Raw genomic sequence first — 56,136 nt, forward strand, 5'->3', positions numbered from 1 at the left:
TTCGACTTGATCGAGTCCGAACGCGCGTCCGGCAAATTGATCGTCGTGCACCTGGTTCGACTGTTGTCGATCACCTTGCTGGTCAGTTTCTGCATTCCCGGGCGCTGGCGTACATGCCGGGCGCCATCGAAACCATCGCCATCGTCGCGTTCAGTGGCGGGGTCAACGTAGTGTTCATCCTGACGTATCACCTGGTGCGGATGATCGTGCTGCACTTTGCACCGGCGCTGATCGTGCAGGCGCGGCGCTGGCGGGCAGAGTGATTGCTGAACACAAACCGGCAACGCCTCCCACTGTGGAGGCGTTTGCTTTGTGCTGACGGGAGGAAGGGACTAAGCGGGAGAGATCGTGGCCAAGGCGCCAATCAAAATGGTTAACACCAGAAATCCACCGAGGAAAATTGCCATCTTGCCCATAGGGCCTCCTACATTATGAGTTTACGGTGCAGTGACTGCGCGGCTGCGGACCGTGCTGTCATTGTGAGCTGCAGGCGGGGTGCATTACAGGGGCAGATGGCGACGGAAAATACGGATCAGATCGTTTAATCGGCAGCTACCGATCAGCTCATTGTGGCGAGGGGGCTTGCCCCCTCGCCACAGATAGGTGGAGTTACTCTTTTGGCTCGACGTTATCCAGCGCCTGGTTCACGGCCAATTCCCCTAGCATCACCACTTGCGTGATCCCCAGCAGCGTCTTGCGGTGTGAGTTGTCGAGCAATGCCGCGAAGTTGCTGAGCATGGTGGTGGCCGAGCCCAGTGATTCGCTGGCGTTGGCCAGCAGGGATTCGGTGTCGTACTTGGGGTTGGCGAGGAACATGGGTTCGGGTTCATTAGTGCTCGCCATGATGTGGGCACCCGGGTTGAGGTAGTGGTCGAGGGCGCGTTCGGCGGCGTCGTGGAGTTTTTTCGAATCGAGGGATTCGTAGGGGGATGCCGGATCGGTTTCCGGTGGGTTTGGCGTAGGTTTGAACATAGATGAAACTCCTGGAATAACTAATGAGGAGCCATCACCCTTTGCTACCAAACGCAGGGTGGCGGCCATACACAGGTTGGTAGACCGGTCCAGGAACCCGGCGCCCCCGAAGGAGCCCTGCGCATGGCCACCATAAACAACAGAGATTCAAACGACCTCTACAAACGGTGGCGATATGCGCCTGGAATACCGGGCTACCAAACCCGATCACTGTTTTTCAGTGACCCGGAAACGATAAAACCCGTGCCCCAGACGCACAAGCCGGCGGATTCTGTCTTACGTGTAGGGGGTGGCGCAAGGCGTTGTAGCCTCGATGCGGTAACAGCAAGCTTCATTTAAACGTGTCTGGTTTTTCTGTTTAAACAAGCTGCGAGCGAGCCACATCCGATCGTCACTTCAACAACCACCGCGACATCAACCGCGTCGTCAACGGCATCAGCCAATACACCATATTGAACGACACCAACCCGGCAACCGTGACCTTGAATACCCAGACAGGCAGCCGTAGATCAGACAGCTCCAGCACCACCGCCAACCCCCAAGGCAAAAACACCGTCAACGGCAAAACGATCATCCACGACAGCACCCATTGCTTCCATCGCGCAACAGCCACCCGCCCCTGCACCGGCTCAAACCAGAATTTCGAATCATCGTCAGTGCGATGGTAGTCCTGCCGCAACCAAGGCAAAGACTCGCGCAACAACGCCTGCCGCACCTGGGATTCCAGCCAAGCCACAACATGCCCCTTGCTGACAAAGCGCAAAATGATCGCGTACCGCAGGTGCGAGCCAACTGGCTTGACCACATCTGTCGCCAGGTAACCCGGAAACTGCCGATGGGCGTCGATGGCCTTGTTCATCCATTGCTCATACAACGCCTGATGCTGCGGATTGACCTCATGCACAATCACGCTGACGCCAATCTCGGCGTCAATGCTCATGGCTGCTGCCGCCTGAGCAGGGCCCGCTGGTAGATGCGTTCGCGCGCCAGAATCATCGGGTCGTGGCTCGGTGCAATGCCGTCGAGCAAGCGTCCGGGGTTGAAGTCGAGGCGCTGCTGGGCGGACTGTTGTTCCTCGGCGGGGACTAGCGCACCAAGGGTCAGAATCCCCAGTTCAACTTCATCGTGGCTTCGCGACCAAGGAATCGAGCCGTCTTCGATGGCATCGCCGGGCGCCGCCAATTGCACCACCAGGCGCATCTTCACAACGCCCCGACCCGATCGTGCGCTGATTTCGTCCTGCAAATAATCCGCCGGCATCGCGGCGGCTTGCTGCTCGCTCAAGGCAGGTTCTGTCCGCAACGGTTCAATCCGGTAGCGACCGACATGCGCTTCGCCCTGTCGGTTAGTGAACACCAGCGCGTTGATGCCGAAGTACTCGGCGGTCGCGTAACTGCTCGGCGCGGGCTTGGGCGTCTGCAGAAAATGCTCGGCTCTTGGGTGGCTGGCCAGGAAGGCTTGCAGCGGAAGCGGGTCCGGTGGTGTGGCGACATTGGCGGCAATGCCTTGCAGAAAACTCAGGAAGTCTTCGGGGGTGGCCACCGGAAAGCCGTCGAACGAATGGGTCACGATATCCGTGAGCCCGCCATCCGGCAGAGTAAACCGAACGGCCAAGCCATGAGGACTGGCCGTCGGGTCACCGTCCTCGGTAGCGGGCACGCCGCTAAAGTTGGAGAACCTCAGTAACACCGGCACCGGTTGCCCCTGCAAATGGGACGCCCGACTCAGTACAGGCGCGGGCGGCGACGCAATAAAGGTTCCGCTGAGCAATACACCCTTGGCATGGGTCGCACGGAATCTCGGGTGATGGCCGAACGTCGCGGTCAGCGCATCAAGTAACGCGTCGTAAAGTCTGTCCTTGGACATGAGGGCACTTCTCGTGGGTGACACATCATTCTCATGGGCGGCAAAGGCAGAGGACGCGATGAGCGTCCCTGCCAGCAGCGCGCCGATCAATAATCGGGGGGGCCGCACTGGATTCAACCCTGGCGCAGGCCGGGATTGAGGGCGATGTGTTTGTACTCGACAAAATCATCCATGGCCGCCACGCCGTTCAGACGCCCCTGCCCCGACTGCTTGAAACCGCCCTCCTCAAACTCGTCATAGACCACGGCCCAGTCGTTGACCCACACCGTCCCCGCCTCCAGTTCGCGAGCCACCCGCAGCGCGCGGTCGACGTCGCGGGTCCAGACGCTGGCCGCCAGGCCGAACTCGCTGTTGTTGGCCAACTCAATGCCCTCGGCTTCGCTGTCGAACACCTGCAGCGTCAGCACCGGGCCGAAGGTCTCGTGCTGGACGATGGCCATCTCCGGGTCGCTGACCCGCAGCAAGGTCGGGCGATAGAACGCACCCTTGGCCAACGGCCCCTCGGTCACCGGACCACCGCGAACGATGACTTGGGCGCCGGCGGTGATCGCCTCCTTCACGATTTGATTGACCCGTTGCACATTGGGCTTGTCGATCAATGGCCCCATCTCGCTGGCCGCATCCGCCGCCGGCCCAACACGCACCGCTTGCAGTTTTGCGGCCAAACGCTCGGTCAACGCCGTGGCGATATCCCGTTGCACCAGCAGCCGCGAACCCGTCATGCAGAACTGACCAGCGAACACCGTCAGGGCTTTCACCAAAGTGGGCACGGCGGCATCAAGGTCGGCGTCGTTAAACACCAGCATGGGCGTCTTTCCACCCAGCTCCAGGCCAAAGCGCTTGAGGTGCTGGGCACCCGCGGCTGAAATCGCCCGACCGGTGCTGGTGCTGCCGGTGAAACTGATCACCGGAACCCGCGGTGACTCCACCAGATGGATCGAGCCGGCCGCGCCCTGCTCGCTGAACAGATTGATCACGCCACGCGGCAGCGAGGGTGCCTCGCTCATGATCCGCGCCACCAGGCAGTTGGTCTGGGCGGTTTGCCCGGGCATTTTGATGACCGTGGTGCAACCGGCCGCCAGTGCTGGTGCCAGCGAACGAATCATCAGCACCACCGGCGAGTTCCACGGCACGATGATACCCGCCACGCCGACGGCCTGACGGATCACCAAAGAGATCTTGCCGGGTTTTGGCTCGGCCGCTCGCCCGTATTCGGCACGGGCCAGCGCGGCGTAATAACGCAACTTGGAGGGCACCATGCCGACCTCAAACCCGGCTTCGGGCCTGATCTTGCCGTTTTCCAAAGCCAAGGTTGCGATCAGCTCATCGGCGTTGCGTTCGAAGGCATCCGCCAATTCCAGCAACACCTGTGCGCGCAACTGACGGTCGTCTTTCCAAGGGGCTTCGGCAAACGCCCGTTGCGCCGCCTCGATGCCTTCTTGCGCTTCGTTCAAGCCGCCTTCGGCGTACCGACCGATCAGCTCATAGGTCGCAGGGTCGATGGAGTCTTTGTAAACGCCGGAGTCCAGCCATTGGCCGTCGATCCAGTTCAATACCGGGGTGCTGTTCATAGAGGCAGGTTCCTGAGAATCAAGCGTAGAGACGGGCAATGTGCTCGGCAGTGGCAATCACGGTGATGTTGGTGGCGACCGAGGGCACGTCGGGGAAGATCGACGCGTCCACCACGCGCAAACCCTGCACACCGATGACCCGCGCTTGCAGGTCGACCACCGCCCGCGCATCCCCCGGTTTTCCCATCGGCGCCGTCGAGGTCGGGTGGTGATAGGTGTCGAGACTGGCTTTGACGCTGGCCAGCAGCGCCTCGTCCGAGTCGTTGCCTTGACCGGGGTTGAGCTCGGAATGGATCAACGCATTCAGCGGCCCCGTGCCGCCGATTTTGCGGGCCAGGCGGATGCCATCCAGCAGGCGCTGGCGGTCCTTGGGCTCGGCGAGAAAATTCAGGTCGATGGTCGGTGCCACGAACGGATCACGACTGGCCAGCGTCACCTTGCCCCGAGAGAGTGGCCGCGTCAGGGCAACTGCGAGCACGAAGCCGACGCCAGTCGGGCTTTGATCATGAGGAAACAAGTGGGTGGCGGTGATGTGCAGGTCCAGCTCGCCAGTCTCGGCGGAACGGCTGTGGGTCCAGAGCTTGGCGCCGATGGCGGGCGACTGGCTGCCGATGGCGTCTGGCTTGGCGGCGTAGGCGTTGTAATAGAACGGGTGATCCACCAGGTTTTGCCCGACCGGCAGCTCGGCGACTGGCGGAATCTGCAAGGCACGCAAGTCTTCGCCAGGCCCAACGCCGGAACGCAAGAGGATCGCGGCGCTGCCGTAGCTGCCGGCGGAAAGGATCACCTCAGCGGCCAACAATTTTTCACCGTTGGCCAGTTGCACGCCGATCGCACGCTTGCCGTCGAACAGCACTTTGTCCACCAGGCTGTCGGTTTGAATGTGCAAGTTGTCACGGGCGCGCACCTCTTCGGTGAGATACGCCATACCGGTGTTGACCCGCACGCCGTTGACGATGTTCATCGGGTACGGGCCTACGCCATGGGCATCAGCGCCGTCGAAGTCCTCGATTACGCGGTAGCCATTGGCGAAGGTCGCGTAGATGAACGCGCGCTGCATCGGCGTGACGTCGGCCTTGCCGAGTTGATGCACCGGCAGCGGTCCTTCATGGCCGTGCAACGCGCTCGCACCACCGCTGTGGGTTTCCAGTTTTTTGAACGACGGCAGCAGCTCTTCATAGCTCCAGCCCGGCAAATCCCAGCGCTTGAAGTCGGTGGCGCGGGCACGGATGGCCACCGCGCCGTTGATCGCCGAGCTCCCTCCCAACACCTTGCCGCGCAAGGCGCCGATGGGGTGATCGATGTAGCCCGGCCGGCTCTTGTAACCCCACTCGAATTCAGGATTGGCGTTAGCGCCGACGATGTCGCTGCTGGCAACGATCTCGGGGTAATTGTGCGGGCCGTAGCTGTGGCCTGCTTCGAGCAATAACACCTGACGCGTGGTGTTCTCGCTCAAACGACGGGCCAGCACCGCGCCGGCCGAACCACCACCGACAACGATCACATCAACCGGCGCGCGGTGGGTGGCGCGCTTGCCGGCGATACCGCTGGACTCCAACGCCTGTGCCAAACCACTGCCCGCCGCCAACGTCGCAGCGGCCACAACTCCTCCGGCCAAAACCGCACGGCGAGCAGGATTGTTAAGGGTACTCTTCATCCGTCTTCTTCCCTGTCAGACGCCAGATTGCGTCTGTTGGGAAAAAGCATATGGGAGGGCGCGCCGGCTCATAAGCCACTGAAAAACGATTCGACGTTCCGTTTTTCTCGAACGAAATCAACTCGGTGGCGACGCGTGATCCGCGAGCATTTGCTCCCACACCGGTGGGCTGCCGATTTGTTCGATGAGGAAGCTGGTCAGCGCATGCAGCTTGGGCGACGCTCGCTGGGAACGTCGGTACACCGCCGAGATATTGCCGCCACGCGGGGCATAAGGCGCCAACACTTCTTTGAGTTCACCGGCCACAATCGCCTGCGCCGCCAGGAAGGTCGGCAGAATTGCCAGGCCCATGCCGGCCTTGGCGCCTTCCATGAGTTGATGGCCATTATTGGTGCGCATCCGACAGCGCACGCGGAACGATTCCAGGGTGTTGTTCACCGGCAGCGTCCACATGCCGTGGGGTTCGCGGTTCACATAGAGCATGGCAAAATGCTGGGACAACTCTTGCGGGGTTTGCGGCGTGCCGTGAGCGGCCAGGTAGTCCGGGCTCGCGCAGATGATGTGGCGGTTGGGCGTGATGGTCTTGGCGACCAGCGAGGAGTCCGGCAACTCGCCGATGCGGATGGCCGCGTCATAGCGCTCTTCGTGCAGGTTGACGTGACGGTCATCAAACTCGATATCCAGCCGCAACTCCGGGTAACGCACGGCGAAGGACGACAGGATCGGCGTGAGATAGCGGATGCTGAAGGCCATCGGCGCAGCAAGCCGCAGCACGCCGCGCAAGCTCGATTGAAACACCTGCACCGCGTCTTCGGCGTCCTCGACGTCGGCCAGAATCCGCACACAGTAACGGTAAAACACATCGCCCGACTCCGTCAGCCGGGCCTGACGCCCGCGCTCCAGCAGGATGCTGCCCAGGCGTTTTTCCAGTTGCTGGATGCGCAGGCTGACCATTGATTTTGCGATACCCAAACGCCGAGCGGCTTCGGAAATACTGCCGGTGTCCACCACCATGACGAAAGAATGCATCTCGGACAGCTTGTTCAAGTTTTAGTCATCCAGAGAAAAATCGGGGGCATGCCCAAATACTAGCCAGTTAAGCCGTAACGCAAACTTTGTAGCAGCTGGCGCAGCCTGCGTTCGGCTGCGCAGCAGTCGTCAATCCTGAGCACGCGGTTTTTCTGATACACCGTGCCGTCTGATTTCACGACTGCTTCGCAGCCGGACGCAGGCTGCGCCAGCTGCTACGGATTGCGTTATGGCTTAAATGACTGACGGGATTGTTTGATGGCATCGGCCAACTTTTCCGCCGTCATGATGACGGTCGGGTTCAAGTTGATCAGCGGGATCTCGGGGAAAATAGAGGCATCAATAACGCGCAATCCTTGCATGCCGTACACGCGCCCCTCCTCGTCCACCACGGCACCCGGGTCATCCGGCAAGCCCATCGGCGCCGTAGAACACGGATGCTGCAAGGTTCCCACGCCTTTTGCCAGCGCCGCACGAATGTGACCGTCGCTGTCGTCAGTCGCTGGGCCTGGATAAAGCTCTTCCACGATCAGGCTCTTGAGCGGTTCGGTGGTGGCCAGTTTCCGGGCCAGGCGGAAGCACTCGATCATCCGGTTCATATCCTCTTCACTGGTCAGGTGATTAAGTTCGATGACCGGTGCCTCTTTCGGATCGCGACTGTTCAAACGCAGACGACCGTGGGACGTGCAATGCATCAATTCCAGGCCCAGCGAAAAAGCGACACCGGTTGGACTGATGGCGGGATCGAGCAGATGCGAAGGAGAAATCCCGATATCCAGTTCCTTATCCGAGCTGGCGTAGGACGAGTGGGTCCACAACTGTGCCCCCACCACCGGATGCTCTTGCCCTTTCAGCGCTTCTACCCCAGTGAAGTTCATCCAGAAAAACGCATGATCGAGCAGTCGAACACCGACCGGCGCGTCTTTTACCAAGGGAATATCCAACGCTTCAAGGTCTGCCCTGGGGCCGATACCCGAGCGTAAAAGAATCGCAGCAGAGCCATAGGCACCTGCACTCAGAATCACTTCGTTGCCGTGGACTTTTTCACCGCCCGCCAACAACACCGACTGAACCTTGCCGTCTTCAAACAACACCTTGTCTACCAGGCTTTGATCGAGGATCGACAGGTTCTGGCGAGCGCGCACTTCACGCGTGAGGTAGGCCATCCCGGTGTTGACGCGAACGCCGTTGATCACGTTCATCGGGTTAGGGCCTGCACCGTTATTGGCCTCGGGGTCGTTGAAGTCGTCGACCTTTTTTGCTCCGCACGCCCATCTGCCTCGACCATTGCGCGCTGCACAGGGGTGATGTAATCCAGCGACATCTGGTGAATCGGCAGCGGCCCGTTGCGGCCATGCCATTTATCTTCACCGTGGGCCGTGCGCTCCATTTTTTTGTAGTACGGCAGCACCTCTTCAAAGCTCCAGCCTTTCAGGCCTTTGGCGGTGAAGCGCGCAAAGTCAAAGGGCAACGCACGGCAGGCAACGGCACCATTGATGGCAGAGCTTCCGCCCAGCACTTTTCCCCGCGGGGTGTAGACCGCTTGCGGTTGCTCGACCGGCGTTGCGAAATAGCCCCACTCATAACGCTCATCCGCGTTGGCGGCGATGATGTTGCTGCTGTAGATCTCTGCCGGGTATTCATCGGGGTCAAAGGCTCGACCCGCTTCAACCAACAGCACATTCAGTTGCGGGGCTTCCGACAAACGCGCCGCCAATACGGCACCGGCAGAGCCGCCGCCCAGAATGACAAAGTCGAATACCTTGCTGTGCACAGTCATTTTCATATCCCTATTGATTGATGTGGCGACTTGAATTGATATCGCAGGTCATGTTCAGCGCGTGCTGTTGAGCGCTTCGGTAATGACCCTGGCCACGTCTGCAGGTCGGGACTGATGCGGCACATGGCTGGTCGGCAGCGCCGTCGTAGTGGCGTTGATTTTCCGGGCGAGTGCGCGCTGCAAGTCAGGTGCAATCATGCGATCGCGCTCACTGACGATGTACCACGAAGGTTTCTGCTTCCAGGCCGCCACGCTGATACGCTCGTCGAACGCTCGAGAGTTAATGGCGCCTTGCGTAGCGGCCATCACCCGCCCCTGGGCAGCGGGCACGTCCGGAGCGAAATCCTGCTCGATACCCTGCTGGGTGAGCGACAGATACCCCGCCTTGTCGGCCAAGAATTGGCCCATGCCCGGCGATGGCGGATAGTCCTTGCCGACCTCTGCCGTGGTCTGCCCAACGTCAGGGACGAAGGCGGCCACATAGACCAGCGCCGCGACCTTGTCGCTCGCACCGGCCTCGGTGATCACACTGCCGCCCCACGAATGCCCGACCAGCACGACCTTGCCCGGTGCCGTTTCAATGGCACGGCGGGTCGTGGCCACATCATCGGCCAGCGAATTCAAACCGTTCTGCACGGCCCGTACTTTCACGCCCTTGTCCTGCAGCAACCTGATCACCTTCGCCCAGTCAGAACCGTCGGCAAACGCACCGTGCACCAGCACCACGGACGGATCGTTGGCAGCGTTGGCATAACCCACCGAACCCAATATGGCCAAACCCAAAGACATCGCGAAAACTGTCCTGCGTAACATCTGAAGCTCCTTTAATGAACCAACCGAACGGCGGCAATCTAGGCGCTTCGCGGTCTTGTGAACCAGTCCCGAAAAACGGGTTTGTCTTTCCCATCCATTGGACGATCGTTCTTGTATAGTTGGCCTCTTTTGGCCGAATGGACGCCACCCGGTGCTCGACCTCAATGACCTTCAGTACTTCGTGATGGTGGTGGACCACGGCGGCTTCGCGCCGACTGCACGGGCGCTGGGCATCCCCAAATCCAATCTCAGCCGCCGCATTGCCCTGCTCGAAGAACGCCTGGGCGTGCGCTTGATCATCCGCAACACGCGCCATTTCACGGTGACGGAATTAGGGCAGACGTATTACGCCCATTGCCGCGCCATGCTCAAAGGGGCAGAAGCCGCTGAAGCCGCCGTCGCCCTGACCCGCTCAGAACCCGGCGGCTTGCTGCGCGTCACCTGCCCGACGGTGTTACTGGAAGAATGCGTCGGCAGCATCATCACCCGATTCATGGCCATGCACCCGCGTGTCGAAGTGCATCTGGAAGCCAGCGACCGCCAGGTCGATGTGGTCGCCGAGGGCGTTGACCTGGCACTGCGAGTACGCCCGCCTCCCCTCCAGGATTCGGACCTGGTCAACCGCGTCATGTCCCAACGGCCACAATGCCTGGTGGCCAGTCCCGCGCTGTTGAAACGCCTCGGTGAACCCCGGGAGCCGGAAGACCTGGCACGTTTCCCCAGCGTCCATCACGGCAGTCCGCAACGTGATTACAGTTGGACGCTGTTCCATCAAGATGGCGCGGAATTCACGATCCAGCACCGTCCGCAACTGATTACCAAGGGTCTGCCGATGCTGCGTTGCGCGGCGATAGACAGCGTTGGCATTGCGCAGATGCCGATGTCGCTGGTGCATGACTTTATTGAGCGCGGGCAACTGGTGGTGGTGTTGCCTGATTGGTCACCGCGGACCGAGATGATTTATGCGGTGTTTGCGAGCCGGCACGGGATGCTGCCGTCGATGCGGATGTTGATTGATTTTATGGTGGAGCAGTTCAGGTTGCTGGATGATCCGGCGCGGGGGATGCGCGGGGTTCCACTGACTTGATGTTTAGTTTCAGGGAAGTCGCCCGTGAACCCAACGGATCCGGATGCCGCACACCAAAAAGCCCTAACCCTTACCGATTTGACCAGCTACCCGCGAGTGTCCCCGAAAAAGTTGTCTCTACCGGCCCACTGAGAAACACCGATCCCACGCCATCCCATTGAACGGTTACGGTGCCACCGTCACATTCAACCTCAACCGAATCATCTAACAAACCACGACGAATTCCGTTAACAACGGCGCCGCACGAGCAGGAACCTGAACCAAGCGGTATACCGCCGCAGCGTTCCCAAATGCGCAACCGGATATGCTTTCGGTCAATGATCTGGACGAAATGCACGTTCGTCCTGAGGGGAAACAGAGGGTTGGTTTCAATGGTGGGTCCGATTGTCGCGATATCAATCGCCGCAAGATCATCGACAAAATAAGTGCAGTGCGGATTTCCCATACTGCACGCAGTTGGACCGCCATCAATGGGTAATACAGCGGTATCCATTTTCTGAGCCAGCGGAACATTCGACCAGCCAAAAAGCGGCTTCCCCATGTTGACCGAAATGGCGCCGGTGGAGGTTCGTTCGCAAGTGAGCAGCCCCCGGTTGGTTCGGAGTGCTATCGACATAGCATTCGATTCGCGCATCAGCATATCCGCGGCTCCCCGCGTTGCGCTGCCACACACGTCCAGCGTGGAGCCATCTGCGTTCCAAAACATCAAGCGCGCATCGGCATCATCGCAATCGAGCACCACTGCGAGTTGATTGAATCCAACGCCGCGGTTGCGATCACCCATTCGCCGAGCCATGGAGCCTGTCACTGGATTGGCGGAGTTTCGAGAGTCCACCACAACGAAGTCATCGCCATTGGCGTGCATCTTGTGAAATCTCAGTGGCATAAATTGATCCTGGCGAGGAGACATGGGTGAAGGCGATCTAGCCCCATCAGCATGACTTATGCAAGATAAGACGAGCATTGCCATCGAAATCAAGCCCCGAAAATCCGGGGCTTGATAGGGTCAAACAACATCAGGACTTACGCCCTCCACCTCCGCTCATCCCATCATCATTGCGCCCCGTTCCAGACGACTTGTCGCGGTCATCGGCGAAATTGCCGCCGCGTCCGCTTCCTTGCCCGCCACTGGACGATTGATCAGCCTTTTTGGGCTGTTGTCCGCCTGAAGCCTGGCCACCTTTTTGGCCGGGTTTGGACATGTTTTCCTTATCGTCGGCAAATTCCCCTCCGCGATTTGTACCTTGCCCGCCTCCGGACATGCGGTCGCGCTCGCGCGATGGTTGCCCGCCAGAAGCCTGACCACCTTTCTGGCCTGCTTCAGACGCCCGTTGTGGATCATTGGCGAAATTTCCGCCGGAGGCTCCTCCGCCTTTCTTGCCGGCTTCAGAAGCCTTGTCCCGGTCATCAGAAAAATTGCCTGGATTTTTATTTCCTGTATTGGCCATTTTGTTCACCTCTACATCGTTAGCACGAGCATGGGCTCGTCTAATTCGGAGGACGCACAAAACAGAAAGTTTGAACGAAAACGGGGGGCTGGCGACGAGTGGATTCGGGGATTTGGTTCCATCGAAAAGCCGCGCGGTCGACTGGCGGCGTGTCATTCATCGATGGCTGGCTTTTCATATCAGATGTTCGATGTTTACTAGACTTAATACGCGTACACGCCCTCCAGGCATCACACTCGGGAGGTCAATCGATGACTGAACACATCGTGCATTTTCATTGCCAGATCGACCAGGCAACGGCAGAACGCTTCAGGGATACCTGCCTTGAAGCCATCGATCAGGGTGCCACCTCACTTCTCCTGAACCTGTCCACTTGTGGCGGTAGTACCAATTTTGGCTTCACGCTCTACACGTTCCTGAAGTCATTGCCGGTACCGCTTTGCGCAATCAACGCCGGCAATATCGAATCGATGGGCATCATCATGTTTCTGGCGGCAGGCCGGCGCATCACATCACCTCATGCACGCTTTCTGATTCACCCGATGAACTGGTACTTCAGCCAAAAATCCGTCGACCATCAACGGCTGCGGGAATACCTGTCCAGTCTCGACAATGACCTCGCGCGCTACGTGCAAATCTTCATGCTTGAAACCGCTGATGCAGCGACCAAACTCGATATTTTTCATTGTTTGTCAGCGGAGGAAAAAGTCATCGCTGCACACGAGTCGCTGGCCTACGGCATTGCTCATGAGATGAAGCAGATGGTGTTTGCGGATGACGTGAAACACTGGAAGGTCAGTGGCGGATGATCAATCTTCGTCTTAGCGCCACAATTCGAATTCCGCACGCAAAAAAGCCCACTGACCGTCACCGGCCCAGTGGGCTTTTTACAACGAGACGCGTTTGAACAACGCCCCAACTACTCCAGCGGATCTACCTGATCCAACGTCCCCGATTTACCACTTATTTCGATTGGCCACCTGCGTCGCGATCATCAGCCTTTGATGAACGCCAGTAGATCCGGATTGATCACCTCGGCATGGGTAGTGCACATGCCATGGGGCAAGCCCGGGTAGGTTTTCAGTGTGCCCCGTTTGAGCAGCTTGATTGAAAGGTATGCCGAATCGGCGATCGGTACGATCTGGTCGTCTTCGCCGTGTAGCACCAGTGTCGGCAGGTCGATGTTCTTCAGGTCATCGGTAAAGTCGGTTTCCGAGAAGGCTCGAATGCAATCGTACTGCGCCTTGACCCCACCGCTCATGCCTTGGCACCACCATTTTTCGATGATGGGTTGTGAGACTTTCGCGCCCGGGCGATTGAAGCCATAGAACGGACCTGTCGGAAAATCTCGATAAAACTGGGCGCGATTGTCGGCCAGGGCTTTGCGTAAACCATCGAAGACTTCCAGAGGCAGGCCGCCCGGATTTTTTGCGGTGCGCATCATGATCGGCGGCACCGCACCGATCAGCACCGCTTTGGCGACGCGACCGCGACCATGACGCGCCACGTAGCGAGCCACCTCGCCGCCACCGGTGGAGTGACCGATATGCACGGCGTTCCTGATGTCGAGATGCGCCATCAGTTGAGCAACGTCGGCGGCGTAGGTATCCATGTCGTTGCCGACAGCGGTCTGAGACGAACGACCATGGCCGCGACGATCGTGAGCAATGACACGGAAGCCCTTGCTGAGGAAATACAGCATCTGTGCATCCCAGTCGTCACTGGACAGGGGCCAGCCGTGATGGAACACGATCGGCTGTCCGGTGCCCCAGTCCTTGTAGAAAATCCGCGTGCCGTCCTTGACCGTGATCGTCCCCGTGCCACTGGTATCGCCGTCGCTTTTGCTGCCCGCCGGCACGGCTGCCTGGGCCTGCTGCGCAGGTATTGTCACGGCTAGGGCTGCGGCCATGGCACCGGTTCTCATCAATTTTCTACGGGTGGTTCCGCTTGTCTCATCAGTCATTTTCGACACCCCTGTTTGTTCTAAAAGGTTGCGCCTGCGAGGCACAAGACAGTCCGACTGACGACGGCACCGCCCTCTCGGCAACTGAGAATCTATGAGCAAACACTGGCAGTGACCACTGAACATGGGTGTTTGAAATTAATGCTTTGGTATGAGCGGTACCTGACACAAAAAAGCCCGTTGACCGTTACCGGTTCAGTGGGCTTTTGACTGTGTGACGCGTTGAAACAACGGCCTCACCTGCTCCTGCGGATCGGGCCGGTTAGACTGAATGCCAATTCGCTGGCCATGACGTTGGCTGAAGCGAGGGTTTCGCAGCTGTGGGCCTATTTGCGCGCTCGCTGTTCATACCATTGAATGAACGCATCGGCGCTTACCGGTCGGCAGACGTGAAAACCCTGAGCCATATCGCAGTGGTAGTCTCCCAGCGCATTGAGCACGTCGGCTGTTTCTACGCCTTCGGCGATGACCGCCATGCCAAGGTTATGGCCCAGATCGACGACGCTTCTTACGATGAGTTCGTTCGCCTGATCGCTCTGCATGGCCAGTACAAAGGATTTGTCGATCTTAAGCTCGCTGATGGGCAAATCCTTTAACTGAGCCAGACTTGTATAGCCGACGCCGAAATCATCGATGGCGATATGAATACCCATGGAATGTAACTGCCTCAAGATGGTTCGAGCAGCATAGGAATCGAGCATGATCGCAGACTCGGTCACTTCGAGCATGAGCATGTCTGGGGTCAAATGATGGTGTTCAAGTAGATCGACGATCTGATACACCAACTTGTCGTCCAGCAGGTTGCGTGCAGAAATGTTCACGGCAACCGGTATGCATATCCCGATGTCAGCCCAGGCTCGCACCTGAGACATCGCGAGGTTCAGCACGTATCGCGTCAAGGAGCCGATGATTCCGGTCAGCTCGGCAAACGGAATGAACTCATCTGGGTTCACCAGTCCTCGTACCGGATGCTGCCAGCGCACCAGCGCTTCGACTCCGGTGACGGCTCCTGTACTCAGGCTTACTTTTGGCTGGTACTCCAGGAACAATTCGCCTCGCTCCAGACCTCGCCTTAGTTCGCCGAGCATTGCCAAGCGTTCTGGGGAGCGACGATCCGTTCCCGGGTCATAGGCGAGTATGCCCTTGCCCTGCTTCTTGGCTGCATACATGGCGATGTCGGCGCGCTGCATGAGCGTCGAAGGATCGTCACCGTGCAGCCCGGAAACCACTACCCCAAAACTGGCCTCGACATCCAGTTCGACCCCATCGATTTCAAATGATGCGGTAATCGCCGCATGCAGCCGCCGCGCCGCTATCAACGCCCCATCCAGGCCTTCGACGGCGGGGAGCAGAATCGCAAACTCATCACCCCCTAGCCGGGCAACTGTGTCGATTTCCCGTGCTTCACTTTGCAGGCGCTTGCCCATCTGATCAAGCAGGCGGTCCCCGTAGTGATGCCCCAGTGAATCGTTGACTTCCTTGAATCGATCAAGGTCAATCAGCAAAAGGCCTGTGGTCGTTCCCTGGCGACGGCCCAGGCGCAGTGCCTGCTCGAAACGGTCTGCCAGCAGCGTTCGATTGGCCAGCCCGGTAAGTTTGTCATGCAACGACGCGTGCAGGGCATCCTTGCGCTCACTGTCGAGTTCGATACGCGTGCCCCGTAGCACTTGGGCGAACAAGCCAGCCAGAAGCAGCCCGGCCATAAAAACGATTGGAGTGGTATTGGCGTTGAAAGACTCCCGTGTACGCAGCTTCTCCAGCGCCGCGATCGACCCCCGGTGGTGAGCGGCGGCTGCTTGCAGGACAACATTTTCAATCTTTTCGAATAGCGGGTCAGCCTCCTCTTCATCAATTTGGCGCGCCAACATGGAATCTCCAAGCTCCACGGCGTCGAACATCTTGTAGATGCTTTCCAGATAAGGAACCAGTGAGGTACGAACATCCTGGACAAGCAAATGATCAGCAGGTGATCCGGAGTGGTGAATACGCTCCAGCGCCGTGCTCAATTGCGCTGCAACGTCGTTGAAACTACGAAGTATTTTCGGACTGGGGTCCAACCGATACTTATGCTCCAAAGACTCGGCGGCTAACACGGCACTCGCCGCTGCTGTGTAGTGGTCAGACAGCATGCTTGCGGCGATCGCCTCCTGCCCCAAGCGTCCAGTGGCGACGGAAGACCATACCGCAAAACCGCTGACCGCCAGCAATACGACGACCAGGCCATGGCGCGCCCACCTGCTGGGAATTGATTTGCTCCAACGCATGAAATAAGGTGTGGCACTCACTTGCGCACCGACTTCCGGATGCTGCGGACTTGCTGGCGGTAAATTGCTCATACGCTACCTCATGTAGACGCGGCTGCTTCCATTCTTATTGGCAATATCCACCAAAACTTAAGTTTAGATGAAAAATTAAATTAACGTCGAAATGCTCGATCATTTTTGTACGGCGTTCATCACATTTAACAACAACCAACTGATAACACTCACAAATCTGAATAATTTATATTTAAATTAATTATTCAGTCTCCGCACCCTCTCATAGGCATGCCCTAAATTCCATTGGACCTAAGGCGTAGCTAACGGCGAGCAACGGAGAAATGCACCTGATGCGAGCTTAATATCGCACTGCAAAACTTAACATCTGCAAATCTTTTCCTTTGATCGTGAGTCACTGGACTTTTATAAATATTTTTATTGATTAAGCATTCTGTATTTTTTCGCAGCGAGTTAATACCGTGCAGTTCTCGTCGACGGCTTTTGCGCAGAGCACCTATATACGCGCCATGCACAACATAAATAAGCGTTACATCAACAATGCAATAAGTTTAACGACCGATATTTGCAATGACGGGCTTGGAGTTGATGTACGGCGATGAGTGAGTTCAACTTGTTCAGGCCTGCTTCGCCGCCCAACGGGAGCAAGCTCCCTTGCCACAAAACCACGTTAGTTGCGCGATTTCCGTGAATCAGCAGCGTTGAGATTCATGTCTAGCCCTGAAATAGGTTTGCACCTATTTCACCTTGACGCCCGATGCACCGACAACTCCGCCAAGGACATCATCTGTTGGATGGCCGGCGCCATGTTGACAGGCAGAAATCGTCCAAAGCGGTAAGCCAGACTGGCTCAATTGCGAACAAGGCGAAGTCTTTTGTCTGGTTCCATTATGGTTTGCCAGATTGGCTTTCAGCATCAAAGCAAACTCTCGCGGTGCGAAAGCCCTCGGCGTTTTCCAGAAGCCAAGTCCACAACGGCACCATACGCGCCAGAAAACTGCGACCTAACGGGGTCAGTTCATAATCGACCCGTGGCGGCACCTCGCCGTGGTCGAAACGCGCAATCAACCCATCACGCTCCAGTTGCCGCAGGCTACGGGTCAGCATGCGTTGGGTGACGCCCGGCAGGCGTCGGCCGATTTCGGCGTGACGCAATCTTCCTGCGACTCCCAACGTATGGACAATCCCTAGCGACCAGCGATTGCCCGCGTGTGTCAGCACTTCGCGCTTGAGCCCGTCGTCCTCTGCACTGAGCGCATCGCACACGGCTCGGGACTGGCGGATGATCTCTTCTTCACTCATTTCGTTATGCGGTATCACGCGTGTGCCTTCTTTTTAACGTTAACCAATGGTGCCAGGATAAAAAACACAGATGACTGATGATTCCTTGGGAGTTACACATGCACCCGCACAACCCTGCAAAACCCGACAACATCCTGGTTCTGGGCGCCGGCGAGCTCGGCATGGCCGTACTTCGCGAGCTAGCTGCTCGGTCGGCCGCCAGCATCACGGTGATGATGCGTCCCTCGACTCTCGACAGCGTGTCCGCAGATAAAAACCAAACTCTCCTGGAACTGCAAGCTCTGGGCATCGAGGTGCTGCCGGGCGATGCGGTCAATGACTCCGAGGATCAGCTCGCGGCGATGTTCAGCGGTTTCGACACCCTCGTCAGCTGCCTCGGCTTCGTCGCCGGTGCCGGGACGCAACTCAAACTGGCCCGCGCCGCGTTGCAGTCAGATGTGAAGCGTTTCGTGCCATGGCAGTTCGGCGTGGACTACGACGTAATCGGCCGGGGTAGCCCGCAAGACCTGTTTGACGAGCAACTGGACGTGCGCCAATTGCTGCGCAACCAGTCTCGCGTGCAATGGCTGATCATTTCTACCGGGATGTTCACCAGCTTCCTGTTCGAATCCTCGTTTGGCGTGGTCGACCTGAGCCAGAACACCATACGCGCCTTGGGCAGTTGGGACACCGCCGTGACAGTCACCACCTCGGAGGACATCGGGCGACTGACAGCCTCGATCTTGTTCGAGCCAACGCTGGTCAACCGGGTGATCTACACCGCTGGCGATACCCTCACCTACGGGCAATTAGCCGACACTGTAGACCGCTTGCTCGACAGAACGGTCGAACGCGTCGAATGGACGGTACCTGCGCTGAGAGCCGCTCTCGCCGCGGCCCCCAGCGATCCTACCCGTCAATACCGGGCGGTTTTCGCGCAGGGCAACGGCGTCGCCTGGGACAAGGCCCGCACCTACAACGCCGAACGGCAAATAGAAACCACCACCGTTGCACAATGGATCGAACAGCATCTGCTCTGACCGGACAGCGTTGCCAATGTCAGTTAGCAGCACCCTGACGCCGCTTGCGGAACTCGGCGCCCCCCCCCAAAGCCAATCTCAACGCATAAAAAAATTTGAACCGCTTTTGTACGCGCTCGCCTAATGACTAGCTTGTGATATTCACACAGGCATTGTGCTAATACCGGCATACTCCGAGAGGTGGTCAACGTGGCTAAAGACGAGAAGAAAAGCAAAGGTGAAGCTTCGAAAGCCAGCAAGGACTTGAAAGACAAAAAGTCTTCACCGGCAAAAAAATCAGCTGCGGCCTCGGCTCTTTCGAAATCTTCCGAAAAGAAAGACAAGAAAAAAGATGCCGAACCAAAGAAATCTGCAAAGAAAGCTGATAGCAAGCCAGAGAAGGCTAAGAAATCAGAGAAGGCAGAAAAGCCGGCGAAAAAGAAAAAGTGACATCTGCTATCTGCTAGGGCTTTACGCCCTAGCTTCCTCAAGCGGTGTTGCCTTCAATAGCTATCAATAGCCGTAACATTTCAGGCTTGATTAGCCACGTGCTGGCTGAAATCGCTAGCCGGCGGTGATCCGCGGGCGAGCCGAACGCAGACATGTGGGCCCAGATGAATTTACCCTTTGAGAATCTCTCCTCCACAAAAAAGCCCACTGACCGTCTCCGATCAGTGGGCTTTTTCTGATTACGCGTCTACTTACAAAGCCATATCACTGGCAGCATTAGCCTTCGGCGCTTTCGCTTTATCAGCATCAGCCGGAGCAGCAGCCGGAGCCGCTACCTGACCAATCGCCGGCGGCGGAGTCAGTTGCAGCACCTTGGCGGTGTAAGCCCACTCCTGCGCAACCTTTTCAGGACTGCCATTCAACTGAGTGCCATAGCTCGGCACGATCTGATGCAGCTTTTCCTGCCAGGCTGGCGAAGCGACCTTGTCCTTGAACACTTTCTGCAGCACGGTCAGCATGATCGGTGCTGCAGTCGATGCGCCCGGCGATGCGCCCAGCAGGCCAGCAATCGAACCGTCAGCGGAAGCAACGATCTCGGTGCCCAGTTTCAGCACGCCACCGGCAGCTTCATCACGCTTGATGATTTGCACGCGTTGGCCGGCTTGCCACAGGCGCCAGTCTTCGGCTTTGGCGTTCGGGAAGTATTCTTTCAGGGCGTTGAGGCGGTCTTCGTCAGACAGCATCAGTTGGCCGGCAAGGTACTCGACCAGCGGGTATTCCTTGATGCCGACCTTGGTCATTGGCCACACGTTGTGCGTGGTGGTGGTGGTCAGCAGGTCCAGGTACGAGCCTTCCTTCAGGAACTTGGTGCTGAAGGTCGCGAATGGGCCAAACAGGATGACGCGCTTGCCGTCCAGGACACGGGTGTCCAGGTGCGGAACCGACATTGGCGGTGCGCCAACGGAGGCTTTACCGTAGGCCTTGGCCAGGTGTTGCTCGGCGATGGTCGGGTTCTCGGTCACGAGGAACGAGCCGCCTACCGGGAAGCCTGCGTATTCCTTGGCTTCAGGAATGCCGGACTTCTGCAGCAGGTGCAGTGCACCGCCACCTGCGCCGATGAACACGAACTTGGCGTCGGTTTCGGACTTGCTGCCGTCTTTCAGGTTTTTGTAGCTGACGCGCCAAGTGCCGTCGTCGTTCTTGGTGATGTCTTGCACTTCGCTAGACAGTTTCAAGTCGAACTTCGGCGTGGTTTGCAGGTGCGCGACGAACTGGCGGGTGATCTCGCCGAAGTTGACGTCGGTGCCGATCGGGCTCCAGGTGGCCGCGATTTTCTGGTTCGGGTCGCGCCCTTCCATCATCAGCGGAACCCACTTCTTGATCACAGCCGGGTCTTCGGAGTACTGCATGCCGGCGAACAGCGGGCTCGCTTGCAGGGCTTCGTAGCGCTTCTTCAGGAACTTGATGTTGTCATCGCCCCACACAAAGCTCATGTGCGGCGTGGAGTTGATGAACGAACGCGGGTTTTTCAGCACGCCTTGCTGAACCTGCCAGGCCCAGAACTGACGGGAGATCTGGAACGCTTCGTTGATTTCAACGGCTTTCGGGATCTGTACGTTGCCCTTGTCGTCTTCCGGGGTGTAGTTCAGCTCGGCCAGGGCGGAGTGACCGGTACCGGCGTTGTTCCAGCCGTTGGAGCTTTCCAGGGCGACGCCGTCGAGGCGCTCGATCATTTCCATCGAGGTGCCAGGTTCCAGCTCGTTGAGCCAGACACCCAGGGTCGCGCTCATGATGCCGCCGCCGATCAGCAGTACATCGACTTTCTTTGCCTCTTCCGCGTGAACGGACGTGATCCCCATCGACAAAGCCAGCCCCAGCAGGGCCGTGTTCATTTTCTTAAACATCTGTAGCACCTATGATAAAACGCCATCCGCCCTTCCAATTCTCGCTCACGGCCCCTTGGTTCACGACCTTCAGGCAGGACGTCGTGGGTGCTCGTAAACAAGAATCGAAGGGTGGGCACACAAGGCCGACGTGTCTCCATCGACCTCAGTTTATATGTCCCTACTGAACTGACTTTTTATCATTATTGGCTTCAGCTACTTGAGCGACATTGATCCTGTTGGCACGTCTCAAGGACGTGCAAACTGAATAGGTCAAACCAAGTTGGCGCGCAGAATATCATGGCTGGACGACCGCGCGCTCCCAAAAGGACTTATGAGTCTAGTCCAGACGGGGCTCGTTCGCCGCGTCCCGGCCCAAACGATTCAGCACAAACACCTTGGCGTTGTGGGTCATTTGGTCCAGATGCCGGTCGCGTTGCTTTTCAGCATCGACCATTGCGCGCTTTCCGTGTTTTTGCAGCAAGTAGTTATGTATCTGCCGGACCTCTAAAGAACTGTAGATAAATGTGACATCCAACAGTCCCATCAGGCCTTCGCTACTGTGGTCGTGGGTGTTCATCAGCACCTGCGTGCCGCGCACGCCCAGCACCTGAAAACCCATCGATTCGAACCACGGCACCTTGGCGACGGTGCAGGTCAGTTCGGCGTGGGGGTAGCGGCTGACCATGTCTTGCAACATGGCCCGCGCGACGCCTCGGCGACGATGACCCGAATCGACGGCCATGTAGGCCACGCCGCACGCTTCGGGATCGTCCTTGACCGGCAGGTACAGCACAAAGCCGATGACCTTTTCAGGGGCTTCATCGTCGGTGGCGACGATCAACTCGACCGCGATGCCTTTGCCCCCGCCGAGAGCCTCCAGGTACAGGTGCACTTCGTAGCCGACCGTGTACTGATACACGTTGTACAGCGGGTTGCTCGGCGCGATGCCGACCATGCTGATGTCGGTCAGGTTGTCGACGACCATCTGCAGGATCTGGCTGTTGATGTGCTCCGGGCACGGGGCGTCGAAGTGGGTGAGTTGGGGCATTGAAATTCTGACTCCGGGATCGCTTTACTGGGTTTCGGCGGGGGTATTGTCACAGATTGATCGCCACGCCGCTTCTGCCAGCAATGCCCTGTAGGCCTTCGGACTGGCGACCACCCTCCCCGACAACCATGCGCGGCAGTAACTGTCAGCCTGGCCGATGATCAACGACGGCAGCAATTCAGCAGGAAACGCTCGCAGCTCATCGCGCCGGCCGGGTTCTGCCAGCCATTGTCCGAGCTTCTGGTTACGGGTTTTGTTGCGACTGGCCAGTTCTTCCTTGAACGGGCCTTTGGTGACGGCGAACCGTGCGTGGTACTGGAAACGCGCCCACTCGGGTTGGCTGTCCACCCAATCGACGTAGCTGTGGACCAGCGCGTGCACGCCCTCTTCCGTCGTCTGTGCCTCGGCGAGGTAGTTGTCGCGAAGCAGTGCCTGATCGTCCAGCGCGGTGAAAAACAGCGCGGCCACCAAGCCTTCCTTGTTGCCGAAATGATGGTAGATCGCACCGACGCTGGTATCGCATTCGGCGCGGATCATTTCGATGGTCGTGGCTTCGAGCCCTTGTTCGTTGAACAGAGCCAGGGCTTTTCTGAAGATGTCGCGCTTGAGTTCGGCTCTTCTGCCGGGGTAGCTGCGCTCGAGTAGATCTGCGGTTTCCATGCGGGATACAGGCCAGAAAATTCATGACAAGGCAGGCGGCTGCCGGTGAGAAAGCTGCGCTAGGTTGACAGATTTCATCGCGACAGAATACTGTTCCGTAACAGAACATTATTCTGTTACGGAAGATAATTCTGTAAAACCATCCCTCAGCGAGGCTTCAAAATGAGTCAGTTTCTCAGCATGTTTAACAGCGCTGGCCCGCAAGCGTTCAGCAAAATGGCCTGCCAGGTAGCACCCTACTTCAGCACCATCAACCCGCTGATCGCCGAGTTGCGCCCGGGCCATGCCACGGTGCAGGTGCCGTTCAGCAAGGAGATCACCAACCACTTGGGCTCGGTTCACGCAATTGCGATGTGCAACGCCGCCGAACTGGCTGCCGGGACGATGACTGACGTGTCCATTCCCGCTGGTGCGCGCTGGATTCCGAAAGGGATGACGGTTGAGTACTTGGCCAAGGCGAAAACAAACGTGACGGCGGTGGCCGATGGTGAGGCGGTGGATTGGCAGACTGAGGGCGACAAGATCGTGCCGGTGGATATTCATGATGCTGAGGGCAAGAAGGTGTTCACGGCGCGGATCACCATGAATGTGAAGCTCGCTTAAACACCCTCAAGAAAAGCCTGCCTGTTAGAAAAGGGGCTGTGAACACATGACCTGTGGTGAGGGGACTTGTCCCCGTTGGGTCGCGAAGCGGCCCCCTGCGTTCTTCAGCCTAACCGTGTCGTCAGGTTTGCGACTGCTTCGCAGCCGAACGGGGACAAGTCCCCTCGCCACAGGGTTTCACCAGGCTCAAGCTCTGTGTGTTAGCGAAGGCCCTCGGTGCTTTTTAGGTGCCGAAGGCTTTTACGTGAGTTGAGAAGTTACCAGTCGTAGCTCATTTCAATCGACGCCACCCACCCCTACTCCGAAACAGCCACCTGATTCCGCCCCCGCGCCTTGGCCCGATACAGCGCCTTATCCGCGTTATTCAGCAAACTTTGCAGATCGTTGTCGCCACTCTCCATCGCTGCAACCCCAAGACTCGCCGATATGCGATGAACAGGCCCGGTCATCAACCCACCGATCGACTGGATAAGATGTTCGGCGATATGCAGGGCCGTTTCAATGGAGGTGTTCGGAAGCAGGATCGCGAACTCCTCGCCGCCCAGCCTGCCGAAGACATCGGTATCGCGAAACGACCGGTTGATGATCACGCCCATTTGCCGCAACACCTGATCGCCGACCTGATGCCCATAGGTGTCATTGATGTGCTTGAAGTGATCCATATCCAGCATCACCGCGCACAGCGGTAGCCGGTTTTGTTTGCAGTCATGGAACAATTGCTGGGCATGCTGAAAAAAAGCGCGGCGGTTTTTCAGGCCGGTGAGTTCGTCGGTTTGGGCGGCATACGTGGCAATGCGATGGGCGCGTTCCATTTCGCGGGTTAGCTGGAAGGCGGTTTCCAGTGCTTCGGACAGTTTGCGCGTCGCGCTGGCCACGAATGAGGCGAACACAATAACGGCCAGCGCCATGCCGATTTGCATCGCTGACGGTTGGAACAGCAGCCAGAAGGTACACGGCAACAAGACCAGGCCAATGGACGCCAACGTCATGTATCGATAGGACGAATAACACGACACCGCACTGACCGACATGCCGACGGCAAAAAGCATGACCAACGCCTGGGCCAGCAGGTCGTTTGCCGGCATGACCGCTAAAGCGCCCACCCCCCAGATACTGGCGGACAACATCAACGTGAACCAGTATCTGCGCTCCCAGCGTTCTGGGGTGCGCTCACTCTCCGGGCAGCGAAACCAGGCAACGAACATCAGGATGCGCAGCAACGACGACGCCGTCAGCAGCCCGATCCACGTAAAAATGACGCGGTGGTCAAAACGCTCCCAACACAGTCCGCACAACATGATTGCAGCGAGAAAACTGCCGAAAATCGCAGGGAATGACTGGTGGAATAGCTGATGCAATCGATCACTGCGCACCTGCGCTGCGATGACAGTATCCTGGTCGTGCCGAAATCCTGGGCCACCCATTTGATCCGCCTGATCATGATGCTGCGACAAAAGAAGCGATTGTGGCACCCTGCCACTCAGGCAAACAATCCATTACGACACATGGGTACCTGCACATTCACATTAATGCGCCCCCTGATGGCCTCAGTGACCATCGTCAGAAAAGTAATAGCACACAAGTGCGCTTCTAACGTCTCGTAGTCATCAAGCCAAATGGCATCCATCGCCAACGTGCAACGCGTTCGTCCTGCTACGCTTTTGAAGCCTCCAATGGAATCGGGCGATAATCACAAATACGGGGGGAGCCCCTTGACTGTTGAGGTTGCGCAATGTGAGAGCCCAATTTATCAGCGCCATCGTTACCCTGACCATGATCGGTGTGACGACTTATGGATTTATAGAGTGGGACGCTGGCGAGCGCGCACGCCGGGATGCGGTGTGCAAGGCAGCGAAGGAACACAAGGAAACAGTGGAAATTCGCGCGCGGGCGATGGCTGCCGGATTATCTGTTGATGCTTATGCCGAGGCAGAGAAGGCGGAAGTCGGCAAATTGGTCAGTTCCCTGGATAACGCGAAGAATGATGCAGAGGTTGAAGCGGTCATAGACGCCCACGCCGCCGAGTTGCAGGCGCAGGACGCCGCCACCGATGCGGAATTGAAAAACCAGGGGAGCCAGCAATTCCTCGAACAGAAGTTCAAGGAACAGCGGATAAGCACGGACATCAAGCAGGAAATTGAACGCGCCGAGAAGGCGGTGGCGGACGCCTGTAGTTAGTTCAGGCTGCGGTTTGTTTCCCTTTTATGGCGATCCAGCCTAGCGTGTGCAACAGCTTCGATGAGCAGCTTTATCCCCGTGAGCTCGCTTGATTACTGCTGCGGCGCAACCATCCGGAAGCGGATATTGATGTCGTCGGAAACGACGGTGTCGCCCCATTCACCCTCGCCGACCTTGAAATCGCTACGCTTGAGCGTTAACCGGCCATCGAAGATCCCGATGGCGTTCTCCTCTTTGAGCAGGACTGGAACGGCCACCTCACGGGTGACGCCCCTGAGCGTGAGTTTGCCGGTGATCGAATAGCGGTTGTCACCCAGCGTTTTCACGCCGGTCGACTCAAACGTCGCATCCGGGTACTTCTGCGTGTCGAACCAGGCAGGCTTTTGCAGTTCGGTGTTGGCGTCTTCGCTGCCGGCATCGATGCTCTCGAGCTGGATGGTGAGCGCAGTGTGGCCCGCTTCGGGGTTGGCCGTGTCGAAATCAAGCGTGGCCTTGAACGTGCCAAACGTGCCGTACACCCGCGAGCTGAACTGTTTGTAGGTGAATGAGATCATGCTGGCGGTTTCATTCACTTGCGTGTATTCGGCCGCTTCGGCACAGGGAAAAAAGCCGAAGACAAGCGCAGCAGCCAGTACGGAAAACGACGGGAATCGAGAATTCATGGAGCGCTCCAGTCGTGGCCCACGCGGGCCAGCGATAGGTGGACTAAAGCAAAGAACCTTTGTTTATTCCACCTCGGACCTGGACTTCCGACCACCTGTCGGCCAACGCGACTCATCGCCCGATGCGGCCGCCCGCGCAGGTATTTAATGAATCAAGCACTCATCGCATCGGGAGACTGAACATGAAAATCGTCGTCATCGGTGGCACCGGGCTGATCGGCAGCAAGCTCTGCCAGAACCTGCAGGACCTGGGGCATGAAGCCCTGGCGGCATCGCCGAGCACCGGCGTCAATATCATCAGCGGCGAAGGGCTGACGGAGGCGTTGAAAGGCGCGGACGTGGTGGTCGACGTGTCGAACTCACCCTCCTTCGAGGACCACGCGGCGTTGCACTTCTTCGAAACCGCCGGGCATAACCTGATCGCGGCGGAGAAGATCGACGGCGTCAAACACCATGTCGCCCTGTCGGTGGTCGGCACCGAACGGATGCTCGACAGTGGTTATTTCCGGGCGAAGATGGCCCAGGAAAAACTCATCAAGAAGTCAGGCATTCCGTACACCATCTTGCGGGCCACGCAGTTCTTCGAGTTCATCCACGCCATTGCTCACTCCGGGCGTGAGGAAGGCGACACCATCCACTTGACGTCCGCCGCGCTGCAACCGGTGGCCTCGACCGATGTCGCGGCGGCACTCACGGACATCGCGCTGAAAGCGCCGGTCAATCAGACCGTCGAAGTGGCCGGCCCTGAAAATCGACCCCTCATCAAGTTCGCAAGTGATTACTTGAAGCATACAAAGGACCCGCGCCAGACCGTGTTGGACGACACGGTTCCTTACTTTGGTGCGTCGATCAATGACCAGTCGCTGACACCAGGCGCCAATCCGATCATCGGTGCGACGCGGTTTCAGGACTGGCTTGAGAGCCACTAGGCGACAACGCCAGATCAAATGGTAAGGCGTGGCCGTTGCGCTAGACCACCGCCTCCAGCGAGCCCACGCACAGAAAAATGATCAATGAGGTCAGGATCCATTCCCTGCTCATGGGCAGCCCGGACACTTTCATCAGCAGGCCAGCTCTACGCCTGGCATTGCGATTAAATGCCTGCCAACGATGCTGCCGAAATTTCCGTAGCCACCGATCACTATTACCCTGAGTGTCATTCAACGCTTTCCTTGACCAGATCGTGTAACCAACCGCCCGAAACCGGGAGCGGCAGAGCCTTGCTTAATTCGAATGGGCAGGCAAGCAGCTTGCGCAATTAACTGCGCCTCATTTTCGGTATTAGACGCTTGCGAAGTGACAAACAATAATGGGGCTTCCTTATAACCAAGCACCCATAAAATAGATAAACCCCGGCAAAAATCGACTAAACAACTGTCAGTTCTTACAGGTTCTTCCAAGTCTAACCTCGATTACCCTTAAACAGTACGTTGCGACAAATCACTCACAACTGTAGTCGAAAGGAACTCAAATTATGAGCGAACGGCTAAATTCAAATAATAAGTGGGCTCGCACCCAAACAGCTTTCCACTCTCAATGGGGAAATCAGAATCAAGTTGTGGAAGTTCGCGATTCAGATTCCAGCCCCCAAGACGGTGAGGGCGAGTGGCATAATTGTTACGCTCACACTAAGGTGGGTTGGTATTTCATAAATAATATTTTTGTCAGCTCATCTCAAATGTTCAGCTACCAGAAAGCCATCCCAGCGGGCAAACTATTAAATCCCAAACCTGCAAAAATAAAACTCATCCTCTGCGAAGGAGATGAAATACACCAATATTATGAAATCATGGTGGACATTAACAACACTAGCTTCGAAGAACTGAAAAACATGATACCTGAATTTGCAAAAGAACATTTCATCAAAAGCATTAACTATGAAGTTCTTGCAATGGGTGGAACTGACACAATCACTCGTGAGATTGTAGAAACAACCAACGCGCAAACCTACATAGAAAAAGAAGCACTGGGTAGAAAGCTATGGAGTGCATCTCATAAAGAACCATGCGAGTACTACCTGAGTGGAAAAAAATTCACAGAAAATGAAAAAGTAATCAACATCACAGATGGCCCATATGATTTATTGACTTGGTTTCATTACTGGAAAGACACGATAGTTGTGGACATGAGAAGAACAGGGAATGAGCAAATTGGAGGCATTACGTGGTGGGAATGGGTACTTGGCGCAGTCTGTAAATAACACACGCAAAATCGGGTGAACACGTAGCGCGTCCTCATTGAGAATCTGGATGCCGCCGCAGGCAATCGCGCCCATCGCGAACTCTTCATGGGAAGGAACGCCCAGCTTGCGCACCAGCATCAGGTCGAGGCGGATCTCCAGCGCAGCAGCCACTTCATAAGCCACCGGCACTCCGCCCTGGGGCAAGGCGAGGATGATGACGTCAGGGCGATGCGCGTATTTGCGCAACGGTTCCACCAGACGCCGACCGACAGCGGCCCGGTCCTGCAGGATGGTGGGCCATTGGAAAACCTCCCAGGCGATCACGCCTGTCGGTTCGCGGCTCGGGTCACTCAGGATTGTTGGTCGGACAGCGGCTTGCATCAAGTTCAGACCTGAGTTACCCGCGGCGTCAGCGCGAAACTCATACAGGGCTCTTCACAGAGGTATTGAATACCTGGAAGCATGCGGCCTTTTTACTTAAAACCAAGCGACCTCCTTGATGCAGGCTTTTATGATCACCTGCACTAAGAAGGTCGCGCTTTTCAGGCTCAGGACAAGCCCGCAAGTTTTACGCAGTGAACCGGCCTATCGTGCGCTCGCTACTGTCCCCGGAGAAATAACGATGGCGTCCTGTGTTTTCAGACGCTGAGTCAATGCCAGCATCGTTAGGAAGCCCAGTGCAATCAGGAGCGGATATGCCATCAACAGTTCTGAGAGAGAGTATTTCCAGGCCAACGGGCGACCGACACCCAGCATGGCCGCATACATCCAGGACACGGCCGACAGCGAGCCACAGAACAGCGCCATCATCCGTGCGCTGAACCCGAGATTGAGCAACGAGCCGGCCTTTTGCAGCGAGGGCAGTACCAGGCGATGCAACATGAGGCCGTTATAACTCAGCAACACGACAATAATTACTTTGGCGTGAAGCTTCGGATTCATAAAATAATTCATACCTTTTTCGAGGTAATCAATACCGATGATAGCGGCACCCGTCACCCACAACGCTATCAATGCAGCGATGACCGACTTCTGCAGACTTTCCATGTGAGCATTATCATGCTCCGTGAATGTTTTTCGTTTTAACAAGTCTCTGACCATCGCAACATCACTGGTCAATACCAAACCAATGGCCACACAACACGACACTAAATGAACGTAAATAACGCCCAATCGCAAAAATTCCATGCACTCTTTATTTTCGAGCAGGCTCATGATTGTATTTATCGCCACGGTACTTTCTCCACCTTATTCGATAGTACAGATCGATATTAAACAGGGTATTAAACTCTTCGAAACCCTGCGCGATCTTACTTTTATAAGATATGCCAACTCATCGACTTGGCACTGCTTAGCCCATTGGTTCGCCTGGCAAATCAATGACCGGCTTATTTGTTGCCTCCTGAATTTCGGGTAAAAAAATCCCCATTAGCATTCAATGCACATGAGGTTAATTTTCCACTTCTTTTCTGCGGCTGCAGGAGCAGGTCTTGGGTGACGTGCTGCAGGATCAGAGGCCAGGGATCCCGGAATGTTCATTTTTTGAGCAGCGCACCGACAAACGGCGGTTATTGTGAACGTCTCACGCGCCGGTACTAACGTATCAACTTCTCTGTCAGCCCCATGACAACTGGTCTAGTGAATTACAGGGATTTCCAATAGTGTTCATTGGATCCATTAGTTGTTAGGTTACTTACGAAAAGTGCAATAACGATCTGCTCGCATTTAGGACTTCTGCCACTGAAACAGTCATACTTTTACCATTCCACTCGCCGAGAAAAGTGAAGACCTGATTACTGGCGGAACTTGCGTCGCAGGTCCGGACATCAATCAGGGACAGATCGTTGGGGTCGCTCCCCTACACCAACCTCTCGATCTTCTGATGCTGCCAGACCATTTTGTAATACGCCGTCTGCAACACCAGCATCCCCAGATACGCTACCGGAAACGCCATCCACACGCCCTCCAACCCGAACCGCGCGTCCAGCACATACGCCACCGGCAACTGCACGCCGACCACGCAAAAAATCGAAATCGCCATCGGCACCAGCACCGAACCGCTGGCGCGCATGATGCCGCCGACAATCGCCTGGAAGCCGAACACCAGCAGACTCCAGAGCATGATGTGCAACAGATGCTCAGCCTTCGCCCGGGTGGAATCCTCCGTGAGAAACAACCCCAGCAACCAGTGCGACAGCAGATAACCCAACACCACCAGGCCACCGGTCAGGCACACGTTGATCAACAGCCCGGTGCGCAGAATCGGCCCCATTCGCTCAAGGCGCCCTGCCCCGATCGCCTGAGCACCAAGGATCGACGCCGTGATCGCAATCGACAACGCCGGAAACTGCACGTAATTGACGATCTGCGTCACCGCGCCATACGCCGCCGTCGCCTGCGAACCGTGCTGATTCACCAGCGCCAGGATCACCAGCTCCGACACCGACAACACCACCATCTGCAACCCGGTCGGCAAGCCGATGCGCAACACCTTGCCGAGAATCACCAGGTCCAGGCGCATCGCCGCAAACATCTCCCGATCCGGCGCCAACGGATGCCCCTTGCGAATCAACCGCCACGCCAGCCACCCCATCGCCGACAAATTCCCCGCCAACCCGGCATACGCCGCACTCTGAATCCCCATCATCGGCAACCCGAACCAACCGCGAATCAACGCCGGCGTCAGCGCCAGCCCGATACACGTCGACACCACCAGCGCGATCAGCGGCGACACCGTATCGCTCACCCCGCGCAGCAGTTGAGTGAAGAGCACGTAGACCAGCAGCGACGGCATGATCCACATCATCACGTGGGCGTAGGACACCGCGTCGTCGAGCACGTCGGGCGGTGTGCCGAGGCCTTGCAGGGCGGGCCTGGCGAAGACGCTGCCCACTATCGCCGCCACTAGGCCGATCATTGCGCCCAGCAGCAAAGTGGTGCCGGCGATGGTTTTCACCAGATGCGGTTCACGCGCGCCCCAGGCTTGGCCGATCAGCACACCCGCCCCCGCGCCGAGGCCGATGACCAGGGCGATGAAGAAGAAGACGATGGGGAACATGCCGGAGACGGCCGCCAGGGCTTGGACGCCCAGCATTTGGCCGATGTAGATGCTGTTGATCGTGCCCGACATGGATTGGAGGAAATTGGAGAGGACCATCGGAGCGAGGAAAAGGAGGTAGGTTTTCCAGAGGGGGTGTTGAGTGGTGGGGGTTTGCATTGAGGTTCCGTCTCGGGGCGGGGCTGGCGGTGTGCAAATTCTACGCTAGGGAGCCGACACCAACGCGCTCCGATTTCGAAGATTTAAAATCAATGAAGTTGCCGTTGCCTCTGTAGTTCCCGCTTCAACCAGATGCTTGCCGGTTCTACGCCTTGCGAACATCGCACCTCATACTTGGAACCCGTAAACATTGTCAGCCGATTTATTGATTGGCTATGTCAGCCAGGGTTGATACCAGCCGCTCGACAGAAGTCGCCATTCAATCCCGAGCAATCTTGTCATTTGCCAAGGCTTAGGGCAGGGTCGATACCACTGACATCTCTGCCAAAGGAGTCACCCATGTCCAAGCTATATCCCAGTATCGATCCCGAGGGGCTGGTCGAGTACTCAGTGGTCTACACCGACCGCTCGCTCAACCACATGTCGCAGTCGTTTCAAGGTGTGATGAAGAACATCTCCAAGACCCTGAAACAGGTCTACAACGCCCAGGCTGTTGCGGTGGTCCCGGGCAGCGGCACATTCGGCATGGAAGCGGTGGCGCGACAGTTTGCCACCGACCAGCAATGCCTGGTGATACGCAACGGCTGGTTCAGTTATCGCTGGAGCCAGATCCTTGAGATGGGCAACATCCCGGCGGCCACCACGGTGCTGAAAGCCCGACCGGTCGAGACGGGTCGTCAGGCTGCCTACGCCCCACCCCCTCTGGACGAAGTGCTGGCAGCCATTGAGGCGCAGAAACCGCAGATTGTCTTCGCCCCCCACGTTGAAACCTCATCGGGGATTCTCCTGCCCGACGAGTACCTGCGGGCCGTCGGCGACGCCGTGCATGCGGTGGGTGGCCTGTTCGTGCTGGACTGCATCGCCTCAGGCACGCTTTGGGTTGATATGCACAAATGCGCAGTCGACCTGCTGATCAGCGCACCGCAGAAAGGCTGGAGCGCCTCCCCTTGCTGCGCCCTGGTGATGCTCAGTTCTTTGGCCCTCGAGCGCATCGAGCAGACGCAAAGCAGCAGCTTCGCCTGCGACCTGAAAAAGTGGCTACAGATCATGCAGGCCTACGAACAGGGCGGACATGCCTACCATGCGACCATGCCCAGCGATTCCCTCGCGCGATTTAACGAAGTGATGAAAGAGACGCAAGCCTACGGTTTCGACAAGGTCCGCGACGAACAACAGGCTCTGGGCGACCGGGTGCGCGCAATGTTGACCGGCAAAGGCATCAAAAGCGTGGCCGCAGCCGGCTTTCAAGCCCCTGGCGTAGTGGTGAGCTACACCGATGATGCCGACATCAAGAGCGGCAAGAAATTTGCCAGCCACGGCCTGCAGATCGCCGCGGGAGTGCCGTTGCAATGCGACGAGCCGGCCGACTTCCAAACCTTCCGCATCGGTCTGTTCGGACTCGAAAAGCTGCACAATATCGAGCGCACGGTCAGCACCCTCCAGCAGGCACTGAACGAGGTGATGGTTAACTAAGCCCTCATCTTGCCCGCAACACATACCGAACTTGTGAGTTCACGGAAGGCATCCCCGGACGTCATGTCAGCACCATAAGGGAAGCCCGTGCATGCGTCTTGCTGACACGGGCGCCCTTCAGCGCAATCAGAAAAGGTTTCCAATAAAACCTTTCACGGGGCGGCTGTATGACCTGGATCGACCCTCACACCTGATCCACAGCCTCGACCACGCCCTTATCCTCACCCAGAAACCCGCCGCTTTGATGGTGCCAAAGCCGCGCATAAACACCGTTCTTCCCAAGCAATTCGGTGTGAGTGCCCTGTTCGATGATGCGCCCGTCATCCATGACGATAAGCCGGTCCATGGCCGCAATCGTGGACAGCCGATGGGCAATCGCGATCACGGTCTTGCCCTGCATCATTTCATCAAGGCTTTCCTGAATGGCGACTTCGACTTCCGAATCCAGCGCGCTGGTGGCCTCGTCAAGCAGCAGGATCGGGGCGTTCTTGAGCATTACCCGGGCAATCGCGACGCGTTGGCGCTGGCCGCCCGACAGCTTGATGCCGCGCTCGCCCACAAGGGTGTCGTAGCCAGTGTGACCTTGCCGGTCGCTCAGTTGGCTGATGAACCCATCAGCCTGGGCACTGGCCGCGGCGCTGCGAATTTGCGCGTCGGTCGCATCGGGACGGCCATAGGCGATGTTGTCGCGAATGGAACGGTGCAGCAGGGAGGTATCCTGCGTGACCATGCCAATGGAGCCGCGCAGGCTGTCTTGCGTCACGTGTGCGATGTTCTGGCCGTCAATGCAAATCTCCCCGCTGTCGACGTCATAGAAGCGCAGCAGCAAGTTGATCAGCGTGGATTTGCCGGCGCCAGAGCGGCCAACCAGGCCGATTTTTTCGCCTGGGCGGATGTTCAGGTTCAGGCCATCGAGCACCTGGCGTTCGCCATTATAGTTGAAGCTCACATTGCTGAAGGTTACCGCCCCGCCGGAGGTCACCAGCACGCCCGCGTCCGGCGCATCCTGCACCTTGGCGCCCTGGGTCAGCGTCGCCATGCCATCCTGCACAGTGCCGATGCTCTCGAACAACGAGGTCATTTGCCACATGATCCAGTGCGACATGCCATTGATACGCAACGCCATGGCAGTGATTGCCGCTACGGCACCTGCGCCGACCTGACCCTGATGCCATAGCCACAGGGCATAACCACCGGCTGCCATGATCAACGCCACCACCAAGGCCTGGTTGACGATCTCGAACTGGCTGACCAGCCGCATCTGGCGGAAGCCGGTTTGCTTGAAATCCTCCATCGCCGCACGCGCGAAGTGCGCTTCACGATTGGAGTGGGAGAATAGCTTCACCGTCGTGATGTTCGTGTAGGCGTCCGAGATACGCCCGGTCATCATCGACCGCGCATTGGCCTGTTCCTGCCCGACTTTTCCCAGACGGGGCACGAAGTACAGCATCGCCAGCCCGAACAACACGATCCAGGCCAGGAAAGGCAGCATCAGTTTCAGAGCGAAGCCGCCGGCCAGTGCAATGATCGCGATGAAATACACCCCGATCCCGGGTGCGATCTCGATAAGGGTGAATAGCACGTCGCGCACCGCTAGCGCCGTCTGCATCACCTTGGTCGTGACTCGGCCGGAAAACTCATCGGAAAAAAACGAAAGGCTTTGTCGCAGCATCAGGCGATGGAAGTCCCAGCGCAGCCGCAACGGCAAGTTAATCGCCAATATCTGGTGCTGCACCATGGTGCGCAACGCCACCAGCCCGACACTGGCCACCATGACGATGCCCATGCCCCACAACACGCGGCTTTCCTGTTCTGCCGCTTCACCGCCGGCCTGCCAGGTCGAGAGCAGGTCCACGACCTGCCCGAGGAAGGAAAACAGCCAGGCTTCGTAAATCGACACACCGGCACTGAGCAGCGCCAGTGCAAGGATGTAACCGCGGGCGCCCCGGGTGCAGGCCCACAGGAAGCGAGCCAGGCCCTCGGGCGGCGGCGGTACCTCGTCAGGAGGAAAAGGGTCGAGTCTTCGTTCAAACGCACGAAGCATGGTGGTCTCCAAAACGATCAAGTTGAGGGGGATTCTGCCATTGATCGGTTGCCTTGAGGGTTTTGCGACGTTGAGGTCGCTCGTGAACAGCACAAGGCCGCGACAACGCAATGCGTTGCAGCGGCTAAGCTTTTTCTAATGAACCTCGTCGTTCAAGGGAGACTCCATGAGCAGCGCCCCCCTGTCTGAACTGGATGCCGCGCTACCCGGTCTGGCGCGCAAGATCCGCGTACTGGATGCCCTGTCCTGGCCGGTTGGCGTCGAGGAAGTTTTCCTGGCGCATTGGCGCGCAGGGAAAGCAGCCTTGCCTGAAATCGAGCAGCACCCACGCGAGCACAGCGCCGACATCGCCGCCCTGGAAACCTTTATTGGCCGCTGCGATGAGGGGCATCCGGCCGGGAACTACCTCGCCATGACAGCGCGCAGTTATGCCACGGCCGGACGCATGCTCGGTGCGATTGGCACGCCCGCCTTCACTCAATATTCATCCGCGTTGTACCGGCGCCCGGATTTCTATTATCCGAACCAGAATCTCAGCATGCTGGACGCGGCCAATTTCTTTCTCACCACCACCGACGCCCTGCTGGGTGGTGCCCGGATTCCACCGACTCAGGCTGAAATCCCGGCCGAGGCATTCGCCGCCTGGATGCAGCCGGAACTGGACCGTTTCTTCGGCGAAGGCCGGGTCACGGTCGTACTCGATCCGACCCTGGCTGCCAAGGCAATCGCCGGGTCCAGCCGCATTCGTCTGCGTAGCGGCGCACTGTTCTCTGAACTGGACAAGAATCAGCTATTGCAGCATGAGGCCTTCGTGCATGTCGCTACCGCACAAAATGGCGCGCTCCAGCCCAACCTCAAAAGTCTGGGTTTGGGAGCGCCACGCACGACTCAAACTCAGGAAGGCATTGCCACCCTCGCAGAACTGTTCACTGGCAGTATGGACATCAGCCGATTGCGCCGCCTGGCCCTGCGCGTGCTGGCAGTTCAGCAAGCGTTGGATGGCGCCGATTTCATACAAGTATTCGAGGGTTTTCTTGCCGCCGGCCAGTCGCAAGAGGAGTCCTTCCGCTCAACCCAGCGGGTCTTCCGTGGCGCCAGCCTGCGGGGTGGTTCGGCGTTTACCAAGGATGCCGCCTACCTGACAGGTTTGCTGGGTGTCCACACCCTGCTGCGCATCGCGATCCGCGACAATCGACCCGAGCTGGTGGGTCATTTGTTTGCGGGACGCCTCAGCCTGGCGGACACCGTACGCCTGGCTCCTCTGTTCGATTCCGGCTGGCTGCAAGGGCCAACCCACCTACCGGCCTGGGCCTGCGATCTACGTCTGCTCGCCGCCAACCTGGCCTTCTCCGCTTTTATCGCCCAGATAAAACTGGATGTGCTCGATCTGGAGGTGCTCATGGCCTTTGCCGATGAACACGAAAACAATGCCAGCGCGATGTGATCACGGTACCGATACATTCGCCCTGTTTCAGGAGGGAAAAATCATGCGAAGGACTATCGCAACGGGAGCGCTCTTGCTGGCCTTGGGCGGGTGCGTAACATCACCTATGCGGGTTTCTGATGCCCGGCAAGTGCCGCCCGACAAGATGTACGCGATCAAAAGCCAGGGTACGGAAGACCCGGGACGCCTGACCATTCTCCGTGATGACGGGTTTGTCGGTGCGGGGTGTGACGCCATGTTTTACATTGAGGGTCAGCGCGCCGCCAAGATAGGTCCCGGTCAAAAGGCATCTTTCCTTTTGCCGGCCGGTGAAGTGAATCTCAGCACCGGGCTCGCCGAGTCTGGATTATGTGCGGGGGCCGCGATCAAAACGGTTGTGGCCAAGATCAAGTCAGGGAAAGAAGTGGTTTATCGAATCAACTGGGATACGCAAGGTTTCGACTTGGGGCCCTACGTTGAATATGGACGTTGAGCCCAGACGGTTACGGCCTGTTTCGCACGCCAGACCACCTCTCCTGTTCCGATGTTGTTTTATTTCAGTTCCGTTCGTATCTCGGTTCCGGGTACGAAAAGTTTACCGGGATCATCGACCTTCTTCAGGTCAACCAAGGCTCGGCAAATGCAATGTGAGAATTGCTTCTGCAACGTTTCGGGGTCTTGCCATGCCATTTGCGAGGCTTGCAAATGTTGTGCTTCGGACGACTTATAGCAGACACAATTGTCCAGTCGGGTGACGCCATTGTCATTGGTGCTCTGACACGCAGTGGTCAGCAAAGAGATCGCGACGAGCATTGCGCAACGTTTCATTGGCTCCCCTCCGAGGCTGTTGTGAAGGGCTGACGTTCAAGATCGGGTTGGCAGTTGTAACGACGTGGTGACCGCTGAAGGCGGTTAGACGCCATGGCCGCAAAGCCTAATCTGCTCAATAAGCCCGACAGTAGAAGGAAGCTTAGCTCTCATTTTGCGTCGCTCCATTCACTGGCTGTTTTTCTCCGATCCCAGTTAATAAAAGGCCCGTATTCAACACCACCTTCCTACTTGGCTATTCCGCAGAGCGTGGCAGCTTTGGCATAGACAACTGTCCGGTTTGATCTAGCCTTGAATGAGATCACGCGGGAGAAAAACCCATGCCCCTCGCTCTCAGAAATCTATCCGCCCTTGCGTTGGGTGCCTTCTTTTGCACAGCCGCGTGGGGTCAAGAGGTAGCAGACACCCATCAGCCACCGGCCATACTCCCGGTGGAGTCTGAGACGGGACCAAAACTCATTGCCTATCCGCCGCTCCCCGCGCCGCTGGCCCGCGGCGTTGTCATCATCCAGTATCGAACTGAGCACGCCCGGATCATGCCGGTATTTGGCAAAACGGCTGTTGAGGTATCACCACGGCTCGGTCACCTTCACGTGACCGTCGACGACTGGAAAGGTACTTGGGCGCACACCAGTGAAGACCCGATTATTTTGGTCGGACTGACTCCTGGCGCTCACAAGGTGCTTCTTGAGGTGGCTGATCCTAGTCATAAGATTTTGACGAGTACGGTGGTGAGTTTTGAGGTTCCGGAGAAGAAGCCGTGAAGCAAAGGGGCTGACTTATTTCGGTCACGCCATCATCTTAGGTAAATCTGAGAATCATCTGGCCGGCCTCCTCACCTTACGATTTAAGGGCTATATGGATTCGAGGTGGCACATATCGCTTGTTTAATGGCCATGCTAATCCTCGCCTCAATTCCTACCATAATCTCGGAATTGGCTCCTTGCCCGCCTAACACGATGAAGCTTATAGTCCGCCCCGTCGCCCAAAATGGCGATTCAGGTTTGGCGACCTGACCATAGAGAATGCGAAGGCTATCCGCTTGATTGCAGGGGTCAACGCACCCGCAAAGCCGCTATTATGGCGGCTGTGCGCGGGAGACCTTCGGGTCTGCCGGTTTTCTCTGTGCCGGTTCGCCAACCTGCGCACAGCTGTCACCCAATCGTTTGGCGACGACTGAGTGCCGGCCTTGAGCCAATCAAACAGAGATCTTCAAATGAATAGATACATGCCCCTCACCGGAATCGACCTGATTCCGGCCTCACTGCTCATCGATACCGAAGCACCACTCGACGTCCTGCAAGCCATGGCTGACTACCGCATCCGCACTGTCACGCAGGTGCTGGAAAACATCGCCTTCCGCGCCGAGCTCGGTTGCGACACGGTAGTGTTGACGGACTTTTCCAAACTGCTGGCCATTCCATTGCGCGATGGCTGTGATTTGATGGATGTGATCGGCCGACGCTTGCGGGCGCACGCGGCGGAGTAAATGAAAACGGGCGTCGAAAGCGCCCGTTTTTAGTCCGACGACAAAAAAGCTCACTTTGCTCTACGGTATCACTATTATTTGCTTCCGGACGTCTCGAAACAAACAGCTTAGTCAACCAACTCTGGATCAAAAATCTCATGCTGATCAACGATAATATCGAGTGATCTATATAGCATTTTATGGACTTTAAAATGCTCCGCTCGTTTAATTTCCCCTCTTGTTACTGACGCCTGATCTACGTACGACCAAATATATGTATCTAAGGAACTAGCCTTCAAACCAACAGCTCCAACTCTGTATAGACATGAAAGCATTGCAATCAACAAGTCAGATTCTTTAACGCTGCTGTTTGATTCATAGTATTTTTTAACTGTTGCCACGCAAGGGTCACGAGAATCTCCTGCACTCAAACAAATCATAACCTCTTCTAAAACAGTGTCTTTAACCATGGATTTAGAGAACGTAGCTTTTATATTACGTAAAACCTCAACAGTTTCATCGAAGCTTGGAAAAACATTACCCCACTCTTCCTTTAGCGACTTTAGCCGTTTTTCGGAATACTGTGCCTCAGCAGCAAGCAAAGCTCTCCAAGATATTCTTTCACGCTCATAAGCTATCGAGAAACACTCATTAACAAACTGAAGTACATCTCTAGGCCTCCTAAGCGTGCGCTCAATTATGAAATCTATTGCAGTTTGCCCTCCCCCCTTTCTAGGTTTAGGAAAGAGATCATTAATACTCACTAGCTGCTTCGTATATTGACTCTTAAATACCTCGTTAATCCTTCGCTCAATCATATTCGTCAGATCTTCAGTTGACCACTTGAGACTCAACAAGTAAGACTCATACTTTTCTTGTTGAAATCCTGAATCACGAGTTTTATCAAACACTTGATCCAAAAGATCCTCTCTTAACGCAGCAATGATTTTTACCTGCCTTATTTTTCTAAAACTTTTTATCTCTTCAATTAGAGCCCTAATAAATCTAACTCTAGTTTCAGTTGCCGCCCACTCTTCATCTAGATGATCAATAAGAATAAAGAATTTTTTCTGAGGATCAGAAAATGAGTGCTCAGATAAAAGCTCTAACACCTCGTTTAATTTTCTTATCTGCAAACTACTTACAACCTGACTAGCCCTCTGCTTTACTTCAACTCGCTCCTGCTCAGAGAGTCTGCGCGCTCCGTCAGATGAAAGATTAATCCCGGCATACTTCAAACCAATTGAGCTCTTTGTATCAGTTTCGAGTTTTTTTGTAATTTCCTTTAAGTGCTCATCAGTATCGAGCCAGAAACTATTACCCCACTCATTAAAATACTCAACAGCTTTTTTCTTTGTAACGTCCCGACTAAACGAACTAAAAAGCCCATCAATAAATCCTTTGCTGTCGCTCTCTGATTTAATGTCGTATCGAAGCTTCAAAAATTCGACAGTTAGCACATGCCTCCACAACAGGCGATAGAAAAGATCAAGACTTACACCCAAAGCATCGAAAAACTGAACAATATCAGAGCTTTCCAAAAATCTAACCGATACATCATTAGGGTCTAGTTTCACATGCTTTTGCGTCGTCTTCGCTATTTTATAAAGAAGCGCACTCTTCCCAGAACCGGTTCGCCCCAGAATAATAGATGCGGGAGAATCAACATCCATGACCTGTTCCAAATACCCATTATCTATAAAGCACTTGTTTAGCAGATCTGCGTCTGCTTCCGCATCCAGAGCACCAACTTTGAGATTTCTTGTGATTTTTAAATTCTTCTCATCCATGATGCCCGGCCCTCGGAAATTAAACCAGAATAGAATCTTACACTTAAGAAATACTATATCCAGACGCCTTCAAATCCTTAATCACACTGTAAGCAATCTCCTCAATACTCTCATTGAATTTTTTATAAATAATTCCACTAACATCACTTGGCAGAGTGACATCACCTGTATACAAGCAACACACTCTAGAGCGCCCAAACTTTCCCACAAAATATCCAAACTCAAATATTACATTTGGACGAGCCCGCAACTCTTTTTTACGCTCTGAATCCGGCTTTCCTTCCTCACTCGCTAAATATGCTACTTCATCGGGTGTTAGCAAAATAAATACATAACCTACATCACTGTGTTTTTCAAACTTCTCGATAACTGTAAGCCCTTCATCTGCCTGCCTATGCAGCACCACTGGCTCCAAACCTACTTCAAGCAAGAAAACCTCTAGACTAGTTTTAGCAACCTCATCGCGACCATGTACCACGAAGACTTTTTTGGAGCGCTGCTGTTTTTCAGCGGTAGAATCAGCTGACTGTAACGATTCCAACACCTTATTTTCGTCAATTGGAATAAGTTCAACCCTTTCTATTATTGAGTCGATTCGATGTATTTTTCCATCAACCTTTTTATAAGCATCAGCAATTTTTTCACCCAGTGATGGCTCCCTCATTGCAATCGAACCTACGCCCCAAAAACTATACTCTTGCGCCAACTCATCCGTATTAAAAAGCTGCTTTAGCAACTCATTATTGAATGCATCCCACTTTTGATAATCTTTCAACAAAAGATCGTATGCCTCACGCGTATCGACCTTCCTTTGCTTGAGCTCCAGCCCTTTTTCAATTCGCTCCCCGAGCCTTCCTTTTGCTTCATCGCGCGAACTCATCAATTTTAAAGGAGGCGGACTGATTTGCTGATTCACTCGCTTCGTAGCCATAAATCCCCTTCACTAAGCCATGGATGAAGTCATTAACACTAGCAAACCACCAACCCTATACCTAGACACTTTGCAAAGCTCTAATTTATCTTTCAGTTTCAACAAGTTATGTTTAAGCGCCTATGAGCCGTTAAAAGTGACGCTCAGAGATAGATCGTAGTTCATATATCAACACTTGCAGCCTGCACTTTGCAAAATGACTGATTAAATCGGCCCAATTTTATCCGCGGAGCACAAACAAAACGGGCGCCTTGTCGGGCGCCCATTTTGTTTGTGCTCCGGAATGCTTTACTGGGACGTAGCCTCAGACAACACGACGAAACCCATCGCTCACTGCAAAGGACTGCCATGTGAACCCTTCCGTTATCCTGCAACCCTTATTCAACATCCTGATTTGGCTCCTACCGCTGATGCTGGTGTTGATGGTGCTGCAAACACGCCTGTTCAAAGGCTGGATCGGTGAACAGCTGGTACGGTTACTCGCGCACTTTCTATTGAGCCGTCAGGTTTATCGCCGTCTGCATGACGTCACGCTAATCACCCCGGATGGCTCCACGCAAATCGACCATGTGTTTGTGTCTCCCTTCGGCATTTTCGTGTTGGAGTCCAAGAACATGCGCGGCTGGATCTTCGGTGGTGAACAGCAGGCTCAGTGGACGCAACAGATCTACAAGAAGCGCTTCCAATTCCAAAACCCGGCCCATCAGAACTACAAGCACTTGAAGGCGCTGCAAGCCGTGCTGGGTATCGGCCCGGAATACGTTCATTCGGTGATCGTGTTTGTCGGCCCGAGCACCTTCAAGACCAGGATGCCGGCTAATGTCATTCGCGGCAGTGGCTGGGTCCGTTACATCAAGTCTTTCCAGCAAAAGGTGTTCAACGAGGCGCAGGTGACGGCCATGTTGCATGCCCTGCAAACAGGTCGCCTGGCTCCGACGCTCGCTACCCGGCGTGAGCATGTGCAACGTCTGAAGCAGCGCAACGATCCATCAGCCTCTCGCCAATGCCCGCGCTGCGGCAGTGCGCTGGTGGTGCGTACGTTCAAAAGCGGTTCCAGGACCGGTCAACAGTTTTGGGGATGCAGCACATTCCCCAAGTGCCGGACGATGCAGCCTATCGCGCCCAACAACTAAGCTTTACCAAGAGGCCACTTCGCGACTCTGAAAGCCAGGAGACGAACAATGAGCAAACAACCCCAACCCCGCAGCCGCTCCAACCCTCAACCCCGATCCCGCCCGGTCGTGCCAAACCTGCCAAGCAAAACCGGCAACAAATCCGGGGGCTTGCGCGGCAACTACCCGGCGAAGAAGCATTGAATTCTCGGATCCCATAGGCAATAAAACCGAAAATCATCCGACCGGCCTCCGGTATTTACCAACGAACCCGCCCAGCGCCCAGAGGTCAAAGCAGTTGATGGCATCGCCAATGATCAAAGGCCTCTCGCCTATTTCATTCAAGGACGAAGCCAGTCGTTCACACACTGTAGGGTGCGCCGGATAAATTTCAGTAGGCTCGAACTCTGCTCAGGGCAGGGGCTGACTGCTGCTCACATCTAATGCTCCCTGATCGGAGTACGAAAATGACTCAGTCAATGCGGTTCTTCCTATCCATAGTCCTCGCGACTGCCTCACTGGCATCGGCGAGTTTCCTGAACACTGCCGGTGCGGCAACCGCCGAGGACCTGAATACCGACTCTCGGCAAGCACTGCAAACGCTCTACAAGACTCATCCATTTGCCGAGACCATGTCGCACAACGCCAAAGCGATACTGGTTTTCCCGAAAATCATCAAGGCCGGCCTTGTGTTTGGCGGCAGCTATGGCGAAGGCGTTTTGTTCAAAGGCAAGACAGTTGAGGGTTACTACAACTCCGTCACCGGGTCATGGGGGCTGCAGGCAGGAGCCCAGTCGTATGGCTATGTGGTTTTCCTCATGACCGATAAAGCCGTGAACTATGTTCGCGAAACCAAGGGGTGGGAACTCGGCGTAGGGCCCACCGTCGTTGTAGTGGATGAAGGGATCTCGAAGAACCTGTCCAGTTCGACGCTGAAGGACGATGCCTACGCGTTCATATTTGACCAGCAAGGGTTAATGGCCGGAGTCAGCATCGAGGGCACGAAGATTTCCCTGATCAAGCGCTGAAATCCGTCTATCAAGGCGCCTTGCGTTGTCTGCAAGACGCCCCGACAGCGCGTTATCACCGTCCTCGCCAAGAGGTGGCCTGATGAGTCTTCTAACCAGATGCAAGGGTGTATGTATTCCTCTGGTGCTGTGCGTGGCGGTGTTCCTGACAGTGGTGATTTCCTGCAGTACATTGCCGAGGATAGTGCCCGACATGGCTCGCGCGCCCTCTGCGCCAGTGCAACTGGACGGGGTCCACGGACCTCTTTCAGCCGAGCGCAGCAAAGCCATTCTCGACCGACTCAAGTCCACAGGCGCAGAAACCAACATCTTCGATGTGCACCTCGCTATCGAAGAATCCGTTGTCGGTAGTCCGCTAACGGAAGGAAACAAGGTCGACTTGCTGCAGGACGGCCCCACCACCTACCAGTCGATGATCAAAGCCGTGGAAGGTGCGCGCGACCACATCAACATGGAGACCTACATCCTCGACGATGATGAAGTCGGCCAGCGCTTCGCCGCCGCACTGATCGCTCAGCAACACAAAGGTGTGCAGGTCAATCTGATCCGTGACAGCGTCGGAACCCTTGGAACACCCTCAGCGTTTTTCGCTCGATTGACCGACGCGGGCATCAAGGTGCTGGAGTACAACCCGGTCAATCCGGCGACGGCCAAAGCGGGCTGGGACGTGAACCAGCGCGACCACCGAAAGCTGCTGATCGTGGACGGTCGTGTTGCCTTTCTTGGCGGGATCAACATCAGCAGCGTCTATTCGGGGGGCTCGTTCAGCACTCACTCGAAGACTCGCCCCTCTGGTGATTTGCCCTGGCGCGATACCGACTTGCGCGTCGAGGGGCCGGTGGTTGCGGATCTGCAGAAGCTGTTCATCGAAACATGGACGACCCAGAAAGGTGAACCGCTCGCCGCGCGCGACTACTTTCCGCCATCAGAGCGCAAAGGCACCGAGGTGGTGCGCGCCATCGGAAGCTCGCCAGATGAGCCGTTCAGCCTGATCTACGCGACGCTGATTTCGGCGCTGCATAGCGCGCAGACCGAGATATGGCTGACGAACGCCTACTTTGTGCCCGATCCGCAGTTGTTGGCGGCACTCAAGGAGGCGGCGGCCCGTGGCGTCGACGTCAAGCTGGTGCTGCCCAGCAGCACTGATTCGGCGCTGGTGTTTCATGCCGGACGCGCTTACTACAGCGAGCTTCTGAAGGCCAACGTCAAGCTTTACGAACGCCGTGACGCGCTGCTCCACGTCAAGACGGCAGTCATCGATGGCGTGTGGTCGAGTGTCGGCTCCACCAACCTCGACTGGCGCAGCTTTCTGCACAACGATGAAGTCAACGTGGTTGTGCTGGGCACCGGGTTCGGAAAAAAGATGCAGGCGGCATTCATGGCTGATCTGGCGAAGTCGAACGAAATCAAGCTGGAAAAGTGGCAGCGCCGCTCGCTCGCGGTGAGAGCCAAAGAGCAGATGGCGCGACTCTGGGAATACTGGCTCTGAGTCGAGTCGCGCATCGCCGGGATGCGCGCTCCTGCTCCCTGATGGGTATTTCGTCAACTTACCGAGTCACTGCCGCACGGCGAGTCCCCGCAAACGCACTTGTACCGAGCCAGCGCCACAAGTTTTCCGCATCCTTCACCGCGCCATCCACCCGCAACTCCCGCGACTGAAGCACCTCCCGGGGTGTGCGGTCGCCCGTCCAGACCTCAGTCAACGCGCGCACGCTTGAATCCACGACCAGCGTCAGTTCGCGGCCCGGGTCGTCGCGGCATAGATCCGCCACGCCCTGCTCCACCACCAGCCACCACGCTTGCTCGCCGGGTCGCGCATCGCGGAATGTGAACTGGATGACCACCGGTCGGGACGGGAAGGTTTCGATGCGCACGAACCGGCGTACGTCCCACATCAGCAGGCCGGCGTCGAGTTGATCGTCACGCAGGCGACTGCCGATCCAGCGTGCGCCCCAATGCCCCAGCGCCATGATGATGGGGCGCAGTTCCTCGCCCGCCTCGGTCAGGCTGTATTCCCAGACTTTGCCGGTGGCCGTGCGGTGAATGACGCCGATGTCTTCCAGATGGCGCAGCCGTTGTGCCAGCAGGTTGGTGGACATCCGGGGGACGCCGCGGTGCAGTTCATTGAAGCGTTTGCTGCCGCACAGCAGCTCGCGCACCACCAAGGGTGTCCAGCGCTCGCACAGGGCTTCCGCACCGCGGGCGACCGTGCAGAACTGACCGTAGCCTTCTTCCATCGCCTGGACTCCGCAATTGCAACGCTTCACTTTTTGAACTAGCCCGGCCCCTTCGCCACGCGCACGCTCAAGCCTTCGAAAGCCAATTTTCAAAGGAGAACGCCATGACCACGGTAGCCATCATTCAGCGCCCGCCCGTGCTGCTCGATCGCAGCGCAACGATCGCCCGGGCCGTGCAATCGGTCGCCGAAGCTGCGGCGGCGGGAGCCTCGCTGATCGTTTTGCCCGAATCGTTCATTCCCGGTTATCCGTCGTGGATCTGGCGGCTGGCGGCGGGAAAGGACGGGGCTGTCATGGGCCAGTTGCACACGCGGCTGCTGGCCAATGCCGTCGACATCGCCAACGGTGATCTGGGCGAATTGTGCGAAGCCGCCAGGGTTCACGCCGTGACGATCGTGTGCGGCCTAAATGAATGCGATCGGCGCACGGGAGGCGGCACGCTCTATAACAGCGTAGTCGTTATCGGTCCGGACGGCGCCGTGCTCAACCGACACCGCAAGCTGATGCCGACCAATCCAGAGCGCATGGTGCATGGCTTCGGCGATGCGTCCGGGTTGCGCACGGTCGACACACCGGTCGGCCGCGTGGGCGCGCTGATCTGCTGGGAAAACTACATGCCGCTGGCGCGCTATTCGCTGTATGCCCAAGGGGTGGAAATCTACGTCGCGCCCACGTACGACACCGGCGAAGGCTGGATCAGCACGATGCGGCACATTGCACTCGAAGGGCGCTGCTGGGTGCTGGGCAGTGGCACTGTGCTGCGCGGCAGTGACATTCCCGAGGACTTCCCGGCGCGTGCGCAACTGTTTGCCGATCCGGAGGAATGGATCAACGACGGCGACTCGGTGGTGGTCAGTCCGCAAGGCCGGATCGTGGCCGGTCCACTGCACCGGGAGGCCGGCATTCTGTATGCGGACATCGACGTCGCACTCGTGGCGCCAGCACGGCGGGCGCTCGACGTCACCGGGCATTACGCGCGTCCGGACATTTTTGAGTTGAAAGTGCGGCGCACGCCGGCGACAGCGGCGCATTTCATCGACGAAGGAGTCATGCCATGAGCATTGAACGGTCTTACAAGGGCAGTTGTTTCTGCGGCGCGGTCGAGTTCACCGTCAGCGGCGAGCCGGCCGGAATGGGCTATTGCCATTGCGAGTCGTGCCGGCACTGGTCAGCAGGACCGGTCAACGCCTTCACGCTGTGGAAACCCGACGCGGTGCATGTGACACGGGGTGCCGACAACATCGGCACCTTCAACAAGACACCTCGCAGTTACCGCAAGTGGTGCAAGACGTGCGGTGGACACCTTTTCACTGAACACCCTGAAATAGGGCTGATCGATGTGTATGCCGCGGTCATTCCGGACCTCGAGTATTCGCCGGGTGTTCACGTGCACTATCAGGAGACGGTGCTGCGGATCAAGGATGGATTGCCGAAGTTGAAGGATGTCCCCGGCGAGTTAGGCGGATCGGGTATCAGCGTGGAGGAATAGCACAGCGAGGCCGAACGCTGAATTCAAGCGTTAATCAAACGCACCGTTCAGCACTTCATAGATGAGCCCGGTGGCCAGCGCGACCAGGATCAAATCAGTCCCCGCTTGCTGCCATTCATACCCATCGTAATGAGGCAGCCTGCCGATCAACCGGCCATCCAGTTTTTTGGCAATACCGGGGGGAAGCGGCTTGCCACGAGCGAGGTTCTTTTGAATGCCGGGTGGCAACGCAGGCCCGGGACTCCAGTAGTCCCGGTAGCCGCCCACAATTCCCAGAATGTTGCTGCGATTGATGCTCGGGCCATGATCCCAATCGCCGCCTCCTGAGTTTTTACCTTTGCCCGCCTGACCGCTCTGATTGCCATGGGTCTGGCTGTTTTGCGGGTGTCCCTTGCCGTTGCCCTGGCCTTTTCCATTCCCGGGATCGGCCAATGCAGTTACCGAACCGCAGGCCAGAGCAAGACTTGTTACAGCAGCAATCAACGAGTGGGATCTGAACATCGGGTCGTTCCTTCAGTAGGCGATAGCCCTCTGACTGTAGACGCTTTGGACGGTGTGGGTTCCATGTACCGATGCAGGACACTTCCCCCACGCCGCCATTGCACCGAACGCTTGAGCAACATCAACAAATAGCCGATCCGCATGGGGTATCTTGACGCGACTCTTGCGCGCCGAGGATTCGTCATGCCTTCTACCCCCACCGAAGTGGACGTCGCGATTATCGGCGGCGGCCAGTCCGCACTCGCCGTGGCGTACTTTTTGCGCCGAACAGGGCGTTCGTTCGTGATCATTGATGCCGAAGCCGGCCCGGGCGGCGCCTGGCGGCACGGCTGGAATTCCCTGCGACTGTTTTCGCCCTCGACCTGGAGTTCCATCGCCGGCTGGATGATGCCGCCGGTCACGGATGGCTACCCAAGCCGCGACCACGTACTCGATTACCTGCGCCAGTATGAGCAACGCTACCAATTCCCTACCGCGCGGCCCTATTGGGTGAACGCTATTGAACGCCGGAACAGTCGCCTGCTCCTCAAGACCGATAGCCGTAGCTGGCTGGCCCGCACAGTGGTCAGCGCGACGGGCACCTGGCGCCATCCCTTCCTGCCGCATTACCCCGGCAGTGAAACCTTTACCGGCCAGCAATTGCATTCGGCTCACTACGTCGACGCCAAGCCGTTTGCCGGAAAAAAAGTCCTGGTGGTGGGCGGTGGCAACTCCGGTGCACAAATCCTCGCTGAAGTCTCGCAAGTGGCCGACGTCACCTGGGTCACCCCGCAGCCGCCACAATTTCTCGCCGATGACGTCGATGGCCGAGTGCTGTTCGAACGCGCCACCGAACGCTGGAAAGCTCAGCTCGCCGGCACGGTCATTGAACAACCGGTCGGTGGCTTGGGCGATATCGTGATGGTGCCGCCAGTCGTCGAAGCCCGGGAGCGCGGCGTATTGCACGCGGTTCGGCCGTTCTTGCGCTTTACCGAAACCGGCGTGGTGTGGGCCGATGGCTCGCAAACGCCGGTCGACGCGGTGATCTGGTGCACCGGTTTCCACCCTGCCCTCGGCTATCTGGAATCACTGGGCGTGTGCACCGCCGATGGGCACGTGGCCGTCGAAGGCACGCATTCAATCCAAGAGCCGCGCTTGTGGCTGGTGGGCTATGGCGACTGGACAGGCGCGGCTTCCGCGACACTGATCGGCGTCACGCGCACGGCACGCAGTACCGTGGAAGAAATCGACCGATTTTTAACGGAACACTGAATCCAAGGGTGATCGCCGCGGCGGGGTCGATTTACACCCCCAATGTCTTGCGTAAATAACTCGCCGACGCCGGGCATAACTGTTTGAACTGGACGGTCTGGCTGATAGCCGCGGGGGCCGTCTGCCGATCGAACCGTTCATAACCATTGGCCGAGAAAAACCCGGCCGCCCCTTGGGTCAACAAATGCAGGCGGAGTGCACCTTGGGAGGCGGCACACTGTTCCAATGCAAGCAACACGGCGTTGCCCAGCCCTTCGCCACGACGTGCATCACTCACCACGACGGATCGCAGCAACATGGCGGGCGCAGCGCCCTCCAGGCCCCCAAACGCCACCCACTTCCCGTCCGCTTCAATCCGGTAAAACTGCCGACCGGGTTCGCTGACATCGTCACAGGGTAATGCCGCCTGACGCAGCGCATCACGCAGTTGATCCAGAGCGTTGTCGCCGACTTTAGTCATCTGCATATGAAGCGCCTTTGAAGATCCGAATGCGTTGAAGGCTAGCAGGCCGCTTGAGCCGCCGACGATGCCCGAAAGATTTTCATCGACACCACCTCGGCCTGAATCGCCACATCCTTGCCGGGGATGCGCAAGGAAGACGCACTGGCAACGATCTGCGCACCGCGGGTGCCTCCGGCCTGAAAGCCAAGGATCAGCAGGGTACTGCGTGGATTGGGCGACCGACATCGCGCAGCTGATCTTTATTAACGGCGCGCTACGGGGTGCCCTTCAGTCGAACCCGGCCAATGGCTTGACGATGGTCAAACTGCAGGGTGCGCGGTTCAACACGCTTTCGGCCGTGCTGCCGATGAACCGGTCGATCCCGTGCCGACTGACCGTGCCGAGTACCAGCACGTCGAAGGCATTCTGGCGGGCGAACAGGGCGATCACTTTGTGGGGGATACCGGACAGTCGATGCTGGCATTTTTTCTCGATGCCATAACGCTCGGCAAGCAATTCAAAGGCCTCGTCCTGGGCATCGTTGACCGCGTCGCGCAAACTGCCATCCAGACTCCACGTCGGCACACTCATTGCGGAGTCGCCCACTACGGACCAGTTGCTGACGTTTAACACGTGCAAGACGGCGCCACAGGAAACCGCCAGCGTCGAGGCCAGGTCGAGAATCCGGTCATTGAGCCCTTGGGTCAGCTCCTCCAGGTGGGACAGGTCGATGGCCGCGAGAATGCTCGACGGTTTGGGATTGCGGGCATCGGTGACCAGGTGCAAATGGCCCGGACAATCGCGCAGCAACAGCCAATCCAGCGGGTGATGAAACGCACGGTCAAGTGCCGGCACATGCTGGGTGTCCTTGATCACCAGGTCCGCGTGGAAGTCATTCACATACTCAAGCACCTGCGCCAGGCTTGACCTGGCCCAGACCACTTCAGTGGTCACCTGCAAACCGCTACACCGTTGAAACCGCGCTTGCTGCTCCAGCCAGTGGCGATGCACCTGCAAGTAGCCCTCGCGCGCCTGAGCCATCGCATCGTGGTCAAACAGCCCGGCCACGGCCAGCGCCTGCACATAGTCAAAGGCGACGATGTGCAATAAGGCGCCGGTGGCACACGCCAGTGCCTGCGCCCGGTCGAATGCCGGGGTGCGGACCATCTCCGAGGGGGCAATCAATAAGATACGTTTGAGTTTCAGCATCACATACCTCGTCCCGTGAGCGACTTGTTGCCTTACCGCAAAATCGACTCCTGTCGGCGTTTGTGCAGCTCTTCAGGATCATGGCGGCTGGAAAGCTATCGTTTGAGTATCGGGCGTTATCCCGTGAAGGCTCTGATCTTTGTCAACTAATGGAAGGCTTTCGGCGGGCGTCCCATCGACTTCGGGCTCACAGAAGCATTGTTGATTTAGCTCAATGATTTTTCGTCGCCCAGGCGTAGAAAACACTGAGCGGACTCACGGTTACGTAATCTATGCTCGACCCCGCTCGCCCAGACACTCCGCTCTCGCTAGAGGTTCGCCATGCTCGCAGTCACGCTGATCAATACACTGGTGGTCATCGTCGTCGTGGTGATCCATTACGAGTGCCTGTTGCGGCTCAACGATTGGCTGCCCCGGCTCAAGCTCTGGAGCCGCTTCAGGATCGTCGTCGGGGTATTCGGGGCGCTGTTTGCCCACGCATTGGAAGTCTGGTGCTTTGCCTTGGTCTATTACCTGATGGCGCGTGACGGCCGATGGGGCAACCTGACGGGCAACTTCGATGGTTCGTTCATGGACTGCGTGTACTTTTCCTTCACCACCTACACGACCATCGGCTTCGGCGATATTTCACCGGTGGGCAACCTCAAATACCTGACCGGCCTGCAAGCCTTGACCGGTCTGGTCCTCATTACCTGGACAGCGTCTTTTCTGTTTCTCGAAATGCAGAAGTACTGGAAGCGCAAATAACCGGGCTCATGCACCGGGGTGGTCCCGGGCACCGGCGTCGAAAGCGGTTTCGCGCCGCCAGGCCCGCTGCAACAGGTCGATGACCTCTTGATCCGACGTCTGGGAAAAATCCATGTACCAATAACCGATCGACATGAGCCATTCGGGGATGATCGGACAGATCAGCTCATCCACCTCGCGGCGCAACGCCTCGACGGTTTCGAGCGGGGCGACGGGCACCGCAACCACAATCCGCGACGGCGCCTGTGCACGCGCCGCATGGATCGCCGCCTGCATTGAAGCGCCGGTCGCCAGGCCGTCGTCGATCAGGATCACCACCTGATCCTTGAGCGACACCGGCGCGCGCGTTCCCCGGTAAACCTGCTCGCGACGCAACAACTCGCGGGTTTCCCGGGCGACCACGGCGTCGAATGCCGCCTTATCGATGGGGTGAGCCCGCAGCGCTTGTTCATTGAGGATCTGGATGCCGCCACTGGCAATCGCGCCCATGGCGTACTCCGGGTGGGATGGCACGCCGAGCTTGCGGACCAGCATCAGGTCCAGGCGCACCCCAAGGGCAGTGGCCACTTCATAGGCCACCGGAACACCGCCACGGGGCAACGCGAGAATGATCACATCGGGTCTGTGAGCGTATTGCAGCAGCGGTTCCACCAGGCGTCGACCGGCGGCGGGCCGGTCCTGCAAAGTGGTGGGCAACGCGAGATTCGGACTCATCGAAAAACCTCCTCAGGCGATCAGGCCTGTCGGCTCGCATCACATCGGCGATCTATCGATTGTCGTGCTGAAGACGGCAGGCATCAACCCTGCCTCGATGCCGTCTAGACCGCCAGTACGTTGCACGGCACCTGATACAAAATGTGCTCGGTGGTGCTGCCCAGCAGCTTGTCGACGCCGGAGGACTGGACCTTGCCCATCACGATCACATCCACGTCATGCTCGTGAGCAAATTCGCTTAGCGCCTGGACCGGATGGCCGGAAACGATGTGGCGACGATCCGCAGGCACACCAAATTGGCCGGCGAGTTTCACGAAAGCTTGCTGCAGGTCCTTGCGCAGCGCTTTGGTCAGGTCTGCCAGGGTCAAGCCATCCATGTCCGCCAGAAAAGCCGCCGAAATGTCACAGGCATACACCAAATGCAATTCGGCATCGCACTGGATGGCCAGGCTTGTGGCCTGACTGATGATCCGCTCGTTCAGCGTGTTGTCGGGTGACTCGGTATCGAACACTTCCACCGCCGCCACGATCTTGCGCGGCCAGCCGTCGCCATGCCCCCCGCCCACCAGATAGACCGGCATCGGGCAGTGACGCAGCAAGTACCAATCCAGCGGCGTGAAAAAGGCGCGTTTGAGCGCTGATTCGTGCTGCACCTGCTTGATCAACAGGTCGGGCTGCATTTCCGTGACGTGATCGAGGATGTCTTGCTCCATGTCCTCAGCCCAGGTCACCTCCGTGGTCACGTCGAGGCCCTCGCAGCGCAGCGTTTCGGCCTGCACCTGGAGCCAGTCGCGATGGTCCTGGATGTAGCGCTGACGGGCCTGTTCCCGATCACCTTCCTCCAGCAGCGACAACAATTTGAACGAAGGAATGAACGCGGCGATGTGCAGGCTCGCGCCGCTGGCCTTGGCCAATGCCGCCGCATGCTTGATTGCCGGGGAATGGCGCAGGGCCGGATTGATGATGAGTAACAAGCGTTGATACTGGCTCATGATTTTTCTCCCGTCAGGTGGGTATTGGCCGGCGTCCATTGCCAATTCAGCACCTCGGGCATGTCTTGCCCGTGCTCGATGAGGTAGAGCTTGTGCCGCTCCATCGTCGACCAGTAGCGCGACCGCGCGGTGTGCACCTGATCGTGCAGCCGTGGCACGCGCTCGATGACGTCCAGCGCCAATTGATAGCGATCCAGATTGTTGATCACCGCCATGTCGAACGGGGTGGTGGTCGCGCCCTCCTCCTTGAAGCCACGGACGTGGAAATTGTCATGATTGGTGCGTTTGTAGAGCAGGCGGTGGATCAGCGCGGGGTAGCCGTGGAAGGCGAAAATCACTGGTTTGTCGACGGTGAACAGCTCATCAAACGCCGAATCCGACAACCCATGGGGATGCTGAAAGGACGGCTGCAACACCATCAAGTCGACCACATTCACCACCCGCACCCGCAAGTCCGGCACGTACTCGCGCAACAGGGTCACGGCGGCCAGGGTTTCCAGGGTCGGCACGTCCCCGGCGCAGGCCATGACCACGTCCGGGTCTTCATCGTTCTGGCACGCCCACGCCCATCGGCCGATGCCGGTCTGGCAGTGGCAGATGGCGGCATCGATGTTCAGCCACTGCCATTCCGGTTGCTTGCCGGCGACGATGACGTTGATGTAATTGCAGCTTTTGAGGCAATGGTCAGCCACCGACAGCAGGCAATTGGCATCGGGCGGCAAGTAGATGCGCACCACGTCCGATTTCTTGTTCGCCACCAGATCGATGAACCCGGGATCCTGGTGGGAGAAGCCGTTATGGTCCTGACGCCAGACATGGGAGGTCAGCAAATAATTGAGCGAAGCAATCGGTTTGCGCCACGGTACTTCGCCGGCGGTTTTCAGCCATTTAGCGTGCTGGTTGACCATTGAATCGACGATATGGATGAACGCCTCGTAACAAGACAGCAGGCCATGACGCCCGGTCAGCAGATACCCTTCGAGCCAGCCCTCGCACACCTGTTCGCTGAGGATTTCCATCACCCGGCCATCGGCCGCCAAATGGATATCGTCCGCCTCCAATGGATCCATCCAGGTCTTGGCGCTGACTTCATAGACCGCGTCCAGTCGGTTAGAGGCGGTTTCATCCGGGCCGAACAGGCGAAAGTTGTTCGAGGCCAGGCTGTTTTTCATCACGTCGCGCAAAAACGTGCCCATGACTCGCGTGGCCTCGGCGCGAAGGCTGCCGGGCGCTTCGAGTTTCACCGCATAGTCGGCGAATCGTGGCAGGTCCAGCGGTCGCAACAACGCGCCGCCGTTGGCGTGGGGATTGGCACTCATGCGTCGATGCCCGGTCGGTGCCAGCGCAGCGATTTCAGGCAGCAACGCGCCATTGGCATCAAATAGCTCATCGGGACGGTAACTGTGGAGCCATTCCTCCAGTTGCCGCAGATGGATCGGTTGCTGGAAATCGGCCAAGGGCACCTGATGCGCACGGCAGGTGCCTTCGACACGATGGCCGTCGACGAATTTCGGCCCGGTCCAGCCTTTGGGGGTGCGCAACACCAACATCGGCCAAAGCGGCCGCTCTGGCGCCCCGGACTGCCGAGGCTGGCGCGCTTCGCGCTGGATCTCGCGGATCTTCAGCACCATCGTATCCAGCGTCCGGGCCAGGGCCTGATGCACTTGCGCCGGCTCGTCACCTTCAACGAAATACGGGTCGTAGCCATAGCCATACATCAGGGCCGACAACTCATCCTCGCTGATTCGGGCCAGCACCGTGGGGTTCGCGATTTTGTAACCATTGAGGTGCAGGATCGGCAATACCGCCCCGTCACGCGCCGGGTTGAGAAACTTGTTGGAGTGCCAGCTCGCCGCCAGCGTGCCGGTTTCGGCTTCACCGTCGCCAATCACGCAGGCGACGATCAAATCGGGATTGTCGAACGCCGCGCCATAGGCATGGGCCAAGCTGTAACCCAGTTCGCCGCCTTCATGGATCGAGCCGGGAATCTGCGCCGACACATGGCTGGAGATTCCGTATGGCCAGGAAAACTGCCGGAACAGGCGAACCAGCCCGTTGGTGTTGCGCTCCACCGAGGGATAACACTCGGTATAGGTGCCTTCCAGGTAAGTCTGCGCCACCACAGCGGGCCCGCCATGGCCAGGGCCTGCCACGAACAGCATGTTCAAGTCGTACTGTTTGATCAGGCGGTTGAGGTGGGTATAGATCAGGTTCAGCCCCGGCGTTGTGCCCCAGTGACCGAGCAGACGCGGCTTGATGTGCGCCAGGGTCAGCGGCTGGTGCAGCAGCGGATTGTCCTTGAGGTAGATCTGCCCGACGGCCAGGTAATTGGAGGCCCGCCAATAGGCGTCCAGCCCTTCCAGTTGCTCATCACTCAGGAAATCGCTCATGAAGTTCTCCGTAAAAGATCCGACCGGCCGGCAATCCTTGATCAATTCTGGGAGTCTGGAACGCTCGGGACTTGATTTACATCAAGTCTCCACGCCACTACTCAAGCTCAATGACATCAAGGGCTACGCCAGGTTGACCAAAACTGCCGATAGCGGGTTTCCCCGTTCGTCTATTACTTCAGCAATCGACTGAATGAAAAACACGCCCGAAGGCCCTCCCGCCTATGCTTAGCAGACCCCCAGACGGCGTCATTCCCCCATGCCTGAAACTCGTCCGCTGCAAGTTCATTACCTCAAGGCTGCGTGTTCCAGCTGCAGTGTATTGGAGTTGTGTCTTCCCATTGGCTTGTCCGAAGCAGAGGTTGAACGGCTGGACACGCTGATCGTGCAACGCTTCAAAGTTAAAAAGGGCACCGCGC

55 protein-coding genes and 5 pseudogenes (2 of these 60 running past the window's edge) are annotated in these 56,136 nt (G+C 57.3%); 25 read left to right on the top strand and 35 right to left on the bottom strand.

Features of this window, described 5'->3' with window-relative positions; genetic code table 11:
* Window positions 1–171 carry the 3' end of an AbrB family transcriptional regulator gene (locus tag ACA060_RS16420; RefSeq protein ID WP_497311805.1) on the top strand. Its footprint begins 342 nt before the window's first position, so the window shows 171 of its 513 coding nt (coding positions 343–513); the start codon falls outside the window, past its left edge; the stop codon is at window positions 169–171.
* Window positions 114–263, top strand: coding sequence for an AbrB family transcriptional regulator (locus ACA060_RS16425; protein WP_497311806.1), 150 nt, complete (start codon window positions 114–116; stop codon window positions 261–263). The genes ACA060_RS16420 and ACA060_RS16425 overlap by 58 nt, the downstream gene beginning before the upstream one ends.
* Window positions 264–609: 346 nt before the next feature.
* Here the strand turns inward: ACA060_RS16425 and ACA060_RS16430 are convergent, their stop codons facing one another.
* The 9 genes from ACA060_RS16430 to ACA060_RS16470 all read right to left on the bottom strand — a co-directional run bounded on the left by ACA060_RS16430 (window position 610) and on the right by ACA060_RS16470 (window position 9,664).
* Window positions 610–972 carry a DUF6124 family protein gene (locus ACA060_RS16430; RefSeq protein WP_497311807.1) on the bottom strand — a complete coding sequence of 121 codons (363 nt, stop codon included), beginning with the start codon at window positions 970–972 and terminating at the stop codon, window positions 610–612.
* Between the two features lie 391 nt (window positions 973–1,363).
* On the bottom strand, window positions 1,364–1,912 hold the full coding sequence (locus tag ACA060_RS16435; protein WP_497311808.1) for a hypothetical protein: 549 nt from the start codon (window positions 1,910–1,912) through the stop codon (window positions 1,364–1,366).
* The gene (locus ACA060_RS16440) at window positions 1,909–2,838 is read right to left on the bottom strand and encodes a catalase family peroxidase (protein WP_497311809.1); all 930 of its coding nucleotides are present in this window, start codon (window positions 2,836–2,838) and stop codon (window positions 1,909–1,911) included. Before ACA060_RS16440 ends, ACA060_RS16435 begins: the two co-directional genes overlap by 4 nt.
* A gap of 113 nt (window positions 2,839–2,951) precedes the next feature.
* Window positions 2,952–4,409 carry an aldehyde dehydrogenase family protein gene (locus ACA060_RS16445; protein ID WP_497311810.1) on the bottom strand — a complete coding sequence of 486 codons (1,458 nt, stop codon included), beginning with the start codon at window positions 4,407–4,409 and terminating at the stop codon, window positions 2,952–2,954.
* A 19-nt stretch (window positions 4,410–4,428) separates the two neighbouring features.
* Complete coding sequence (locus tag ACA060_RS16450) at window positions 4,429–6,066, bottom strand: GMC family oxidoreductase (protein WP_497311811.1); 1,638 nt, start codon at window positions 6,064–6,066, stop codon at window positions 4,429–4,431.
* A gap of 117 nt (window positions 6,067–6,183) precedes the next feature.
* Complete coding sequence (locus ACA060_RS16455; RefSeq protein WP_497311812.1) at window positions 6,184–7,113, bottom strand: LysR family transcriptional regulator; 930 nt, start codon at window positions 7,111–7,113, stop codon at window positions 6,184–6,186.
* Between the two features lie 209 nt (window positions 7,114–7,322).
* Complete coding sequence (locus ACA060_RS16460; RefSeq protein WP_497311813.1) at window positions 7,323–8,297, bottom strand: GMC family oxidoreductase; 975 nt, start codon at window positions 8,295–8,297, stop codon at window positions 7,323–7,325.
* A complete protein-coding gene (locus ACA060_RS16465; protein ID WP_497311814.1) occupies window positions 8,294–8,875 on the bottom strand; it encodes a GMC family oxidoreductase N-terminal domain-containing protein in 582 nt (193 codons plus the stop codon). Before ACA060_RS16465 ends, ACA060_RS16460 begins: the two co-directional genes overlap by 4 nt.
* Window positions 8,876–8,929: 54 nt before the next feature.
* Window positions 8,930–9,664 carry an alpha/beta fold hydrolase gene (locus ACA060_RS16470; protein ID WP_497311815.1) on the bottom strand — a complete coding sequence of 245 codons (735 nt, stop codon included), beginning with the start codon at window positions 9,662–9,664 and terminating at the stop codon, window positions 8,930–8,932.
* Window positions 9,665–9,839: 175 nt separating this feature from the next.
* Between ACA060_RS16470 and ACA060_RS16475 the strand changes: the two genes are divergently transcribed.
* The gene (locus ACA060_RS16475) at window positions 9,840–10,775 is read left to right on the top strand and encodes a LysR substrate-binding domain-containing protein (protein ID WP_497311816.1); all 936 of its coding nucleotides are present in this window, start codon (window positions 9,840–9,842) and stop codon (window positions 10,773–10,775) included.
* Window positions 10,776–10,845: 70 nt separating this feature from the next.
* Here the strand turns inward: ACA060_RS16475 and dapF are convergent, their stop codons facing one another.
* Together dapF and ACA060_RS16485 are read right to left on the bottom strand one after the other, a co-directional pair.
* A complete protein-coding gene (gene dapF, locus ACA060_RS16480) occupies window positions 10,846–11,661 on the bottom strand; it encodes a diaminopimelate epimerase (protein WP_497311817.1) in 816 nt (271 codons plus the stop codon).
* A 400-nt stretch (window positions 11,662–12,061) separates the two neighbouring features.
* Window positions 12,062–12,223 (bottom strand): annotated as a pseudogene (locus ACA060_RS16485) (con-10 family general stress protein); the annotation flags it as partial.
* Window positions 12,224–12,474: 251 nt separating this feature from the next.
* Between ACA060_RS16485 and ACA060_RS16490 the strand changes: the two are divergent.
* Entirely contained in the window at window positions 12,475–13,032 is a 558-nt protein-coding gene (locus ACA060_RS16490; protein WP_109632399.1) for an ATP-dependent Clp protease proteolytic subunit, read from the top strand.
* A 185-nt stretch (window positions 13,033–13,217) separates the two neighbouring features.
* Here ACA060_RS16490 and ACA060_RS16495 read toward each other — a convergent pair whose 3' ends face one another.
* The 4 genes and pseudogenes from ACA060_RS16495 to ACA060_RS16510 form a co-directional block, all read right to left on the bottom strand.
* On the bottom strand, window positions 13,218–14,132 hold the full coding sequence (locus tag ACA060_RS16495) for an alpha/beta fold hydrolase (RefSeq protein ID WP_497311818.1): 915 nt from the start codon (window positions 14,130–14,132) through the stop codon (window positions 13,218–13,220).
* Window positions 14,133–14,440: 308 nt separating this feature from the next.
* Window positions 14,441–14,512 (bottom strand): annotated as a pseudogene (locus tag ACA060_RS16500) (DUF6124 family protein); the annotation flags it as partial.
* Window positions 14,513–16,522: a putative bifunctional diguanylate cyclase/phosphodiesterase gene (locus ACA060_RS16505; protein WP_497311819.1), complete on the bottom strand. Its 2,010-nt coding sequence runs from the start codon at window positions 16,520–16,522 to the stop codon at window positions 14,513–14,515.
* 828 nt (window positions 16,523–17,350) lie between these two features.
* Window positions 17,351–17,764: a winged helix-turn-helix transcriptional regulator gene (locus ACA060_RS16510; protein WP_497311820.1), complete on the bottom strand. Its 414-nt coding sequence runs from the start codon at window positions 17,762–17,764 to the stop codon at window positions 17,351–17,353.
* A gap of 98 nt (window positions 17,765–17,862) precedes the next feature.
* Here ACA060_RS16510 and ACA060_RS16515 point away from each other — a divergent pair, with 98 nt between their 5' ends.
* Both ACA060_RS16515 and ACA060_RS16520 read left to right on the top strand, forming a co-directional pair.
* Window positions 17,863–18,783, top strand: a complete 921-nt coding sequence (locus ACA060_RS16515) for an aromatic alcohol reductase (RefSeq protein ID WP_497311821.1) — start codon at window positions 17,863–17,865, stop codon at window positions 18,781–18,783.
* 180 nt (window positions 18,784–18,963) lie between these two features.
* Window positions 18,964–19,212, top strand: a complete 249-nt coding sequence (locus tag ACA060_RS16520; RefSeq protein ID WP_497311822.1) for a hypothetical protein — start codon at window positions 18,964–18,966, stop codon at window positions 19,210–19,212.
* A 251-nt stretch (window positions 19,213–19,463) separates the two neighbouring features.
* Here the strand turns inward: ACA060_RS16520 and mqo are convergent, their stop codons facing one another.
* From mqo to ACA060_RS16535, 3 genes are all read right to left on the bottom strand, one after another.
* A complete protein-coding gene (gene mqo, locus ACA060_RS16525) occupies window positions 19,464–21,116 on the bottom strand; it encodes a malate dehydrogenase (quinone) (RefSeq protein WP_497311823.1) in 1,653 nt (550 codons plus the stop codon).
* Between the two features lie 319 nt (window positions 21,117–21,435).
* Entirely contained in the window at window positions 21,436–22,146 is a 711-nt protein-coding gene (locus tag ACA060_RS16530; protein ID WP_497311824.1) for a GNAT family N-acetyltransferase, read from the bottom strand.
* A gap of 24 nt (window positions 22,147–22,170) precedes the next feature.
* Window positions 22,171–22,806 carry a TetR/AcrR family transcriptional regulator gene (locus tag ACA060_RS16535; RefSeq protein WP_497311825.1) on the bottom strand — a complete coding sequence of 212 codons (636 nt, stop codon included), beginning with the start codon at window positions 22,804–22,806 and terminating at the stop codon, window positions 22,171–22,173.
* A 162-nt stretch (window positions 22,807–22,968) separates the two neighbouring features.
* Between ACA060_RS16535 and ACA060_RS16540 the strand changes: the two genes are divergently transcribed.
* Complete coding sequence (locus ACA060_RS16540; RefSeq protein ID WP_109632412.1) at window positions 22,969–23,409, top strand: hotdog fold domain-containing protein; 441 nt, start codon at window positions 22,969–22,971, stop codon at window positions 23,407–23,409.
* A gap of 296 nt (window positions 23,410–23,705) precedes the next feature.
* Here the strand turns inward: ACA060_RS16540 and ACA060_RS16545 are convergent, their stop codons facing one another.
* Complete coding sequence (locus ACA060_RS16545) at window positions 23,706–24,833, bottom strand: GGDEF domain-containing protein (protein WP_497311826.1); 1,128 nt, start codon at window positions 24,831–24,833, stop codon at window positions 23,706–23,708.
* Window positions 24,834–25,128: 295 nt separating this feature from the next.
* On the opposite strand from ACA060_RS16545, the gene ACA060_RS16550 reads away from it, so the two are divergent.
* On the top strand, window positions 25,129–25,587 hold the full coding sequence (locus ACA060_RS16550) for a hypothetical protein (RefSeq protein ID WP_497311827.1): 459 nt from the start codon (window positions 25,129–25,131) through the stop codon (window positions 25,585–25,587).
* A 92-nt stretch (window positions 25,588–25,679) separates the two neighbouring features.
* Here the strand turns inward: ACA060_RS16550 and ACA060_RS16555 are convergent, their stop codons facing one another.
* On the bottom strand, window positions 25,680–26,249 hold the full coding sequence (locus tag ACA060_RS16555) for a YceI family protein (RefSeq protein ID WP_497311828.1): 570 nt from the start codon (window positions 26,247–26,249) through the stop codon (window positions 25,680–25,682).
* 182 nt (window positions 26,250–26,431) lie between these two features.
* Here ACA060_RS16555 and ACA060_RS16560 point away from each other — a divergent pair, with 182 nt between their 5' ends.
* Window positions 26,432–27,178, top strand: a complete 747-nt coding sequence (locus ACA060_RS16560) for an SDR family oxidoreductase (RefSeq protein WP_497311829.1) — start codon at window positions 26,432–26,434, stop codon at window positions 27,176–27,178.
* 55 nt (window positions 27,179–27,233) lie between these two features.
* On the opposite strand, the pseudogene ACA060_RS16565 reads toward ACA060_RS16560, so the two are convergent.
* A pseudogene (locus ACA060_RS16565) lies at window positions 27,234–27,317 on the bottom strand (DUF2269 domain-containing protein); the annotation flags it as partial.
* A 406-nt stretch (window positions 27,318–27,723) separates the two neighbouring features.
* Here ACA060_RS16565 and ACA060_RS16570 point away from each other — a divergent pair.
* Window positions 27,724–28,449, top strand: coding sequence for a hypothetical protein (locus tag ACA060_RS16570; protein ID WP_497311830.1), 726 nt, complete (start codon window positions 27,724–27,726; stop codon window positions 28,447–28,449).
* On the opposite strand, the pseudogene ACA060_RS16575 reads toward ACA060_RS16570, so the two are convergent.
* The 3 genes and pseudogenes from ACA060_RS16575 to ACA060_RS16585 form a co-directional block, all read right to left on the bottom strand.
* Window positions 28,444–28,752, bottom strand: a pseudogene (locus ACA060_RS16575) (phosphoribosyltransferase); the annotation flags it as partial. The gene ACA060_RS16570 and the pseudogene ACA060_RS16575 sit on opposite strands and share 6 nt — an antisense overlap.
* Window positions 28,753–29,016: 264 nt before the next feature.
* Window positions 29,017–29,664, bottom strand: coding sequence for a hypothetical protein (locus tag ACA060_RS16580; protein ID WP_109632419.1), 648 nt, complete (start codon window positions 29,662–29,664; stop codon window positions 29,017–29,019).
* A gap of 625 nt (window positions 29,665–30,289) precedes the next feature.
* Entirely contained in the window at window positions 30,290–31,648 is a 1,359-nt protein-coding gene (locus ACA060_RS16585) for an MATE family efflux transporter (protein WP_497311831.1), read from the bottom strand.
* 339 nt (window positions 31,649–31,987) lie between these two features.
* Between ACA060_RS16585 and ACA060_RS16590 the strand changes: the two genes are divergently transcribed.
* Entirely contained in the window at window positions 31,988–33,121 is a 1,134-nt protein-coding gene (locus tag ACA060_RS16590; protein ID WP_497311832.1) for an aminotransferase class V-fold PLP-dependent enzyme, read from the top strand.
* A 184-nt stretch (window positions 33,122–33,305) separates the two neighbouring features.
* On the opposite strand, the gene ACA060_RS16595 is transcribed toward ACA060_RS16590, so the two are convergent.
* The gene (locus ACA060_RS16595) at window positions 33,306–35,165 is read right to left on the bottom strand and encodes an ABC transporter ATP-binding protein (RefSeq protein WP_497311833.1); all 1,860 of its coding nucleotides are present in this window, start codon (window positions 35,163–35,165) and stop codon (window positions 33,306–33,308) included.
* A gap of 166 nt (window positions 35,166–35,331) precedes the next feature.
* Here ACA060_RS16595 and ACA060_RS16600 point away from each other — a divergent pair, with 166 nt between their 5' ends.
* The 4 genes from ACA060_RS16600 (at window position 35,332) to ACA060_RS16615 (ending at window position 38,905) form a co-directional block, all read left to right on the top strand.
* Window positions 35,332–36,609: a peptidase MATCAP family protein gene (locus ACA060_RS16600; protein ID WP_497311834.1), complete on the top strand. Its 1,278-nt coding sequence runs from the start codon at window positions 35,332–35,334 to the stop codon at window positions 36,607–36,609.
* Between the two features lie 43 nt (window positions 36,610–36,652).
* Entirely contained in the window at window positions 36,653–37,081 is a 429-nt protein-coding gene (locus ACA060_RS16605; RefSeq protein ID WP_497311835.1) for a hypothetical protein, read from the top strand.
* 655 nt (window positions 37,082–37,736) lie between these two features.
* Complete coding sequence (locus ACA060_RS16610; protein WP_497311836.1) at window positions 37,737–38,180, top strand: DUF6130 family protein; 444 nt, start codon at window positions 37,737–37,739, stop codon at window positions 38,178–38,180.
* Window positions 38,181–38,632: 452 nt separating this feature from the next.
* The gene (locus tag ACA060_RS16615; RefSeq protein ID WP_497311837.1) at window positions 38,633–38,905 is read left to right on the top strand and encodes a hypothetical protein; all 273 of its coding nucleotides are present in this window, start codon (window positions 38,633–38,635) and stop codon (window positions 38,903–38,905) included.
* A 107-nt stretch (window positions 38,906–39,012) separates the two neighbouring features.
* Here the strand turns inward: ACA060_RS16615 and ACA060_RS16620 are convergent, their stop codons facing one another.
* Window positions 39,013–40,674 carry a P-loop ATPase, Sll1717 family gene (locus ACA060_RS16620; protein WP_497311838.1) on the bottom strand — a complete coding sequence of 554 codons (1,662 nt, stop codon included), beginning with the start codon at window positions 40,672–40,674 and terminating at the stop codon, window positions 39,013–39,015.
* Window positions 40,675–40,717: 43 nt separating this feature from the next.
* Window positions 40,718–41,590, bottom strand: a complete 873-nt coding sequence (locus ACA060_RS16625) for a TIR domain-containing protein (protein ID WP_497311839.1) — start codon at window positions 41,588–41,590, stop codon at window positions 40,718–40,720.
* 425 nt (window positions 41,591–42,015) lie between these two features.
* Here ACA060_RS16625 and ACA060_RS16630 point away from each other — a divergent pair, with 425 nt between their 5' ends.
* The 4 genes from ACA060_RS16630 to cls all read left to right on the top strand — a co-directional run bounded on the left by ACA060_RS16630 (window position 42,016) and on the right by cls (window position 45,234).
* Entirely contained in the window at window positions 42,016–42,738 is a 723-nt protein-coding gene (locus ACA060_RS16630; protein WP_497318278.1) for a nuclease-related domain-containing protein, read from the top strand.
* 48 nt (window positions 42,739–42,786) lie between these two features.
* Entirely contained in the window at window positions 42,787–42,921 is a 135-nt protein-coding gene (locus ACA060_RS16635) for a hypothetical protein (RefSeq protein ID WP_497311840.1), read from the top strand.
* A 263-nt stretch (window positions 42,922–43,184) separates the two neighbouring features.
* Window positions 43,185–43,745 carry a lipid-binding SYLF domain-containing protein gene (locus ACA060_RS16640; RefSeq protein WP_109632458.1) on the top strand — a complete coding sequence of 187 codons (561 nt, stop codon included), beginning with the start codon at window positions 43,185–43,187 and terminating at the stop codon, window positions 43,743–43,745.
* 133 nt (window positions 43,746–43,878) lie between these two features.
* On the top strand, window positions 43,879–45,234 hold the full coding sequence (gene cls, locus ACA060_RS16645) for a cardiolipin synthase (RefSeq protein ID WP_497311841.1): 1,356 nt from the start codon (window positions 43,879–43,881) through the stop codon (window positions 45,232–45,234).
* Window positions 45,235–45,292: 58 nt separating this feature from the next.
* Here the strand turns inward: cls and ACA060_RS16650 are convergent, their stop codons facing one another.
* Window positions 45,293–45,982: a winged helix-turn-helix transcriptional regulator gene (locus ACA060_RS16650; RefSeq protein ID WP_497311842.1), complete on the bottom strand. Its 690-nt coding sequence runs from the start codon at window positions 45,980–45,982 to the stop codon at window positions 45,293–45,295.
* 104 nt (window positions 45,983–46,086) lie between these two features.
* On the opposite strand from ACA060_RS16650, the gene ACA060_RS16655 reads away from it, so the two are divergent.
* Window positions 46,087–47,040 (top strand): carbon-nitrogen hydrolase family protein, encoded by a 954-nt coding sequence (locus ACA060_RS16655; RefSeq protein ID WP_497311843.1) that lies wholly within the window; start codon window positions 46,087–46,089, stop codon window positions 47,038–47,040.
* Window positions 47,037–47,471, top strand: a complete 435-nt coding sequence (locus tag ACA060_RS16660; RefSeq protein WP_497311844.1) for a GFA family protein — start codon at window positions 47,037–47,039, stop codon at window positions 47,469–47,471. The genes ACA060_RS16655 and ACA060_RS16660 overlap by 4 nt, the downstream gene beginning before the upstream one ends.
* A 30-nt stretch (window positions 47,472–47,501) precedes the next feature.
* Here the strand turns inward: ACA060_RS16660 and ACA060_RS16665 are convergent, their stop codons facing one another.
* Complete coding sequence (locus ACA060_RS16665) at window positions 47,502–47,972, bottom strand: anti-virulence regulator CigR family protein (protein WP_497311845.1); 471 nt, start codon at window positions 47,970–47,972, stop codon at window positions 47,502–47,504.
* Between the two features lie 183 nt (window positions 47,973–48,155).
* On the opposite strand from ACA060_RS16665, the gene ACA060_RS16670 reads away from it, so the two are divergent.
* On the top strand, window positions 48,156–49,223 hold the full coding sequence (locus ACA060_RS16670) for an ArsO family NAD(P)H-dependent flavin-containing monooxygenase (RefSeq protein ID WP_497311846.1): 1,068 nt from the start codon (window positions 48,156–48,158) through the stop codon (window positions 49,221–49,223).
* A gap of 31 nt (window positions 49,224–49,254) precedes the next feature.
* On the opposite strand, the gene arsN2 is transcribed toward ACA060_RS16670, so the two are convergent.
* The 3 genes and pseudogenes from arsN2 to ACA060_RS16685 form a co-directional block, all read right to left on the bottom strand.
* Window positions 49,255–49,689, bottom strand: coding sequence for an arsenic resistance N-acetyltransferase ArsN2 (gene arsN2 / locus ACA060_RS16675; RefSeq protein ID WP_497311847.1), 435 nt, complete (start codon window positions 49,687–49,689; stop codon window positions 49,255–49,257).
* 62 nt (window positions 49,690–49,751) lie between these two features.
* A pseudogene (locus ACA060_RS16680) lies at window positions 49,752–49,904 on the bottom strand (MBL fold metallo-hydrolase); the annotation flags it as partial.
* Window positions 49,905–49,953: 49 nt separating this feature from the next.
* Window positions 49,954–50,874 carry a universal stress protein gene (locus ACA060_RS16685; RefSeq protein ID WP_497311848.1) on the bottom strand — a complete coding sequence of 307 codons (921 nt, stop codon included), beginning with the start codon at window positions 50,872–50,874 and terminating at the stop codon, window positions 49,954–49,956.
* A 321-nt stretch (window positions 50,875–51,195) separates the two neighbouring features.
* Here ACA060_RS16685 and ACA060_RS16690 point away from each other — a divergent pair, with 321 nt between their 5' ends.
* Window positions 51,196–51,621: a potassium channel family protein gene (locus tag ACA060_RS16690; protein WP_109632482.1), complete on the top strand. Its 426-nt coding sequence runs from the start codon at window positions 51,196–51,198 to the stop codon at window positions 51,619–51,621.
* A gap of 6 nt (window positions 51,622–51,627) precedes the next feature.
* Here the strand turns inward: ACA060_RS16690 and ACA060_RS16695 are convergent, their stop codons facing one another.
* From ACA060_RS16695 to ACA060_RS16705, 3 genes are all read right to left on the bottom strand, one after another.
* Window positions 51,628–52,335: a phosphoribosyltransferase gene (locus tag ACA060_RS16695; protein WP_497311849.1), complete on the bottom strand. Its 708-nt coding sequence runs from the start codon at window positions 52,333–52,335 to the stop codon at window positions 51,628–51,630.
* A gap of 104 nt (window positions 52,336–52,439) precedes the next feature.
* Window positions 52,440–53,327, bottom strand: a complete 888-nt coding sequence (locus tag ACA060_RS16700; RefSeq protein ID WP_497311850.1) for a universal stress protein — start codon at window positions 53,325–53,327, stop codon at window positions 52,440–52,442.
* A complete protein-coding gene (locus ACA060_RS16705) occupies window positions 53,324–55,717 on the bottom strand; it encodes a phosphoketolase family protein (protein WP_497311851.1) in 2,394 nt (797 codons plus the stop codon). Before ACA060_RS16705 ends, ACA060_RS16700 begins: the two co-directional genes overlap by 4 nt.
* On the opposite strand from ACA060_RS16705, the gene ACA060_RS16710 reads away from it, so the two are divergent.
* On the top strand, window positions 55,716–55,910 hold the full coding sequence (locus tag ACA060_RS16710) for a hypothetical protein (protein WP_109632490.1): 195 nt from the start codon (window positions 55,716–55,718) through the stop codon (window positions 55,908–55,910). The two genes, ACA060_RS16705 and ACA060_RS16710, sit on opposite strands and share 2 nt — an antisense overlap.
* Window positions 55,911–55,976: 66 nt before the next feature.
* Window positions 55,977–56,136 carry the beginning of a fumarate/nitrate reduction transcriptional regulator Fnr gene (fnr, locus tag ACA060_RS16715; RefSeq protein WP_497311852.1) on the top strand. It continues 584 nt past the right edge of the window, so the window shows 160 of its 744 coding nt (coding positions 1–160); the start codon lies at window positions 55,977–55,979; its stop codon lies off the right edge, out of view.

It is taken from the genome of Pseudomonas sp. LBUM1671, assembly GCF_059695685.1.

Excerpts from the sequence above, each read along its gene's own strand:
- ACA060_RS16635 (WP_497311840.1), top strand. The coding sequence starts at position 42,787 with ATGAGCAAACAACCCCAACCCCGCAGCCGCTCCAACCCTCAACCCCGA.
- ACA060_RS16440 (WP_497311809.1), bottom strand. The coding sequence starts at position 2,838 with ATGTCCAAGGACAGACTTTACGACGCGTTACTTGATGCGCTGACCGCG.
- ACA060_RS16690 (WP_109632482.1), top strand. The coding sequence starts at position 51,196 with ATGCTCGCAGTCACGCTGATCAATACACTGGTGGTCATCGTCGTCGTG.
- ACA060_RS16595 (WP_497311833.1), bottom strand. The coding sequence starts at position 35,165 with ATGCTTCGTGCGTTTGAACGAAGACTCGACCCTTTTCCTCCTGACGAG.
- ACA060_RS16685 (WP_497311848.1), bottom strand. The coding sequence starts at position 50,874 with ATGCTGAAACTCAAACGTATCTTATTGATTGCCCCCTCGGAGATGGTC.
- ACA060_RS16665 (WP_497311845.1), bottom strand. The coding sequence starts at position 47,972 with ATGTTCAGATCCCACTCGTTGATTGCTGCTGTAACAAGTCTTGCTCTG.
- ACA060_RS16620 (WP_497311838.1), bottom strand. The coding sequence starts at position 40,674 with ATGGATGAGAAGAATTTAAAAATCACAAGAAATCTCAAAGTTGGTGCT.
- ACA060_RS16435 (WP_497311808.1), bottom strand. The coding sequence starts at position 1,912 with ATGAGCATTGACGCCGAGATTGGCGTCAGCGTGATTGTGCATGAGGTC.
- ACA060_RS16495 (WP_497311818.1), bottom strand. The coding sequence starts at position 14,132 with ATGGCCGCAGCCCTAGCCGTGACAATACCTGCGCAGCAGGCCCAGGCA.
- ACA060_RS16610 (WP_497311836.1), top strand. The coding sequence starts at position 37,737 with ATGCCCCTCGCTCTCAGAAATCTATCCGCCCTTGCGTTGGGTGCCTTC.
- ACA060_RS16640 (WP_109632458.1), top strand. The coding sequence starts at position 43,185 with ATGACTCAGTCAATGCGGTTCTTCCTATCCATAGTCCTCGCGACTGCC.
- ACA060_RS16650 (WP_497311842.1), bottom strand. The coding sequence starts at position 45,982 with ATGGAAGAAGGCTACGGTCAGTTCTGCACGGTCGCCCGCGGTGCGGAA.
- ACA060_RS16535 (WP_497311825.1), bottom strand. The coding sequence starts at position 22,806 with ATGGAAACCGCAGATCTACTCGAGCGCAGCTACCCCGGCAGAAGAGCC.
- ACA060_RS16465 (WP_497311814.1), bottom strand. The coding sequence starts at position 8,875 with ATGACTGTGCACAGCAAGGTATTCGACTTTGTCATTCTGGGCGGCGGC.
- ACA060_RS16555 (WP_497311828.1), bottom strand. The coding sequence starts at position 26,249 with ATGAATTCTCGATTCCCGTCGTTTTCCGTACTGGCTGCTGCGCTTGTC.
- ACA060_RS16615 (WP_497311837.1), top strand. The coding sequence starts at position 38,633 with ATGAATAGATACATGCCCCTCACCGGAATCGACCTGATTCCGGCCTCA.
- ACA060_RS16570 (WP_497311830.1), top strand. The coding sequence starts at position 27,724 with ATGAGCGAACGGCTAAATTCAAATAATAAGTGGGCTCGCACCCAAACA.
- ACA060_RS16630 (WP_497318278.1), top strand. The coding sequence starts at position 42,016 with ATGCTGGTGTTGATGGTGCTGCAAACACGCCTGTTCAAAGGCTGGATC.
- mqo (WP_497311823.1), bottom strand. The coding sequence starts at position 21,116 with ATGTTTAAGAAAATGAACACGGCCCTGCTGGGGCTGGCTTTGTCGATG.
- ACA060_RS16585 (WP_497311831.1), bottom strand. The coding sequence starts at position 31,648 with ATGCAAACCCCCACCACTCAACACCCCCTCTGGAAAACCTACCTCCTT.
- ACA060_RS16540 (WP_109632412.1), top strand. The coding sequence starts at position 22,969 with ATGAGTCAGTTTCTCAGCATGTTTAACAGCGCTGGCCCGCAAGCGTTC.
- ACA060_RS16510 (WP_497311820.1), bottom strand. The coding sequence starts at position 17,764 with ATGAGTGAAGAAGAGATCATCCGCCAGTCCCGAGCCGTGTGCGATGCG.
- ACA060_RS16710 (WP_109632490.1), top strand. The coding sequence starts at position 55,716 with ATGAAGTTCTCCGTAAAAGATCCGACCGGCCGGCAATCCTTGATCAAT.
- ACA060_RS16470 (WP_497311815.1), bottom strand. The coding sequence starts at position 9,664 with ATGTCTTTGGGTTTGGCCATATTGGGTTCGGTGGGTTATGCCAACGCT.
- ACA060_RS16505 (WP_497311819.1), bottom strand. The coding sequence starts at position 16,522 with ATGAGCAATTTACCGCCAGCAAGTCCGCAGCATCCGGAAGTCGGTGCG.
- ACA060_RS16530 (WP_497311824.1), bottom strand. The coding sequence starts at position 22,146 with ATGCCCCAACTCACCCACTTCGACGCCCCGTGCCCGGAGCACATCAAC.
- ACA060_RS16655 (WP_497311843.1), top strand. The coding sequence starts at position 46,087 with ATGACCACGGTAGCCATCATTCAGCGCCCGCCCGTGCTGCTCGATCGC.
- dapF (WP_497311817.1), bottom strand. The coding sequence starts at position 11,661 with ATGCCACTGAGATTTCACAAGATGCACGCCAATGGCGATGACTTCGTT.
- ACA060_RS16695 (WP_497311849.1), bottom strand. The coding sequence starts at position 52,335 with ATGAGTCCGAATCTCGCGTTGCCCACCACTTTGCAGGACCGGCCCGCC.
- ACA060_RS16605 (WP_497311835.1), top strand. The coding sequence starts at position 36,653 with ATGCGAAGGACTATCGCAACGGGAGCGCTCTTGCTGGCCTTGGGCGGG.
- ACA060_RS16445 (WP_497311810.1), bottom strand. The coding sequence starts at position 4,409 with ATGAACAGCACCCCGGTATTGAACTGGATCGACGGCCAATGGCTGGAC.
- ACA060_RS16545 (WP_497311826.1), bottom strand. The coding sequence starts at position 24,833 with ATGGGTGGCCCAGGATTTCGGCACGACCAGGATACTGTCATCGCAGCG.
- ACA060_RS16425 (WP_497311806.1), top strand. The coding sequence starts at position 114 with ATGCCGGGCGCCATCGAAACCATCGCCATCGTCGCGTTCAGTGGCGGG.
- ACA060_RS16490 (WP_109632399.1), top strand. The coding sequence starts at position 12,475 with ATGACTGAACACATCGTGCATTTTCATTGCCAGATCGACCAGGCAACG.
- ACA060_RS16450 (WP_497311811.1), bottom strand. The coding sequence starts at position 6,066 with ATGAAGAGTACCCTTAACAATCCTGCTCGCCGTGCGGTTTTGGCCGGA.
- ACA060_RS16460 (WP_497311813.1), bottom strand. The coding sequence starts at position 8,297 with ATGAACGTGATCAACGGCGTTCGCGTCAACACCGGGATGGCCTACCTC.
- ACA060_RS16670 (WP_497311846.1), top strand. The coding sequence starts at position 48,156 with ATGCCTTCTACCCCCACCGAAGTGGACGTCGCGATTATCGGCGGCGGC.
- ACA060_RS16700 (WP_497311850.1), bottom strand. The coding sequence starts at position 53,327 with ATGAGCCAGTATCAACGCTTGTTACTCATCATCAATCCGGCCCTGCGC.
- ACA060_RS16430 (WP_497311807.1), bottom strand. The coding sequence starts at position 972 with ATGTTCAAACCTACGCCAAACCCACCGGAAACCGATCCGGCATCCCCC.
- arsN2 (WP_497311847.1), bottom strand. The coding sequence starts at position 49,689 with ATGCAGATGACTAAAGTCGGCGACAACGCTCTGGATCAACTGCGTGAT.
- ACA060_RS16600 (WP_497311834.1), top strand. The coding sequence starts at position 35,332 with ATGAGCAGCGCCCCCCTGTCTGAACTGGATGCCGCGCTACCCGGTCTG.
- ACA060_RS16705 (WP_497311851.1), bottom strand. The coding sequence starts at position 55,717 with ATGAGCGATTTCCTGAGTGATGAGCAACTGGAAGGGCTGGACGCCTAT.
- ACA060_RS16560 (WP_497311829.1), top strand. The coding sequence starts at position 26,432 with ATGAAAATCGTCGTCATCGGTGGCACCGGGCTGATCGGCAGCAAGCTC.
- ACA060_RS16590 (WP_497311832.1), top strand. The coding sequence starts at position 31,988 with ATGTCCAAGCTATATCCCAGTATCGATCCCGAGGGGCTGGTCGAGTAC.
- ACA060_RS16515 (WP_497311821.1), top strand. The coding sequence starts at position 17,863 with ATGCACCCGCACAACCCTGCAAAACCCGACAACATCCTGGTTCTGGGC.
- ACA060_RS16660 (WP_497311844.1), top strand. The coding sequence starts at position 47,037 with ATGAGCATTGAACGGTCTTACAAGGGCAGTTGTTTCTGCGGCGCGGTC.